This is a genomic window from Gilliamella sp. Pas-s27 (assembly GCF_009795865.1).
Lineage (GTDB): Bacteria > Pseudomonadota > Gammaproteobacteria > Enterobacterales > Orbaceae > Gilliamella.
This window is the reverse complement of record NZ_WTEW01000003.1, coordinates 57,672-114,191: the sequence shown is the minus strand read 5'-3', so window position 1 is coordinate 114,191 and position 56,520 is coordinate 57,672. Positions and strand designations below refer to the sequence as shown.

The following is a 56,520-nucleotide window of genomic DNA, read 5'->3' as shown; positions in this document are numbered from 1 at the left end:
CGAACGATTTCATTACCAATAATAGCTGCACTACCAATTGAAACATCTGTCATATTTTTGTTAAAAATCACGTTTAATTGTGTATCTATTTTACTTAACTGACGTTTACTGATTAATACCGCACTTGGTGTAAAGTCACATGTTCCTCTTATTGTAAAATCAGCCCCTTCACTTGCCGTTTGTAATAAATAGTTAATTGACTGTGAATTTGGCTGAGCAGAAACTAGGAGCATATAGCCTGACTCGTTATTAACATCATGATTTGATAACTGGCTCATTGCAAAATAGGGAGATTCAAATAACATATAATTTTCAACAGGCCTTGGTGTTGTATCTTGCACTATCCCAGTTCCAGATTGATTGCCACTGTTATAAACGGTATCTGCCAATCCAAAAACATCCTGAATTGCGGTGATTTCAAGCATTCCATTTTCGTGCTCGTTAATAGAGCCAACCCGCATGACCATATCTTTAATATCCCTGTCTGGCAGTGATACCCGAAAACAATCAGCAGGAGTTAATATTTCACCGCGCCGATCAAACTGAATCGTTAAACGAATTAAACCTGCTATTCCAGATTCTAGCTCTCGTTGTGCAACACGTGCAGCCAGCTCAAATGTGGGTAGTGCTTTATATTCAATAGAGCTACTGATTAAACCAACCGCTTGAATTGCACCTAAATTTTGTGCCCGAACTTCACTATCTTCATTTGTGACTGGATTATGCCATTTAACCGCAATTTCATTTGGCACGTTATCGGAAGCGCTACTATCATCGTCTTGTACCACTAAAATACCATTATCATAATTAAACAATGGTAAATCTTCTGTTTTGTAATTATCACGAATCAGTTTTAGTTTAATTTTTCCTGTTGTTAAATCAGCATATTGTACTGCGCCTATATGATCTAACACCTGCTGTACAAATGTATCTAACCCATCTTGTCGATTGTAACGAAAGCATAAACCGAATTTTTCATTATATAGAATATCAGCAGCAGTTTTAAATGAATCTAAATCAATATCCTCATACAGTTGTAGGCCACGTCCCCAATCATTGTTGGTTGCGCACTCTATCAAAATATGCGCAGGATTCATTGCGTGAATAGTTCTTAAATTGCTATTTATTCCATTATCTTTTTCATTAATTGTTGATGTATCATCATATAACATGATGATACATTTTTCTGGGTACCATACCTCGTTATTTGACCAACCTTGTGTTGTACGTCTGACTCTATATTTCCACGGTTTTGGACTTGCTGAATAAGCACTAATTAATCCGTCAAAGAAAGTCGTAACCATGCCCCGAAAACCAGGCACAACACCGCCCAGTAAATTTTTTACACGACTAGTTGGTTCCTGATCTGCATCACCCATGGCAATTTCAAATACTCCTTTAATACCACCTTCTCCCCCCACATTAGTACCACCGAATAAATTGGGTTCATCAATATAAATTGATTTACTAACTGTGACTTCATTTGCTTGACCCGCAAAAACTGTTTTATCATCAGCGGTAATGGCAACTAATTCATTAATTGGTCCACGCCCAAGCCCCGACTGAATACTAAAAAAGTATTTATAACCAATCGTTGTTTTCTTTTTTTTACCGCCCATAATTACCTCTTATATACTCTAGCTTGCTTTGCTAGTTCAACAACACGAATAGCTAATGCATCACCTGTACTTAAAATTGTTTCGCTATCAATCCCACCATTTTGAATAAAATCCTTAAAACTCAGTCCATAGTGTTTAAACCAAGCTCTTAGACCCCACGCACAACCACCACCTCGGCGAATATCGGCCATAGTTATCCATATGCTATTTTCTAATTGCTTCATAACGATAATTTCCATAAGCTAGAACGAACCAGTCCGCAGTCCAACAATCACCAAAAAATACGCACTGGGGTGTTCCCTCAGCTGGTTGCGGATAATCAAAGTCATCAAACGTTGCTGCATTGACCTTGTTGTTATGTTTTTTGGCTAATGCTTGATTTAGAAAATAGGATGCAACCAGTACAACAACAAAACGCGCAATCGCCCACCACATAATGAATCTCCTAGAATAATTTAGTAATGCTATACGGTGATTTGCCAGGCATGTGTGGACAACCACCATAATTCAAATGGTTATTAAATTTATTTTCACAGGTATTAATTGTATTATCACAACCAGGATATACATTAATTATCAAACCAACACTTAAGCCGTAAGTTCCACCATATAAGCTTAAATTATTGTTGTTATGCATGCGAATACCTCGTCTTTCTGTTAGACCTTCAAACTCATATTCAATATAGCCACCACTAAAGTAACCATTATTAATATCTTGTGGTACATTAAATGTAATTGATTTACCATCTAATGCGGTGATTTCTAACCCTGAAATGACATAATGACGAGCTTTAACCTTACATCTACTATCATAAAGTGCATGAGGGCACTTTCTGCCCCATGTCAGCCTTAATCCCTGACGACCAAATGTATTGACAATATTAGTGGTGATAATTTTTGCTTCACCAATTTTTTCACGTTTGACTTCAGTGATATTACCTACCCATACCACCCGTAACTCTTGTTGATTATCATGATAATGCATACGATAAATTCTAATTTTTACCGATGTACTCGGTGGCACACCTCGATAAAAAGAAACCACTTTATTCGTAACGGGTAAGATAATTTCAACATTATTATTACTGCTTGCTGATAATCCATTATCACTAATTGCAATCGCTTCCCATAGCGCATTATTAACCATTATTGAGCGATCGGCATTTGTATAGCGGTAATACAAATTCTGTCTTTTAAACTCATACAGTGTTAATGGTTGACCATTTGCAACAGAATACTCAAACTCACTCCAACTCATACCGTACCTCCCTAAATGTAACGTTTATTTTTGCCGTGCCGTCAGCATCAGTTAAATGCTCCCATACAACTTTGTCATCATTTAAACGGCATAGACGCATTATGGATATTTTGATTACTTCTTGGCGCATAAATACAACTTTTTTATTGAGCAACAACCGAAGTCCACCTTTGTTATTGCTTTTTACGTTGACAATTTCACGATATAAAATGCGGTTACCACTCAGTAAAATTCTTAAGAACTGTCCACCGAGATCAGTTTCAGTCATGTTATTTTGTTCAATATCTAAAATTTCACTGGTTGCATCATCAACTAGTTTGCAATCATTGCTAAACGAGGGTACAAAAATTGGTTTTTGGCGACCACGGAGGGCATAAAACAAAGCACGCAGTTCAAGTTGTTTATTACGGCCATTAATTAAAAACTCATGGGATTGAGTAATAAAAACACGACTTGCGCTATCTGAGTAGTACACGATACCCGTTTGATTGTCGATTTCACGTCGCATTGATTCATATGAAACATGTATATCATCTGACCAGTCTGGTTCTTGCTCCAGTACATAAAAATTATTGTACATAGGTAGCTCAACATTAACGTTAATGTCATTTTTTTCAACAAATAAAAATCGTAACTCTGCGGTTGCTAATTCATCTGTTCGCCTGATAATTTTAGGTGGTTCAGTCAATTTTGCCGATTTAATAGGAAATACTTTTGCACCTTTTAAAACAGCTGTATATATTGGTTCGGATAGCGTAATACTTGAATTTGTAATTGACTCAATATTGGACACAATCGTATTACTATCATCCATAACTGTTAGATTACCGCCAACATGATAGTCTCGCCCAATAGTTGATAAATAGATTGTTTTATCACCTGGTTTGATTTCTCTATCCAGTAATGCAATATCACTATAAATCGGCAATGAAAATGAGCTTAAATAGTTCTGAAACAGTATATTTTCAATTTGTCGACGTTCGTGTTTATGGATAAGCGTTTGAAACTCAAATGTCCGACGAGGTGTTAATCGCATTGCTACCCGTTGTTCTGCCCCTGTTTGTGATTGATGTACATTGGTTTTCCATTCTAATGTTTCTGTAATACCATGCGACCAATTTGGAGAGAGAGGAAGCGGTAGCGAACGATTACCGCTAACAACTAATGTAACGGTTTCAGCGTTTAAAAAATGAAACGAAATTGTGCAGTTAATGCTATCCGTGCCATGACTATCAATATCAATCGATAACACTTTTAAGCTTAATCGACTAAATAAAAGTGGTAACGCCACATTACTGACAGTGATCCCTTGTTTGTCACTATAGGTAATATCAGTCAAAATTTTACTGCTGAAATAACCATTGAAAATTGATACTTCTATAGTTCGCTGATTACTAACATAGCCAACATCAATAGTAGATGGATTAATATAGAGCTTGTTATAAATAATATTTAAAAATGATTGTGTAATGTAACCCTTTCGTACATTGAATAACTGCAACGGTATTCCGCGTGTAACTGGTCCTGTATTGTCTTCAACGACAAAGGAGAGACGAGCCATACCTTGGTATTGTTGCAAATCAAAGCTGCGCTGACCACGTAGCTTTTTCAAATCATTAATAACGTATCCTGTATGTTTGGTACTCATCACTCAATTACTCTATAAAAGTAGCCAAGGTCATAACTGTTATCTTCATCTTGAACATTATCTGTGACAGTTTGAAACGTAGTCGCTGAGCAACAATAATATTTTTCGCCATTAATTTCACGAATAGTACCAGGAACAACACTATCAATTCTGGCGACATAAAAATCAGAAACCACACCGATGCGTTGATATTGTTTGCTAGCCAAATGCAGATAAATCGATTGTGGCACCAACGTTATCAAATTATTAAATTGAGATAAACTTGCCTCGACAAGCAACATATCAGGGTGTGGTTTATAATCACGCCGAATTGTTGCATCACCAATACCCATTGCACCTATGCCTTCATAACCTGACTCATTTGCGCCAAAAAAATAGTCTTTTCCGTTAACCCTGACGACGTTAGCGAATGCACGATACTCTCGGCTTCCTATAAACAGGTACATATCACTGGTGAAGGGATATGATGCGGAACTTGTATCATTGGTGTTTGTTGAATGTGTTCCGTACGCATAATGACCACCGTTGTAAATTCCATCTTTTTTGAGCGTTCCGAATCCAAAATGCCGAAAACGACGAGAATCAACACGAACAACAACATGAATATATTGCGCTGTTGCTAAAAATGTATATGACGCAAATGGCTCATTATGAAAATTAGTACCAGCCCCCCAATAATAACGATAGAAATTTGCTTTACCATTAATCGAGCTTGAACCAGCTTGATTGTCCCAGGGTAAATTTGCGTTAAACTGATTATTAATGGCAATGTACAACGTGGGGAGTGAATTTGATGTACCAACTTTTAGGCTCCAAAAACAATTTTCATTATGTAAATAGAGTTCTTTTTCTTTAGTATTAATTTTATCTACAACCCACCCATTAACTGATTGTGCAAATGTCGCCAATTTTGATAATAAATCCATAACTGACGAGGCGTTACCCGTTTGATATGCCATATTTAGCTCCTATCCTATACTTTTTCAATTGCAAAAAAATCAATATTCGTTACACGAAAACCGTTTTGAAAAATAATAAATTCGCGACCATCATCGGTTTTAATCGTATCCTCTGCCGCTCGGCTTAATCCTGGTACCCAGTAAACACCATCTAATGCCCCCCAAAATTGAGTTGCACCTTTTTTTACATCTACAATCGATACGGGATATAGCGGTGAGTAGTAATCAGGTGATGCAGTTAACGCATTGATTTTTTTATTGCCATAATAATAAAATTGTTCAACACCTCTTGGATAAACTAACTCTGTTTTGCTACCTTTTGAACCATAAAACTGTTGCCATGACTGCGCTGGGGTAAATACATAAAAATGATTGTTACGCGGGTCGATAATTGAGGCAAAATAATCTGTTGTGATTGAATATCGCAGTAATTCATTATTACAACTACCTGCAATGACAAGCGGATAAGGGTACTCATTTGGCAATGCGTTGGGTAGCATAAATCCGCAATAACAACTTGAATAAACAGTTGTCATTTTTGTTACCACAATAAATCGACGATTATTAGCAAAAAACCAGTAATGTAATGGATTATTATCAGCAAATAATCCAACTTGTGTGCGATTTAACATACCGCTAAATATGTCATTGGGTTGATTGATTAATTCAACATTAAAGTAGGTTCCACCGCAGAAATAAAGATTATAAGTATCATTTGAAATGCTATTATCTGTTTTACACGCAACATAGATATTATTGCCTGCCGTAGCCCCTGGCGCACTCCATGCATATGATTTTCGTTTTGCTATAGTTGCTGTAGCCGCAGTTTCACCACTGTAAATTTCTGTCCAGTTATCACCTGTTTTAACTAATTCACTATCCGTTGTTAAAAATAGATTTAATTTATCCAGTAAATCGATTTCATTATCTGCAATGCCACTTTGATAAGCCATGTTAAATCCCCAAATCTTGTTTAATTGTTTGTTTATTTGCTCGAATAAATGTTTTAAATGCTCTACCACCCGTTACACTATTGATGCCACGACTGACCATATCACCCGCATCAATGACTAGTTCTTGCTGAATAACGGGACTCAATACAGTTGGTGAGCTTTTGCGTTGTTGGTTATCATCAAGTAATGGCGCTTTTGGAATATTGACATTGCTAACAGGTCCACCTGTTGCATAATGATGTAATCGTCCCGTATTGATAGCGTGAAGATAGTCGAGACCATATTTTTTCACAGATTCAGCTTTCACAACAAATTCACCGTTTGATAAGCGAGCAGGGATTGAATCTGATGTGCTTGTACCGGGTCCACTGATATAACCACCAGTCGCTGCCGCAACAGATGCTACACCCGCTAATCCCGACATAGCGGAGCTACCCGCACTAGCCGATGTAATTGCTGTGTATAAGGTCGCTGCACCACTTGAAAATGCGGCTGCCATTGCGCCTGTTAATCCCGCGGTTCCCGTTGTCATTGCGGTAGTTAATGAAGTACCAAGTTCAACCGAGCCAACACTTGTCGCAGTGGTTATTGCTGTACCCATCAGTTCTGCTGAAGCGATAGCACTGGCATTTTCAACTGCTGTATCGGTTATTGAGCTAAAAAGTGATTTACCCAAATTACTGAGTTGATTCATGGCAATATCAGCAAGACCTTTACTCGCTACCTGAGCCATTGCAGATACGATACTTTGTGCAAGATTTAATAATGCGTCTTTTAATTCAAACGTACCTTTTGCTAAAGAATCAAGACTACCTTGGATACCGCTTTGTAACCCGTTTTTAAATGCATTGGTTAATGCATCGGTAGTTTTATTTAGTTCTGCAATTTGTAGCTGAAGTGTAGCAAGTGCTTTTTGTGCATTTTCTCCAACTTGACCCGGAAGCGTTGTCATAGCTTGCAAAGTAGGTAAATATTTGGCAAGTTCTTGCGCTGTTTGCTTGTGCAAATCAACTAACTGGCTTTGTGCTTCAATTTGTGTAATTAAACCAGCAGTTACTTGTGCTTGTATACTTTGTTCTTTAATTGACTGTTGTGATTGTGCTTGCTGAACTTTTGCTAAAATTTCAGCAATATTTGCTTCAGCTTTTTTTAGTGGTAACAACTGGTCAATTAAATCAATACCTTCGATATTTTTATTGGCTTTAAGTTGTGCTATAACAGCTTGATACCATCTATCAATCTCTGCCGTTTTAAGGCGGGCAGGATCAAACAATAGCGAATTGAGTTGATTTTGTAATTCGTCATTAAGTTTTTTATTTTCGTGTGCTGTAATTGCATTATTTGCCGCATTAGCTCGATTACGTTGCTCTACCGTTAATTTTTGAGAATCAATCAACGCTTGACGAGTTGCGTATGTTTTTTGTGTCTGCTTATCAGCTTGTGATTCTAGCGATTTTATAAATTGTTCTGTTTCACGTGCCGCAGATTTTGCAGCTCGGGCTGATTCTTGTATTGCTTTTTTCTTTGCTTCGTGCGCATCTATCAATTTTGCATTAGCGATAATCTCTTTTTTGAGCTCTGGGCTAGCATTTTTATACTGACCTTTTTCAATTTCATAAAGTGCTTTAGCTAGGGCAGTACTTTTTTCTTGTAACGCAACTTTATTTTTTAATTGTTCGTTATACTGCCTGAGCGATTTATCCGTTATTTCTTTTACATCTTTATCATATTGACCACCAGAAAATGATTTACCGTCTTTTGATTTAACCCCTTGTGCTTGTAAATCTTTACGACCCTTTTCATTAGCCCACAGCGCTTCATATTTTTTACGTAATTCATCAACCGCTTTAGCTTGTTTTTCGGCATCACTGGCATTTTGTTTATGCAGCTCATCAAGCTCTTTTTGGGCATTGATTGCTTTTTCATTAATGACATCGGTGTCATGCTTTTCTTGTACTTCTTTTTGCTGTTTATCTCGTTGAGCCTGTTTTTCTTGTAATGCTTTATCATCATTTTTATTGTATGGAATATATCCTGCCCCAGGAACAATATAAAAACCTCTATTTTTGGCTTTCTCCATTCTTTCAATATCTTCTTCTAGGCTTGATAATCCTAAATCAAACTTAAGCTCTTTCTTTAACTCATTACCTAGAACACTAACCCCATTTTTGAAGCGTCGCCAGGCATCTTCTAACCAATTAAGCTGTTCTTGCATCTTGTTAGCGCTGACTTCCATCTCTTTGGCATATCTCTCGGTAGCAACGGCAATAGCTTGTTCTGTGTCACCTTGTGCTTCTAACGCTGCAATACGCTGATAAGTAGCCAGATCTAAAAAGTGATATTGTTTATTACTTTCAACAGCCCAGCTTGTGACCGAATTTTCAATACCTTTAAATGATTGAACAGCGTCTTGGGCACTTTTTCCTGTCACTTGTGCCATATACGCTGATGCTGTAGCAATGTTTTCAATCGATTTTGCTGATAATCGCCCCGCTGATGTCAGTTCTGCAATAACACCACGTGTTTCACTGTAGTTATGATTAATTTTACCGATACGTTGAGACATAGCCTCAAGCCCGCCTGCGGTAGCTCCAGCATAATTACCCGTTGAAATTAATGCACGATTAAACCGCTCTTGGTCTGAAATTATCGTACTTATCACTTGTGACATTTTGTAAGCGGCAGCAACAAAAATACCAACGGATAATGTGGCAGCACTAAATAATGGCGGTAGTCGCCCAGTCATATTACCAATTGTTAGTAATGAATTTCCCGCTGATGCAAAATTACCACTTGCTAATTGTTTAAACATACTGGCGATACTACGACGGGCGCCTTTGGTATTCAGATCTAATTTTTTAGTACTTTCATTGAGTGTTTCAACTGTTGATAATGCAGCACGTTGATTATTGATTTTCCCAAGATAATCATCAAACGTATCACTATCAATGACGCCAGCTTTTTTGGATTTTCTTAACTTGTTTTCTAATTCATCTAAACGACTTAGACCTTTTGTCGCTGGATCAATGCTAGCAAGTAATTTATCTAAACCTTGGCGCAGTTTTTCAACTTCTTTTTTATGCGCTTCAGCTGCTTTAGTGGCAATACTTTGTGCTTTAGCTTGTTTTTCAGCAGCAGCGGCAGCTTGCGCACCACGGTTCATTGCCTCAGTTTGTGCCGTATAAACATCTTTGATGCTTTGAGCACTTTTTTTGTTAGCATCTTGAGCAACATTTGCTGACTCTTTCAGCTCAGCATTTAATTGACTGATATTATCTTTTGCTCTATTCACGTCAGCCGTGAACTTCATTGCAATATTCATATCGTTATTAGCCATTATTATTGCTCTCCGCGTAACTGTTTTACAAACTTAGTAACTTGTTTACCACCATTAAAGCCAACACAAACATCCTCAATTCGGTTAGCTCGTTCTCGGTTTTGTAACTTAATTAATTCATCGTAATACAGCAGTAATTGGCGTTGCGTGTAATACGGTAACTGCTGCGCATCATGTCCATTTTTAATTAATAATGTAAAAACTTCACTCCAGCTTACTGATTTGCCTGTTTTGCAGCGTTTTGCCGAATGATTTTGCGAGTTACCGCGTTCATAAAAAAACGAGAATTAACAACCCACCACCAATCAAGTAGTTGTAAACCATCTTCATATGACAACGCTTCAATAAACGAAATCGGTTTTTGAATAGAAGTACTGATTAACGAATAAACCAACTCTAAATTACCCATAATAATTGTGTCGGCTTGCTCAATAGTGATTTTGTTTGTACCGTTCATTTCATTCACAATTAATGCAACAAACTGGTCAATTTCGTTACCAATAGTTAGTGCATCTTTAAATGAATATTCACGTACTGTAATTGTTTCGCCTGCTAGCATGATTTCACGATTCGGCATTAATGTTGCTAAATCATTTGATTCTTCTTTTGTTGCTGTCACTTTTTCTGCCATGTTATTTACCTACTAATAAAATTAGAGAGTTGAATAATTAGCGGTGACACATCACCGCATAATAAAATAAATTTATTTCGCCTTTTGAACGTATGAGCCAAAATAACCAAGCGAACTATCCTTGTTTTGACTCATATCAGCCAAGACCGTGGCAGTAAGTGGTAATTCACCGTATCCCTCATTGTGTAGTAACGAGAAGTTAGAAATTGGATTGAATTTAACGCGGAATAGCTCCACAATTACATGTTCATTTTCACGGTCAGTATTGATACCATCGAGCATAAACCAACGTTCTGGTGGTTGACGGGTAAAAATGCCCAAGCTCTCTTTTTTAGCATAGGAATAATCTACCGTTGCAGTTAATGCTGTTGTAGTTAATAATTTGATTAATCCAGCGTGAGCTGATTCGATTTCATAATCCGTGCCTAATACTAATGTAGAGCCATCTGGTGTTTTTAACTCGACATCAGCTACAAATGGATGAGTTAACTTGATACGATCACCAATTATCAGGTTCTCTGGTAATTTTTCATCTGTCGCTATACCTGAATTAACAGTAATCTTTTCACCATAAAGCGCCAACGCAATGTTTTCAATTGACCAATCTTTTAGCGTTAAGTTTAACGTGCCACTTTTACCTAGTGTTAATTCACCAACTTGTAAGCGTTGTCCTGTGTATGATTCATTTTGTGTCACGGTTTCAACACTTAACTCCATCTCGCAAGAGTCAGCGGTACCAACATGCCGAAAGGCATTAGGTCGAACGGGTGAACAGGCGGTATTACGGGTGGCAAGATTTATGGTACCTTGTAAACTCATTAATAAATCTGACATATCTTTCTCCTAAAATTATTTATCGGCTACCGATGAAGTGTTGGGTTTGAAATGAATCAATCCAAACCAGCACGCCATTTTGAAAACCTAACGTTTGCCCACCAGTCCAACTAACTGGGCGAACGCCGTCAATAAACTGAACTGTTTTACCAATCAACAAATCGCGCACAGCTCCAATCACTGGGTTAGCTAGCTGTTTAACATTTTGAATATTGGTTGCTTGGCTAGAAATATCACGAGCAACAACCACAACACCAAAATTAACACTGACTGACTGCCGTGTACCTGCGGGCTTATCGTTGGGTGTTTCTTTACCAAGCAAAACGTAAGCCGCTGGTGTCGGCGCTGAAGTTAAATCGGTTAACTTACTGTATTCAGCACTAGTACCAACAAAAACTAAGGTTTTATCCGCTAATAGGCTTCTTAGCTTTTCAGCAATCACTGAAACATCAAATGGTGCGCTACTCATCGTCCAAAATCCCGTAATGTGTTCATATCAAATACTCTTACCGGTCCAGTCTGTTTTGGTACACCACCTGCGACAGGCAAAGCATCATCAATACCAAGCGAATATTTCCCTTCAGCTACCATTTTTAGAAAGCCCAGAACTTGTTTGTAATCACGCACGATAGGATCGTTTTTTTCATCAGAAACACGATTACGATGCAATTTGTAACGAACAATAATGCGTGCCCAATCAGTTAACAAACGAGGTACCTTAACTAAGGGTAGCCTGTGTCCACGTTGCCGTAAAAAGCCGTTTATTTCAGCTTCAGTATCAGCTATTGATTCATTAATACGTGCGATTGCTCGATTTGCCTTAATAACATCATCAGGCAACCAACTTGAAACATCACCACCATTAATAATGACTTCCAACAAATTAGCATCTACGGGCATTTCACCATCTTGAGCAACCAATTGGGATAGCTCAACGAGTCCTGGACGTTTGGATAAATTTAGCAATGTAATGTATGGAATATTCATCATCTTGACCCAAACCAACGATAAATTACCATTGGTTGTTGTTCACATTATTAACTGTTTGCGGGAATAACATTTTCAAACAGATAGCCAGCATCTTTAGCTACAACGAGTTCTTTGACAGATTCACCGACACGAACACGTTGACCGCCACGTAAACCAATATCAGGATCAACAATCGAGCCCGAAACACGATCTTTAAATTGAGCTGTATAACCAAACGTCACACCACCTTTAGTATTTGCTAATTTATTACGTACCGTGAATGATGCTTTATTGCCCCAAGCACGAAGTAATGCTGGAGATTTACCTGGTTTTGCACTATTTAAAAATGCATCACCGACATAAATAGCTTCTAACTCTAATAAGTCAGCTAAGAACCCTAGCGGAACAAGACCGTTTTCACCCGCATTACCATGGTACGCGGCAACAATTTTTCGATGACGACGTAATATTGTGGCAACTCGACGTCCTAGTGTGCCGATATTTGGACGCTGAACCATTGCATCAAATGCATCCGTTATTAATGCTACTGGGTCACTATCAGGATTATTCCATTGTTGTGCAGTAGTTAATGTTTGTTTATTGCTGTAATTTGCACCATTAAAAAGTAAATTTGCTGCTCGAACTTCACGATCTAACAAAATTAAATCAGTCGTGGCTTCAACGGCATGACCAAGTGGGTTATAACCTGTAATGGCTGTATCAATATCATCTTGAGGAACAGGACTATCAAGACCATAATCATTCACAGAACTTTCTTGCTCTTTGGCACCAAACTCAACTTGATTGGGTTGTGACGTCCGACCAACTTTGGTATTAGGCAAAGTAAATCGCTCTGAAAAATCAAATTCAAGCCATTTAAATGATGTGCTAGAAACAGGCACACGAGGCAAAACCTCATCGGCAATTAACTTATTATTACGGTAAGCGATAGCAATTGCAGTCAACTGCGGTTCAACTGGGAAAGGGCGTTGCATATAAAACTCCTCAATTAAAAATTTGTTTATTAAAGGTCATAGACTATTAGTTAAATAACAGGTCAAGCTTGTTTGCTTGGTGCAATCCAAATTGAGCCTAACTCACCTTCATTACCATTTTCTTCAGCAAAACCAATAATAAAATCACCACTATTTGCTTTTTTCGCTCGACCATCGGCATTTGCTGTGATTGGAGCACCAATTGCAATTGCTTCGCTATAAAAAACTTGTGCCAACCCACTGCGCACAACATCAAATACTTCACCGTCACCACCACCCACAATTGTTGATACACCGATTAATAATACGGTACCGTCAATCGCTTGTTTTGCTAGACCATCTTCACTACCATGACAGACAATCACGCGTGGTTTGACTTCGCCTTCAGCGGTTTTTGCTACTGTTAATCCTGGAATATTCATATAAAAACCTTTTGGTTAAAATTAAAATGATGCTGACATTAATAATCAGCCTGTAATTAATGCTCTTACTTTTTAGCTTTGGTTACATGCGTAACTGCTTGGCTAATTGAAATTGTATTGCCTTTGTCTGCCTGTTCTTTTTGATAGGCTTTGGCTGCATCAGCAATGACTTTTGGATCTTGTTTATCAACGTTATCTTCACTATCACTAGCAGCCGATTTTTCAGCAAAGTTCATAAAAGCAGGACGTTCTGAAAGTACTTTTTTGATTAAATCAACTGGGGAACTGTTAACAGTTGCATCACCTTCAGCAAATGAAATTGGTTCACTACCCAACGCCATAAATACTTCAACAACTGTAGTTTTATGCGCAGGTAATAATTTTCCATCTTTAACTAGTTCATCAACAAAGGCAGCAAATTCCGCTCGCTTGTTAGTTTGTTCTTTTTCTAGCAATGCTTGTTCACGTTTGGCTAGTTCAGCATTCTTAGCGTCAATTGTTGCTTGTTGTTCGGCAAAGCTAGCGTCTAAAGGTTGTGGCATTTTTTCTTTCTCCTTTTGTTTTCTGTCGGATATTGCACGCAATGATTCAAGGCGCCATTGCGGTAAAAATAGGTCAGCACTGGCAATGCCGGCTTTTTCAATCAGCAGGTCACGCAAATTAGCTAAAATTGAAATCAAATTCTCATCAAATTCTTCATCAGCCATAGAGAATTCAACAGCACCTTGCTCGCCGTCAGATTCGGCAAAACTAACATCAGGCAAACCTTTAATAGCAGGCGCTGCTGCACCTAAAAAACCAATGTGCCGCGCATAGTAATGACCCGGTTTAGGATTGCCTGGTGAATCCGGTAAATAAATTGAAAGTGAGCGTTTTTTATAACTGCCCGCATTATAGGCTTCAGCAAATTCTGGATTAATCTGATCTAACTTTGCATAAACCAAACCATCTTTTACTTCAAATGATTTTGCCCATGCGTAAGCTGGAGCTGTTAGTTTGGGATGGCCGATTACAGCAGGTGCTTCAGATAGCGTTGGATCATAGCTTTCAGCTAAATCAATACAGTTTTCTAAAGTAAAAGTGATTTTTCGACCATCTACCGCAGTATGCGTACCAGGTTTAAAAACGGGAATAAGTGCCATAAAAAATGCTCCAGTAAATTGATATAGAGCATCATGACTTATTTTGAGAAAAGGGTAATCTGAACGCGGGCAGATAATTTTTTAATGATTTGAAAAGGGGAACGGCAAAATAATAGAAGAAATATACACTAAAAACTTATTATAAAGCATTTACAACACGATTAAAGCGATTCGTAAATAAACTGATTAGCCTTTTTTAATAAAGTGGCTTAAAACGCGTTATATTGCGTTTTAAGCAAAACCCAAGTGCTCACGCACAACATCGACCAATAGTAATTTATCTTGGGCGCTAATGCCAAGCCATGGGCGTGCTGGAATTACCACTTTCTTTACAGGACGTCCTCCCACATTTAATGCATTGCCCTTAACTGGTTTAATTGTACCGCCGAAATGATGGATAGCGCCATAGATTAAGTTCGTACCAAACAACAAAGTATTGCCTTCAATCTGCCAATGCAACGTACTTCTTAGATTACCATCTAGCGTTAAAATTTTATCTTTTTGTTTGGGTTTTGAGTCTTTATACCAAGGAGATAGTTTTTTCCACGGTACACCATCGGGCGATTCTTGGGCATTAAAGCGTGCTTCATGAATATCAAGTAATACTTCGCCCATATGACTAAATAAACTTTGAGTATCATCTATGGCCGCTTCAATATGAAGCATAGCATCAAGCGCATTTTGTATATTAAACTCAATATTTACGCCAGTCATTTTTTCACCTATACTATTTTGAATGTAAGTAAGCAGCTTCTGCCAAAGCCTCAAATCCTTACTTATGCACCTCAATTATGGCAGTGATTGAGGTTTATCGTTTAAACACTCGAACACCGACCCGCAGTTGCTCTAAATATTCAGGGTTATCAGGCGCAAATGTTGTTACACCCAGCCAACCATCATCACCGACTTCAAACACCGCAAGCATTGGCTTAATTTCACCATCAATCATAAAACGAGAAATGTAGCGCCGGCGCACTACAGATTTTTGTAGATGATCAAAGTACTCCATTCTAGTCCAAATTTCATCGGGCAGTTTTAACGAATCCGCAAGTAACAATAAAAATTGCTCACGACCACGTTTTGTAACTTTCAATTCACCAGTTTTGCTAACAGTGAAAAGCTGTTTACCGATTACTAATGCATCACCGGCTACATCTTTAAAAATAGCTGGCTTAGTTAATGTTGCACCAAATTCATTTAAGAAAATATTGGCATAATCTTCTTCGGTTAAGCCTTTTTCTAATAATCTAGTTTTACTTACTTCACGGATTGCCGGCCATTCATCAGTTGCTTTGCTTGATGGTAAACCTCGTTTTAAAGTTGGATCTGTATCTAATGGATTGGGTACAAAGTTATCAAGTCGTGATTGTCCGGGAATATGTTCAAAGCTAGGGTCAATTCCTTCAGGTACTCGAACTATTCTAGGATTACCGCTATTTTCACCAATAACTTTATCAACCCAATTAATTGATGGTGCTTTATCAGGCCCATTTTTTCCCATACGTTTTAAATCACCAACTGTACGCCCTCGAACACGGCACTGGCAACCATAGCCATTGGGGGGAAAGTGTGTATTCCACCAAGGATCATTAAAATCTAATACCAGATGATCCCAGCTTTGATGAAGTTCACGAGGGTGTTCAACATAATCACTATGCAAATATTCCATATATGGAAATTTTGCATCACGTAGTTGTTGATAGCGACCCGCTTGGTAAGAACTGTTTAAATTCGTTTCATAGATGATACGAGTACGCCAACTAAAACTACCGTTATAGCTCCAGCCATGTTTTTCGACAATTTCGGCAAAATCTTTTCTAAATTCTTCAAGGGTAGTACCTTGGCTAATAGCTTTATCGATTGCGACTCTAAAATCATTTAGTAACGCATTACGATTAGCACCCGCCACAACAAAGGCATAATCATGCTCATTATTGTAGATATCTACATAGCTGTTTGTGGGCACATTTGCTTTACGTCTGAAGAATTCAATTTGCTCTTTAAACGGCAACGAACCAAAAGACAAATTAGCCATTATTGCTATCCTCAAGTAGTGTGCGACCCGCTAAATTAGCTGCTGTTAATGCCTCAGCCATAACCTTTGCATATTCATCTAATTGCATATCAGGAATTAGCTCAAATAACTTATCACGCAATTCTTCTAATGATTGAACATTATCAACCAGTTCTTTAATTTGATTAATCCATTTATCAGTAACGGGGTGCATCTCAGTATTTAATCGTTGTGACTGAAGTACTGGCGCAAAGTTATTCGGTTGCTGTTCGGCAAAATCAACGTTTTTTAAAGATTGCGCATCAATCGATTCCGCTGGTGCTGGTTGTGGTTTTTCTTCCCATTCCCCGCCGTACGTATCTTGCACATGAGCCAATGTTGGGCGGTAGCCAGTTGATTCAATAATATTTTTATCACGTTCTGATAATGATTTCAGATCCTCAGGTTCATCAAAAATACGTGAAACTTGAGGAACAGCAGCACCGGGAAAATTCATCTGTGTAAACCAAGTACCTGGTCCTCGATTCCAACTCTCGCACATTACATCAGAATCTGATTTTGCAATAGAACTTAATACCGCAGCTTGGAGTGATTCATCACCACCGATTGAGCTTGATGCACCACCTGAGGAAGTAATTTGTCCAACGGTTACACGCCTAATTGCTTCGTTCATTGAGTCGTAAAACGCTTTGTAATCGCCTGCGCCTGAGCGTGCTATTTGTAGCAATTCAAGCGTCATGCCATCTGGCATGATGATGCCTGAATCGGTCTGAATTGCACGAGTGAGTGACAGTAAGTCCCGCTTTTGTTCAGGTGTTGCACCTGTACTATATTTGCCCACTGCCGTTGGCATGCCGAATTTTTCCAGAAAAATTAGCCAGAACTTAATATCATTGCGTTTAAAAAAGCTTGGCCAATAAAGCCAGTGAGCCAAGCCTAAGCCGTAGGGTTCATCATCATGATCGGCACCAGTTGCATAATGCCAAAAGTACGGCGCATCACAAGCTATCCCCTCATGCATATTATTTTGTGTTAGTAAACGCAGTTCACCGGTTGGAGTAAAGCGAAAACGACGGCGATCACGAACTTTGATATCGTCAATCCAATATAGATTATCTTTGATGCCATAAATCAACTCCGCCACAGCATAACCGTAAAAAACACCGTAGTGCATTAGTTTTGTCACTCGGTCAAATCCAACCGATTTCAGTAACTCACTCATAGCTTCAGCAGCTTCGGTATCAATTGGTTTATCTCCACCTGGTTCAACTTTCCATTCGCGTGAAATCACCGCATCTTGGCGCTGAGTAAATGCCGATTTCACTTCATCATCATTTAAAACTTCTTTGTAAATATCTAAACGACCGCCACCCCGATTACGAAGAACACTATCATCTGGCTGCGCTAGCGAACCAACATACAATTTAGTAATATCATTATTTTCGCCTGTGCCTGCCAATTCTCGTCCTGTTTCTACATGTGGCTTTTTACCTTTAAACCATAACATTAAATAAATCCTCCAAAATCGTTACCGCCACGTACCGTGCCAAAGCCTGTATCAGTTGTTTCCAGTTCTGAGCTGCCCGAATATTGATTCAATGAACGATAAGAATCACGAACGCCTAGTGATTGGTATTCAATTTCATACCCATTTTGGCTAGCTGCATTAATTGCAAGAAAAGCAGCCCAAGTTCTATCAGCATGACCATTACTATCAGAATCAGCAACAAAACGCGGTTGCCCCGTTGCGCCAGTGACTTTTTTTAACTTATGCAAATCAGCACGAAGTGCATTATTGCCAGCGGGAATACGAAGTTTTCTATCTTGAAATGCTTGTTTACCTTGTGTTGCTAATGTTAATTTATTGGGAGAGGTAAATAGCACACCTTCAACGACCATTTCACCATAGCGCCGTTTAGCATCCTCCACCGGTTTTTCACCCATACCTGTTTGGTCCATACAGATACGAATAACACGATAACGTCTAAAAACATCATCAAGCAGTAAATCTTGCTCAGCAAAAGAGAGTCGCTTTCTCTCAATAATTTCACGAGTCCAAAGAACATCGCCCACTTGTTCAATGACCCAAATAACAAATAGGTCATTACGTGCAGCAATATCAACGCCAACAAAACAAGGATTACCCGTATAGTGTTCAGGAACTCCTGCTTTTTCATCTTCGACACTGGTTATTAAATCAAAATCAAGCCAACTGCTGGCTTCATCAAGCCACTTGAGTTCAAACTCTTGTGCCCATAAATCATCATCACCGGCACCTTTGCGTAATTCCTCAATATTTCGAGGTAACCCATCATTAACGCATTGATAAATATCCGCTACATGGCGTGACCAACCATCACCTTTACCTGTCATCAGCTCATAAAACTTATTGCCTTTGCCATTTGGTGTGCTGATCACACGCAGTTTTAAACCGGGCTTTGAGATAACAGGGAACAATGCTTTCCAAATAGCTCGGCTATCTTGGTGAAAGGCAAATTCATCAAGCAGAACATTGGCACTAAAGCCACGTGCAGTATCTGGATTGGCAGGTAAAGCAGTAATTTTACTGCCACCTGGTAATTCAACTTCTAACGCCCGAACATTGGCATCCCAATCATAATCGAGTTCTTTAAAGCCTGCGGACATTGCACGCAGATGAACTTTAACCCCCTCATTCATGGCTTCGCGTGCTTGACGTTCACCACGTGATAAAATAACCCAACGCGCACGTTTCCCCTGAGCTTCAGCTCGCAAACAGTCGAGTACAATTTGTAATGTACTGGTAAAAGTTTTACCGCATTGCCGAGAAAACATAGCAATAGCAAAACGGCTAGTGTCGTTTACCCACTGTTTTTGATAGTCATAGAGTTTTAAGGCTGGTTCATTTTTTACTGTCATAAGTCATACGCCGCTTTAATTACTTTCGCTAACATCTCAGCTGGTACTTCGCCTGTTTTTTCTAGCTCATCCAGTTTTTCTTTTTGCTCACGCAATAACTTTTCACGTGCTGCTTTTTCGATTTCCTGCCGCTCTTTAAAACTTAATTGACGGGCTTGCATGGCTTCTTTAGCGGCTTTCGCTAAAAAACTAATTTCCTTGATAGTGATATCTTCTGATTCATGCGCCTTAAATGCAGCACGAGTTGCTAACGTCGTGACGGCTTGCGCAAGCAAAGCACCAGATTTATCATCAACACTATCACCAAGCTCATCAACCAAAATACGTGATGCCGTTTCAATTTCACGTAAGCTATTGGTCATTTCATTAAAACCTTTTTGATAGCGGTGAAGACTAGAACGGCTTGGCGTATCAGTACTTGGGAATTTTTGTTGCAGCTCTGCAATCATTTCATCAAGAGTAAGTTGATCTGCTCGTAGTAGTTTCTCAATATAACTACGTACCTCAGGCTCTAGTTTGTGGATCGTTGATTTACGTCCCATAATTACGCTCCTGCGCTTGGACGTTTTACACCAGGCACAACAACTTTACCAGTGGCCACATCAGCACCAAAATCGGTTAAACGAGCAACAATAACACTACCGATTGTTTCGGTTTTAATTAAGTCTTGTTGTCCAAGCCAACTTAAATGAGTTTTAACTTGATCACGACTAATAGCGTGGCCATAGTGATCTAACGCACTATAGATAATACTAGAATTACTGCTATAACTTGGCATTTCATATAAGATACGCAAAATAACCAAACGTTGATCTTCTTTTAAAAATTCAGCGTAGCTCATAATTCCTCACTTGTTCTTTAATAAAAATTGATTAATGTTATCTAATTGACGAGATAATCCTGAAAGCCGATCAGATAACTGATTTAAAGTAGCTTCATTGCTACTTAATTTTTCAATCAATTTTGTTACCTGATGCTGAGTTGGTAATGACTTAACCGTTTCTTCAACTTGTGTTACCCGAATACGTAAGTCTAGTAGCTCTTTTTGGCTAGCCGATTGGCGACCAATTAACCATGAGTAAACGCCAACCACCGCCATTACAGCCCATTGCAGAAACTGCCAGTTAAAGGTAAGTTCATTAAAATTCATCGTTTATTCCTTTTTTCTTCCAATGCTGCACATTCAATACATAAATCAGTAACGACTAACTTTCGACGTTCTTCAGCTATAGGCTCTTCACAGATTCGACAATACAGCCTTGATACTCCTGTCTTTGCTTGATGTTTTGCTAGTATTCGTTCCCGTGCTTCCATTTCAACAGTTGATGCTAAATCAGCGTTATCCATTATTTACCTCGTTGATATATTTTAATAGTTCAATAAATCGACCTGAGCACTGCCCGTATTGATCATAAAGCTGTTTTAAGGCTTCAGCTAAACCATCCGCCGTATTATTTCTTCGTTTTACGGGTAATTCGCATGGTACCGTCAGTTGTGCTGGTAAAACCATGGGTTGTTGCGTGAACGGCATTTGCACGGGCTGAGTCGATGAACTGCAAGACACTATCATCAAACACGCAATGACTGCGATCATTAGCCGTTTTATTAAGTGCATCTTGTAATGCTTGAGTTGATTGTTCATCATATAATTTCCTTTCTGCTATCTGCTGTGACAATGAATAACTTGCATCATTAGCAGTTTTAGTTAGTTGCTTTGTGCTTTCAATAAATTGACTTAAAGTATCTGCTACTTTTTGGGCTTCTAAAGCAATATATTCTTGTTTGGCTATTGCTTTGCCATGACTGATACCTAATCGGTAAAGTGAACCAAAACCAACAATCAAAAATATTCCCAACAAAAAATAACTTTTATTGCTCACAAAAAAGCTTTTGATTAATTTGTATATATTTTTAATCATCACAAACTCCTAAACCCCAATTTTCAGTTATGTAAACAGGTTGCCAACGGTAGATAATGCGAATCGGATAATCACGGTTTTCTTTAAAATTAATGCTTTTACGACCGCCATTAATATTTTCAACAACGCCCCAATAGTGAGTAGCATCTTGGTATTCTCGTTTTGCTCGCTGACGATCACGATTTACCCAACCAAGCCCACCGTTATATGCTGAGAGCGTGAATCCCCACCTGTCACAATCGCTAGCAGTTTCATTTATACGTTGATATAACCAATAGTCATACTGAATCAATGCCCGAAGAGACCACGACGGATTGAACGGTTCGTTGCTACCCAATGTCTTAGGATATGCACTAGAAATCCAATCCGCCGTTGCTGGCATAAACTGAGCCAAACCTTGAGCACCAACATGTGATTTTGCGTTTACTTTCCATCTTGATTCCTGATGAACTTGAGCTGCAAACAATGAAACAGGTGCATCAAGACCAAAAATCGCACGTGCATTACGTGTCAGTTCCCGTTGATGTTGCTTAGCATCATTTGGTACACCTGCTATAGCAGGCGTTAAATGACAACTAAACAGCATAAATACAATAAGTAAGGTTAAGTAACGCATGGCTATAATCCAAGTGTTACGCCAAGAATCACAGCGGAAACAATCAACGCCCGACGGATCAGAACAACCGCAAACAGAGTTCGATACTCATCAAGAACAGGGTATTCCGCACACATTTTGGAATCCATTGCCTCGGGGTGTTCATTGTTTTCTAAAGACTCAATATATTGCTTGGTATAAAAATCAGGACCAAACTCTTTCCAATCGTTATATAAATAACCTCCAGGAGATGCATAAGGAAAAAGCGCACGGTCAAGGTGATAACCAACAACAGCAGAAAGTAAAACAAGAGATAGTTTATAAGCTACAACAGGCAACTGTTGAGGTGAGAGTAACGTAATAATTGCAAATAAAGTAATAGCGACTAAATACCATTTAAGCAAACGAATTTGGGATAATTTTTTGATAGGGTGTTCCATAAAAAACCTCATAATTAATTAGTAATGTATGAGGTTATTATGATCTTACTTACTTGAAATGTAATTTGAACGGGGGCAGATTAAATTTTATTTTCTATAAGAGTAATTAAAAAACTAAATTTTATTCTTTAAAAAAGAAAAGCCGTCATAATTAAATGACGACTTTATTAAGAGTTAAGCGACTTTTTTATTAGCGCATTCACACTGTGGTATACGAAAAGCTTTTGCTTTTTTAGGATAAATAGTCTTTCCATTTTTGACTATACATCTAGCAAATGTATACCCACAAGCATTACCACATCGAGGACAGATAAAATCACTCATGCGATACCTCCTATTAAAAGGAGAACATTCAGAGCACAAATAAACTATTGCTTAATAGAAAATAATAAGTATAATCTACCGACTTTTTCAAAAGTTCCATTAGATACTCGTATGTTCTTATGGTTATTAACAAGTTAGTCATATCCGTAAAATATGTAACTAACACCCAAAATACAAAGCACTTACCGTAAATAAGTGCTTTTTACACTTCAAAATCAAACGAATATTGACGTTCAATTCCAATTTCTAATAATATAGTTGAAGCAAATAAATCAGCTTGCCATTCAGCATCTTCTTTATAAGTTGGTTGATGTTGAGAATGGTGCAAAATGGCTTTATGCCCCAATAAAATATGCCCCATCTCATGAAAAATAGTAAATAAAGCTTCTCTTTTTCCTTTAGAGGCTGCCACATAAGTTTTATTAGGTATGCTAATGGTAAAATCGTTGGGATCACAATGCCCCTCTGTAACGCCTAACCACTCTTTATCTGAAATTACTTGTAATGTTATTCCATATAAAGCTAAGTTTTCAAATACAGCATCAAAATTAATTTTCCTTTCTTTTGAAAGCTTAAACACCTTGCAAGAGTTAATTGCTTTTATTTTTATATCATCAACTTCCATTGGTTCAACTCGGTTTCCTCGCATTTGGTACTTTTCAATCATTTAATCAATCCTTTTTTTATTAATATCTTCAAATAATTTAGCTAATCGTTTTAGTTCCTCAGCATTAAATGGGGATCTAGCAAAACCTGCAATTAACATCTGTTGTTGCAAAGACAAACCACTAATATTGACATTTTCATTTGACACATCAGCTAATTCTTGCAAATTATTTATTTCGTGATTTTTGGATTTGAAAAAGTCAGATATTTTTTCAACCCAATTTTTAGGGATCTTTTTTAATCCTGTTTCTAGGCCACTAAGGTAAGCAGGTGTTGTTTCAAGCTCTTTAGACATAGTTAATAGAGTATAACCAATGTCTATTCTTGCTTTTCTTACTACTTTGCCAAATTCTGTCAGTGCCATATTATTTCTCCTGTTAATGTATTTGATATACAAATACCACACTAATTTATCATGAAGAAAAAGTAAATTCAACCATTTTGGTAAATTAAAATTTATTTTTGGTTAAAAAATTAAGAGATCTAGTTTTAAAGTTATATATTTCTATAAAATATAGATAATTTATTAGTTTGTTTGATTTTTATATTTAAATGATCTGCTTATAAGGAATTTTACTCTTCCCCACAATCTTTCTTCTCTTCAACTTCTTTTAATTGCGCCAACCGCCTATTCGCACTTTTCAGCGCTTCACCTTTTTCGATAACATTGCCAACTCCAAAATCACCTAAAAAGGATAGAACGGAACGACCATCAAATTTACTTTCTTTGTCAACATGTTCTATAAAACCTTGAACTTTTGCTTTTTCTAGTGCTATTTCACGGCAAGTCATGGTTTCTTTTTCATATTGAGTTAATTCTCCCTGACGACCGTAATTTTTAGTAGCACAGCCAGTTAAACCTAAAGCTAAACATAAAATTAGTAAATTTAATTTATTCATACTCAATCCTATTTATTTAAATATTCAATATTAACCATCAATAATCTTCATTTTCTCAATAACTTCAAACCTATCTGTGTTTGTTAAATGGCTAACTTCTTCAACACCACCTTGGGATAAAAGTAATCCACTTATTTCAGATGGATTTTTGTAGATTGCAAATTCATATTCTTTATAACCAGTAAAAGCACCAAACCCATTTTTAGCATTAATAAATACAACATAAACAGTTGCATCATGACCATCTATTTTTCCTTGCATATAGCCTTTAAATATATATTGTGCACTATCTGGATCTTTCAGTTTACCCATCATATAGTTTTTTATTTTTTCCTCATATTCAGGATGAGAATTGCAACCAACTAATAAAAAAATGCTAAATATAATTGAAATGCAAAGTAACCATAAATTTTTCATCTTTAATCTTTAAAAAAGAATCACACCCAAAATAAAACTCACGGCAAAATTTAATTATTTTTTTTACAATTAGCTTTCCATTTTTTCTCAAACCATTCTTTATTAATCAATGGTTCAATAGTAAAGTTAGATGTTTCTGTATCGATTAGTGAACCATTTTTTGTAATATCAACTTTAACAAAAAAACGAAGAGGGAAACCATAATAATTACCATACATGTCTTTAAAATCAGCATAGCCACAGACATAACTACGAAATGCATCATCGGAACTATTATTTTCTTCTACAAAGTATACTCGGCTAAATTTTGGATCTTTCAAGTGTTTTTCAGCTCTCTCTTTTCCTAAGTCAACCGCCAACTTATCATTTGGATAATCACAGCCCATTAATAAAATCGAAATACAAAATAACCATAATTTTTTCATCTTTAATCCTTAAAAAATAATCGCCCCCAAAATAAAACCCACGGCAAATATTGCTAACGTGGGTTTTATTTGAGTTCTGAACAAAGTTATTGTTTGGTTATATAAATTTTGATTATTTAATTTCTCTAAATTAGAAAGTTCTTCAACATAATTTAATACATTTTGTAACTGCATTTTATTAAGCCGTTTTAAATCTGAAGTACAAAATTGCCGCTTACTGTAATGATTCATCTTATCTTTTAATTCATCTTTGTCATTAATTTCACAAAGAATCAAATGAATAAGCATTTTGCAAGATGCTTTTTCTTTAGCTGCTTCAAATTCATCAGTTAAAAATTTATCAGCAATAGGAAATTGTGAAACAGTTATTTCATTAATACTACAAACACCAAGAGTAGCGTGTAGTTTAAGCCATAGTTCCCGTGCCGTTAACTCCCCATAGTTTTCAATATCAGAAATTAAACTATGAAGCGATTTTCGTTGAGCGGGAACCAACGGGCGAGTATCTAACTCATCATCATTACTTGACGTAATATTATAAATATCTCTACCAGCTATTTGTTCTGCCGTATTATCCTGAAGTCCAACCGTCACTTTGTTTTCCGCCTCCTAGTTGTATAAATATTTCCACCAGCAATTTGACCTTCACCTCGAATTGTATTATTCGAAATATTAACCCCTGCCTGCTGAGCCGTTCCTGCCGTTAGTGCACCTAAGGCTGCCGCTTTAATTGCCAATGGTGCTATTCTAAATTTGTCAATTAAATCTTGCTCATCAACAGATAAATTATTTGTTGTTCTAATACCAGTTACAACATATTGAACATCTAACCCAAAATTAGCTAATGTAGATAAATATAACGCATCAGGAAATCTCTCACCTTTTTCATAATTAAGTTGAGTTAATTTCTTTACATTAGCAATTTCTCCCATAGCAACTTGGCTAAGTCCCATACGTTCACGTTCTTCTTTTAGTCTTAATCCGATATTTTTTTGCATACTTTTTATCTTGACAGGTATAAATATTTATACCATAATTTAACACATAATTTATAAATCACTTATTAATAACTTATATCAAAGGAGCTAAAAATGTCTAAAGTTCTCACTCCCGAACAAGTTAAGCAACAATTTCAACAAAAAGGCAAAACTATCAAATCTTGGGCGATTGAAAATGGTTACCACCCCGTTGTTGTTTATAACGTTTTAAATGGTTTAAGCCGTGCTCATCGTGGTAAAACACACGATATAGCAGTAAAACTTGGCTTAAAACAAGCTTACTAATGCTGATTGTAACAGTTTTTCATATACAGAAAAAGGGCGAAAAACATGAACAAATCACAAATTTCAACGTCTGGCACTCGAATACTTAAGGTACTAAAAGCGCTTAAAGGTTATACGTTAACGGGATTATCTAACGGCGATATCGCAAAGATGATTAATGAATCACCTGTTAATGTAACGCGTTCACTTCAAACACTAATCGAGGAAGGACTAGTAATTAAGTTAGATAATGGTTTGTTTGCTCATAGTGTGCAAATGTTGCAAATAGCCCAAGCACATGCAATTCACATCACTAAAATGCAAGACCAAATAACAGAAATCAATCAGCGTATTACGGCTGGCGCAAGATAAGGATAACCAAAATGGCAAGAACCGCAAACAAAGCAAAAGAAGAAATTGAACTACCTGCAATTGATGAGCAAGGGATTAATGATGCAATGAATACCATGACTACTATTCAAAGTGAATATAACGAAGAACGCGACCTAGTTAACCAACTTTTAGGTCAGGCTCAAATGGCTGATGCTTTTGGGAAATTTTCCCAAACTGTTTGGGCTTCTAAATTAAATTTTGTTAAAGAAAACAAGCTTTATCGTAATTTATCAGGGAAAAAAACTCCAAACGGTTTGGAGTTAAAAGGAACTTGGGAAGAATTTTGTTCATTGTTAGGAGTATCTGATGAAAAAGCTAATCAAGATATAGCAAACCTAAAATCATTCGGCGAGGAAGCCCTTGAATCTATGTCTCGCATGGGCATTGGCTACCGTGAGTTACGCCAATATCGTAAGTTACCCGAAGACCAAAAAACGGCACTGATTGAAGTTGCTAAAGCAGGAGATAAAGAGGCATTAGTTGAATTGGCAGAAGAGTTTATTGCTAAAAATGCCAAGGAAAAAGAAGTATTGCAAAAAGAGAATGAAGAGTTAAAAAAGGAATATAAAGCACTAGATGCCGTAAATGCTACTAATAAGAATTCTATTGATGATTTAAAGCTAAAACTTAGTAAATATGACCTAAAAATTATTCCTATTGAGGAACAAATCAAGGATTTAGGATTAGTTGTCGATCTAAATGAAAACATTAACAAACCCATAACTCGTGCTTTGAATGAACTTGATGCAGTTATTAATCATCTTCATCAACTTGAATTAAATGCTATGGAAAATGATCCAGATTTTCAACCGGGCGATTTACTTATATTGCCAGACATTATGCTTAAAGAGCTAATTAAATATGATGGGTTTATTGTTCTATTGCTTGAGCATGTAAAACGCATTCATCGTGATTTTTGCAATAAATTTGATGCCAATATTGAAGAATATCGCTCACGAATGGACGAAGCAAAATACGATAATTTAAGTGATAACAATTAATTCATAAGGTTTCGAATTATGGCAATCAAGCCTAGTATTAACCAATATTTATACGAAATAGCCAATAAACTTGATGTTGCTCCACATGGCGAACGTAGCAATATTATTAATAGTGCTAGTGAGTTCTTGGGGTGGTCACGTCAGACTATTTACCGACAATTAAAAGAAGTATGTAACTGGACTAGCGAAAAGAAAAAACGGTTTGATAAAGGAGAAACTAACGTTGATTACAATGCATTAGATGTTTTATCTGCAATGAATAGAGAATCAGTGCGAGATAACGGTAAACAAACTTTATTTACACCTGCTGCTCGTGGGATTTTAGAACAAAATGGTTATGAGTTCAATGTAAGTAATGCAACTCTTAATCGTTTAATGCGTCAACGTAAATTGAATGTCAAGGCACAAAAAGTAGCAAACCCTGTTCAATCATTACGTGCTTTACATCCGAATCATGTCCACGAAATTGATCCGTCATTATGCTTGATTTATTACATGAAAAATAAACAACATATTATGCGTGACAGTGAATTTTACAAGAATAAATTGGCTAATTTTGACAAAGTCAAATTTAAAGTCTGGCGTTATACTTTGTATGACCGTGCATCAGGCATGATTATACCTTGGTACGTTGAAGCTGCAGGCGAAAACCAACACTCATTATTCCAGTTTTTAATGTTTGCTTGGGGTAAGCAAGATGGGCGGTTATTTCACGGTGTACCAAAGCTATTGTATTGGGATAAAGGTTCGGCTAATACATCATCAGCAATCAAGAACTTGCTAGACCATTTAGAAGTTAAATATCTAGAACACGAAGCAGGCAATGCAAGGGCTAAAGGTGGTGTTGAAAATGCCAATAATATCATCGAAACACAATTTGAAAGCCGTTTAAAGTTTCAACCTGTCAGCAGTATTGATGAGTTAAATCATGCAGCAATGAACTGGGCGGAGGCATATAACGCCAATCGTTTACCAGGACAAGATACACGTTTGCGTCGTATTGGATTATCAGAACCCGTATCACGTCAATCACTTTGGCAACATATTACGGCAGAACAATTACGCACATTGCCATCAATAGAAGTTTGTCAGGCATTAATGGCAAGTCGTGAGCAAGAACGACAAGTGAAAGCTGATTTAACCATTAGTTTCAAACATCCGCAAGCTGATAGTTCGCTTATTTATAGTTTAAAAGGCTTAGAGGGTATTGCTGTTAAAGATAAAGTCAGTGTGCGTTCATTAGTTTACGGTGATTGTGCTATTCAAATTGAAGTACCTCGTTATGACGGTGAAGCACTGATTTATCGTATTGAGCCAGACCGCAATTTTGATAAGTTTGGACAACGTTTAGATGCACCTGTGATTGGTGAGGAATATAAATCTAAAGGTAATACCGAAATTGAACAAGCAGCAAAAGCGATGGATCAAGTGGCATACCCGAACATGACAGAGGATGAAATCAAAAAAGCGAAGCAAAAACAAGTTGCACCGTTCGGTGGCAAGCTCAATACACTCAGTTATCTAGATGATATTAATCATCCTGCTTACTTTGAACAAAAAGGCAATGAAATTGAGACACCGGAACATTTAAAGCCGGCTACCACAACATTAACGTTAACCGCAGCTTTAATGCGTATTACCAGTTCAATCGGTCGCAGATTAACAACTGATGAAAATAAGTGGCTATCCGCTCGTTATCAAGACGGTGTTCCTGAAGATTCGTTAGATTCACTAATTCGTACATTTACAACACCTGTTGCAGTTGGTAACGGTACGACAGGGTTTAGGAGTGTTAAATAATGCTGAAATTAAAAAGCGTAATGACGCAATTCAATATCAAACAAGCACAACTCGCTAAGCATATTGATTATAAAGGCAATTCAATCAGCCAAGCAGTAATTAGCCAGCTTGTTAATCACAATATTTGGCCACGCTCTATTAAGCATGAAGAACTAGAGCAGAAGATTGAAAAGGCATTAATAAAATTAGGTTTAAGCCATGATTATTTACTAAATATTTTTGAAGAAGAAACTGACACAGCCGAAATCTTGGCGGACGACGCTGTGCCAGTTGACTCAAATGAAAAACACTTAACAAAGGAGTCAGCCTATATGTTACTACGAAAACAAACTATAAATCGAGATGCGCGGGCACATTTCCGCATTCCAAGGGATCCATTTACGGATGAAATGACTGAAGATGCCGACGTTTATCTATCCGATGATATTCGTTATGTACGTGCAGCAATGCGTCAAACGGCAAAGCATGGGGGCTTGTTGGCCGTTATTGGTGAATCAGGAAGTGGTAAATCAACATTGCGCCATGATTTAATTGATTGGATCAATATTAATCATGAACCAATAACAGTTATCGAGCCGTATGTACTTGGTTTAGAAGATAACGAAGTCAAAGGTAAATCACTAAAAAGTATGGATATTAGTGGATCAATCATCAATGCGATTGATCCACAAGCAAAACCAAAACGTAGTGCTGAAGCACGAGCAAGGCAAATGCATACTTTACTTAAAAATAGCGCATTATCAGGTCGTAAACATTTAATGGTTATTGAAGAAGCGCATGGTTTATCAATTCATACGCTTAAGCATTTAAAACGCTTTTATGAGCTACAAGAAGGCTTTAAAAAACTGCTATCAATTATTTTAATTGGCCAAACAGAATTACAAACAAAACTATCAGAATACAATCCTGAAGTTCGTGAAGTGGTTCAGCGTTGTGAAGTTGTGAACTTAAAACCACTTGATTTTAAAGTTGAAGAATATATCAAGCATAAATTTTCACGTGTTGATATGGACTATACAACGTTATTTGATTCATCTGCATTTACTGAAATCATCAATCGGTTACGTGTTGCAACAACGCGTCGAGGTGAAAAACAAGTGCGATCATTATGCTATCCATTAGCAGTAAATAACCTTGTTTCTAACGCATTAAATCTAGCTGCACGCATTAGTGCGCCAAAAGTTACAGGTGAAATAATTGTTGAGTGTATCAAAGACCGAGGAGATATCTGATGAAAAAGAACCGACTAATCAGTAATAACATCAATGCGGTTAATAAGGCTGTAACTATATTATCTAATGAAGAATTTACCGTCATTGGTTTTTATCATGATTCACTTTCAAAGCCAACTATTGAAATTGAGCATCACCCAAAGTGCAATAAGTTTATAGCTGTGGGTAAAGCGATGTATTACCGACATGAAGGTTATTACAGGTTTGGGCAATTTGAATTAAATGGCTGCCGAGTTATATGGAAAGAACGCGATATTAGTCGCTTGCATTAATCGAATAGGAGCTATAGAAATGATAAAGACTAAAAAACGTATTAAAGCTACCGCATCAATCTATGTTGTGCAATCAAAAGATCAAGCAACAGAGGCTATTAAATATTTAGGCGATATACAGCGTGAATTAATCCGATTAGAAACCGAAATGAACGATAAGATCGCTGAAATTGCTGCAAGTTATTCATCAAGTATTGAAGTATTAAAAAAGAAGTCAGTAGAAATACAAAAAGGTATCCAAATTTGGTGCGAAGCAAACCGTGATGAATTAACCAACAATGGTAAAGTTAAATCAGCCAATTTAGTTACTGGTGAAGTGCAATGGCGTAATAGACCACCATCATGCACTATTCGTGGTTCAGAATCAGTTATTGAGGCATTGAAAGAACTGAAATTGAATCGTTTTATACGTACAAAAGAAGAAATCAATAAAGAAGCCATTTTAAACGAACCAAATGCAGTAGCACATGTTCCTGGCATCACTATCAAAAAAGATGTAGAGGATTTTGCGATAGTACCTTTTGAACAGGAGATTATCTAATCATGCAAACACAAGATTTTTATATTTTGCATCAATTTATATTAAGCCAGACAGCTAATTTTATAGTTCACTGTAAAGAGTATGGTTTATCTGAGTTTGAAGCGGATCGCATCATTGACGAGCTAGAGGAATTAGCTAATGGCTAAATTTTCTAGCCCTAAACGTTATATGCCCGACCATTATATTTCAATCAGTCATGAACATTCATTTATGCGTGAAGTAACTGGTCAGGGCTATGTTGATGGAAAACTGTACGATGAACTCTATACTGAATATGTAAAATTAAAATCAGCTAAAACATTAAAACAGCGTTTTGTTAGTTTTTTAAGGTGTTTTTATGACAAATAATAATGAAAAGTATATTGAAAAAATCAAAAAACTTTTAGCGTTAGCGAAATCAACAAATCCCAACGAAGCTGCTATTGCTATGAATCAAGCCATCAAATTGATGGTAAAACATAATATCAGTAATAAAGATGTGGAATTATCTGAAATTGAGGAACAAAGATATTTTTCAATATTAGTAAGTATCATTACAAGCGCATTTGGCGTGCGAGCTTACTTTACTTGGGAAAACAATAAACGAAAGGTTTCATTTTATGGACTTAGGGAACGACCACAATTAGCAGCTTATACCTTTGACGTTTTAAGTGTTCAATTAGTTAAAGCTCGAAAAGAATTCTTATCGCAACAAAATGGTAATTGTAAAAAAATCACTAAAATCAACCGAGCTGATGCGTTCTGTGTTGGCTGGGTTAATGGTGTTTATCAATTAATTGAAGATTTCGCAATGACTGATGAGGAACTAAATCTATTAGCTGAATATAGAAAGACAAAAGATTTATCACCAGCTAAGGTTAGAGATGCTAAAAAGTGTAATGGTTCAGACTCTTCACAATTTATTGGTTACTTACAAGGTAAAACCGCTCAATTGAATCATGGTGTATCAAGTTCAGGTTATTCTCCATCACTAATAGGGGTTAAATAGATGAAATCTAAATATATCAAACTGATCCATATTGCAAAATCTCAACTTAATCTTGATGACGATACCTATCGTCATCTATTACTGAATATAACTAAAAAAACTAGCACCAAGGATATGACTGTTTGGGAACTGGAAAAAATTCTAAATAACCTTAAATCAAAAGGTTTTAAAGTTAAATCATCAAAAAAAACGGGGAAGATAACTGCTACAGAACCAGTTCATAAAAAAATACGATCATTATGGCTAGCACTAGCTGATGCAGGTGAAATCAAAAATCGTTCTGAAAAAGCTATCAATTCTTATGTAAAACGAATTACTGGTGTTGAAGTGATGGATTGGCTTACCCAAAAACAAGCAATGGTTGTAATTGAAAGCTTAAAAAGTTGGCAAGCACGCATATAAAGGAAGAAGTATGAAATTAACACGTTGCCCAATTTGTCATAACGAAATTAATTTAGAAGCATTAGTCGAAGATGATTCTGGCAGAGAACTACTTATATTAGTAAGTAATTTAAGCTATGGCTGTGCTAAACCGATGATTGCCTATATTGGTTTATTTCGTACTCAAAAATCAAATTTAAGTAATTCTAGAGCAGTAAACTTAATTAATGAGGTACTACAACTTTTTCAACCAAGTAGACATCTAGCACACGCGCTACGGGAAACAGTTAATAATATTCACGCTAAGCGTTTAACTAGTGAGTACAAACCGTTTAAAAATCATAATTATCTAAAGTCAGTTTATGATTCTACTAAGCATTTATTTGCATATGTTGAACATAAAGAAGAAGACAAACCCGTTCGTAGCAGTAATGAAGAGTATTTTGAACAGATGTATAGGGCTGGTGTTGACTTTAGTAAATTAGAAAAAAATATACCAGGCGCACTAGATTGGTATAAGAAGAAAACAGGAGCGTAAATTATGACTAAGTCTGCAATATCTATTAAACGTCATGAACTGCTAACGCATATATCATTATCTGTGGCTAATGAAGCCATGGATTATGGTCTACCTGAAGACATTGCGGTTCATCTTGGCGATAGTATTGCAAATACAATTTCAGAACTGTTCGGCGGTCAGAACATTACGTTTCCACGCGACTACAGATTCAAACTAAACCAACGAGACTTGCAAATCTATGATGCATTTAAAGGCAATAACTACGCAGAACTAAGTCAAAAATATAAAATGACAGAACGAGGTATCAGAAAAGTAATCGACCGAGTTCATAAACGAATGATAAAAGAAAAACAACCAACACTGTTTGATTTTAATGACGCCTAATTAATTTTAGAGCAAAATTTTTTAGGCAATTTTTATTTCATATTTTGCAACACTTTTTCAAAAAACAATTTCATTATTTCCCTGTTTATTTTGTTATATCCCATTTATCTCATCATTCTATTATTATTTATCATGTTCTATTTCAACATAATCACTTACTTCCATTTTTATTGTTGCTTTATTTGATAAAAGATATTTCCTATTTTCCTGATAGCGAGCTAAAGCATTGCTTTTTTCTATTTCAAGAAGTGCTTTCTTCAACTCATCATAAATAACCAGTTTAGCTTTCGCTTCAATGTAGCTTCTAGCTTTTGCATCAATGTGATTTTTATACACCGTATAATGGGGATATTTGACATTCTTATTCTTATTTCGTTCTTCCTCTTCTTTAAATTTTGCATAATCATCTAATGTAATATTGATATTTTTATCTACAAGCATAGTTTTTAAATTTCCAGCTATGCCAGAAAATGTTAGGTTTAAAAATTGATTTGGACGATCCTTTTTAAATTCACAAGTATATTCAACAATATTTCGATCTCGTTCATCTTTATATGAATCCCATTTCGTTTTATTACAGATATTTCGGTTATCAAGCGCATTACCGACAGTAAGAGTTGAGTCGACATTGTCATACACATAATCTTTAACTTGCTTAACCTGTGATGAGTCTCCGCATGCAGTAAGAATCAGTACTGATAAAACAATTGTTATTTTTTTCATTGTTATTCCTTATAAAAAAAAGAATTAATTAGCTTTACTTAAATTGTATTTTTGTGTGGTAACCAAAACTTAACTTGAAACATACTAGCTATTGTTTTAATTAATTTTATATTTTCATCAATTATTTAAATGAAGTCATATCGTTTAAACAGATCAATAAGATCTTATTGATCGTTAGAAACGATCAATAAATATTAAATAAATTTTCAAAAATTACTCATTCACTTGTTCAGCAAAGGAAAAATATGATTGTTGACCAATCACAATGTGATCTAATACTCGGATACCAACGATATTTAATATTTCTGTTAGCTTTTGATTGATATTACGATCTGCATTGCTGGGTTGCGATTCGCCTGATGGATGATTATGGGCAAAAATAACTGCTGCTGCATTATACCTAAGTGCTTGTTTAATTATTTCTCTAGGATGGATTTCCACAGAGTTAATTGTACCCATAAAAAGTGTTTCTACTTTAATTAACTGATGTTGATTATTCAGGTACATAGCAACAAAATGCTCTCTTTCTTTTTGTTCTAATTTTAGTCTAAGGTAGTCAATGACTTGATTAGGTTTTGTGAATTGGTTATTTTCTATTTTCATCTGCTTTTCGAGCAATTTTAACGCTATTGTCACAATGCGCTTTGTTGAATAGGAAGTTTTCATTTTTTCTCCTGTTAAGACTGAGCAAAGCATAATGTCTTTCATGTAAAAACTGAAATTAATGAGATAAATGTATAAATAGGTGAATTTTTAGATAATTGAATTATTAGTGTTATTCAGCTAATAGATTTGATTAAATTGTTTTTTAGCAAATTGGCCAATGCGATAAGTAATAATGCGATCAACAACAGCTCCCATCACACCACCAAAAATCGGGATCACTTTAATTAACTTTAAGCTATGCTTTGCACTTATAATACTAATAAGCTGTTTAATGACCGATAGACTTATTTTACGAATTACTTCATTTGGCTGTTTCATCAATGTAGCAAAACAAAACTGCTGTAATCTTAACTTGCTTGCCATCACACATAATGATAAGAAAATTAAGATTTTGATTCTTTCATCATACACATCATGACCTTGCAAGATAGCAATGGTTGTAACGAGCCTCATTTGAATAAACAAGACACTTAAGGCGTTTGTTGGAAAAGTTATAGGTAAACTTGCAATCCCGCCTAACCCTGTGATAAAACCTGTAGCTGTTGCTTTGTCTGTTTCATGTTTGATTAGTTTATCAAGTAGTAAAGGTAATTTATCTGACATATCATGCTTCCTTATTTGTCGACTTAAATAAAGAATGAAAATGATTGTAAGAAGGCTCTAATAAATAAAATAAGGTGTTTTGTAATATTTGACGATTTAACATGGTACACTCCTTATAAAAATGTTAATTGAACGGACATATTGGTATGTTCAACTAATGATATCTATTTAAAATTATTTATAATAAGAGTGTTGAAACATATTGAGAAAATATGAAGCAAATCGGATAAATGAGTTTGCTTCATGAATAAGATTAGAGGAGGAGTTCAATATTTTGTGTCATTTAGGTAAACTGTGTAGCAAAAGAGGAAATGACACAGAATTATGAACAGGAGCCTCATTTATTACTAATACTTCTTGTTTTTTTCATAACGAGCTAAGCTTTTCTTAGCTTTTGCTTTTTGCTCATCTGTTGCTTTATCTGAATTTAAAATGGAGTTAGCAGAACTTACAATAACTGATGGAAGTACTTCTGTCACCGTAAAGTCTCCTACTTGGTAAAGTTTTTACCCAACCATCTAACACTACTCATAATAGTCATCTTTATACTCCGAACATTCTGGACATGGAAATGTAAAATTAACATCTCCACCACATACAGGGCAATTTTCGGGATGGGGTTCACCGCCATATTCTAATGAACAAGGGATGACTCCTGTACCATTGCATTCGCCACAATCAGATCTAACCATTTTATCTCCTTAAATTATTATTGAATTAAAATACATCATTATTATTAGAAATATATTGTGCACTGTCATATCGTTTATAACGATCAGTTAAGATCTAATTGATCGTTATAAACGATCAATTAATTTGGTTGAGAGTATGCATGCTGTTAATATACAAAGCATGAAGAGGATCATGTTTCTTCCACGAAAGTTGTGCTAACTCAGATAAAGCATTCTTAGTTAGTTTTTTTTCAACATTAATACCATATCCATCAGTTTCATTCTTCCAAAGATTGGTAACGGAATTCATAATAACGTTATAATTTGCATATTGTTCTGAGCTAAAGTACAACATGGTTGGAAAATAAAAGCCGTATTGTTTATTAAAAGCCATTACCCAAACAATGCTAAGAATATGATTGGAAAGTAATGTTAAATCAGACAAGTTCAACATATCCATATACGCATCTATTCCATATTGCCTTTGATAGGCATCGTCATGATAGGCAAAATCCATTCTGACTGGATATAACTTCCCATAATTTGTAAGTAACGATCTATGATGAGCTCTTAGCTTATTTAGTATTAGGTCATAGTAGTTGTCCATTTTTTATTCCTTTATATGAATTGGATCTATATCAATTAGCCTGTTTTGTTGACTGATTTGTATAAACGTATTTTTTTAAGATTCATAGTGATTTTCCAAAATGAAGGAAATGTTTTTTTGGGGTTACTAAATAGGGGAAGAAATTAAAAATTTATTCAGACCAAGTGTTCTAGGTTTTCCTCGATGACTTGGAGGTGGGACTTCACTTAAAAATAGACAATCGCTATAACACTTTTTAAAAAATGATTTCTGTTCTGTTTTAGCTAAATAACTAAGCATATAACAAACAGAACGAAATGCTTCATCATCGTGATGATTTATCACCCTTAGCCCATTAATATGATAATTATTCCGCTGACAATCATATAAATAACCTTTAGTCAGTTCATACCATGCACGTTCCAGAGCAACGTAAATAGGATAGTATTTTTGCCTTTTTTGACCATTTACATAAAAAACAGAATGAAAATGGATATGTTCATTCTGATTAAATTCCATAACAACAGCATACCCTACAATATCAAGTTCAAGTTGCATAGCTTGATAGAGAAAGTACATTATTTCTTTTTTGGTTGTTTCAATATCAGTATTGAACTCATCATCCTTAGCATAATGAATGTCGATTCGAATCGGTAAAATTTTTGAGTATCTATCTTGTAGCTTATTTAGGTGTGCAATGAGTTGATCATTGAGTTGTTTATTAATAGTAAAATTTTTATTTTGCATTTAGTTGCCCTTATCAAATTAGAGTTATTTGATAAGGAGCAAGATTATTTTTTTACTGTTTTAGTAACTGATGGTTTACTCAGATAGGGTACTATTGACTTCTATATAATAATATTAATTAACCTTAATTCAGTATATATTCAATTTTTCGTTGTTAATACAAGTAAGTAAGTCTAAAATTTGCTTCAAAAATACTTCATTATATATTCATTTTTACTTCTTTTTTACTTCATTAATTTAGGTGGATAGAAAATGGAAAAAACAATTATAACTAGAGACCATGAAGGTAAATTAATTGTACATACGAAGAATTTTTACACTTGTTTTATTATTTATGATTATTTAATAAATAAAGTAAATGATTTTTATATTGTTCTTAATGGACAGAAAATAAAAAGCATGTTACCTATTAATTTTTGTAAATTAATTAATGAAAATCTCTATTTAAAGGTTATAAAGGAATCAGATGAAAAAAAAATAATATTATTTAAACAGTATATTGAGAATAAATTAAAAGAATTACAGCAATATTATGAAAAATATCATTTCAACAAAATTGATTTTTCATGGTTAAAAAATAATAAAAGGGCATGTATGGGCCTTTGGTATAAATTACGTACAATATGTCAAAATCCTATAATATTACCTGTATTTACTGATAATCCTACTAATCAAGATGGGGAATCGATCGATTGGTTACCTAAACATAAGAGGTATATTACACAGTACAGAAAGTATATTGATATTGTCATCTGCTATTTTTTTGAAAATCAAATCCAAAATCCAACCTCTCACAAAGAAAGGTTGGATTCTATTCAACTGATGTTTAATTATCTTGCATATCATGAGACAACTCGCATAAGAATAGGTACATTTTATAAATGTTATGCTTTCGATTTAACAAATATCAATCTAGAGTATTTCTATCCAAATGATTTAATTGAATGTTATAAAAAAGATTGGATAAAAATATATAATTCAAAAAATACTCTAAATTGGATAAATAAATCTAATGAGGAGCAATGTCGTTGGATATGGGCGTTTTTGCAAAAAGAGCACTCAATTACAATCCTTCAGCATAAAAAAAATTATAGACTTAATCAAAATTTTTGTTTTAATTTTTTTGAATTTACTAATAATGAAGAACGCTATTTAGCTATTTTTACTGCTATATATACAGCTCCAAAAGATGGAATAACAGACAAATTACTCAAAACAATGAAAAAACTATGGTTGCAAAAAGAGAGAAGATCTTCAAATAGAGCAAAAAATAACAAAATTTTTAAAAAACAATGTAAGCGTATTACGAAAGATACAGCAGAAAACAATGAAAATGATTTAAATAAAATAGTATAGATTTAAACTTATCTAATAATAGTAATTAGGCAAGCAATTCTCTATAACCCTTGCAAACAAAGGCTTTAAAGCTATTTTATGGATACATGCCATTATCGAACCAAATGTATCCGGGTTTGTATCCGATTTTCCGCTTGATTTGAGGTAATTTCAGTTGAATTCGGTTGAGTAGTGAAACAAGCTGAAAGGCTTATTTGTAAAGGCTTTAGACATAAAAAAACCTGCTAGAAGCAGGTCTTAGAATTTGGTGATTGGTGCCCGGACGCGGAATCGAAGATACAGGTTAAAGCCTTGGGATTATAGGAGAATTTTATATGAGGGAATGTATCCGTGGTAATATTAGTTTAAGCACCGCTTGGTTTTATATTTTACATGATATATATATATGATTATTGATTCGTAGGTGTTTATGATTTTTCATTATTAAAGAATTATCAAGATAGTAACTAATAAGTCAAAATATGTATTTAATGCTTATAATTAGTCTTTAATATTACAACAAAAGCGGGACCAATCTTCCATTAAACCACGACGCTGTTCCAATAAATCAGTTCGATGATAAGCTGCTTCTACTTTATTCCTAATTGAATGGGCTAGTGAGCGTTCTGCTAAATCTTGTGGATAGCCATTTTCACTACACCAATCTCTAAAGCTTGAACGGAAACCGTGTATAGTAGCTAGTTTTCCATCAGTGCTACTTTGAATTTTTCTTCTTTTAAGAAATACAGTCATGCAAGCATCACTTACCATGCCATTAGAGACATCAGACGGAAAAACAAATTCCTTATTAAAACCTTTTTGTAATTCAAGTATCTCTAATGCTCTTTTGCATAAAGGTACTCGATGCAATATTTTTGCTTTCATTCGATTAGCTGGAATAGTCCATATTGCATTATCAAAATTGACCTCATCCCATTTCATCCCCCTAACCTCACCAGATCGGCAAGCTGTTAAAATTAGAAATTCAATAATTTTGGGGGCAATTTGTATTGAAGGGCTAGTTCTGATGTGATCATTAATAAATTTTGGAATTTCACGCCAATCCATTGCAGGGTGATGTTCCGTCCTAACGGTTTTACTTGGTTGCGGCGGTAAAAGATGATGAACTACATCGACAGGATTAGAGGCACAATATTCTCTAGCCCATCCCCAAGATAAAACAGCATGAATACGTTGCTTAAGTCTCATGGCTGTTTCTGGTTTTTCAAGCCAGATTTCACGTAAAACATCAGCCACATCTTTAGGTTGAATTTGATCTAACAGCATGTTACCTATTTTGGGAAAAGCATAAGTATTTAACGTGTTAATCCATTGTTGACCATGTTTATAATTTTTCCAACTTGGTAAAAGTTCTTGATGTAATTGATAAGCGCATTCAGAAAAAGTCGGTCGCGTTTGTAGCTCTTTTTCTTTTTGTTTTTCTTCAAGCGGATCTATACCTTTAGATAACTTAGCTCGAAAATTTATTCCAAGCTGTCCGGCTTCTAATATACTTACTTCAGGATAAGTACCTAAACCGCGTTTCGACGTCTATTAGTTATTGGACTCACATAACGTAAAACCCATTTACCTTTACCTTTTTGCGTTGATGAATGTAATGATAACCCAGTTACTCCGCCATGAGCTAACGGTTTATCTTCCGGTTTAATATTACGTGCCTTAGTGTCAGACAGTTTAGTCATAATGAAATACCTCACAACTTCAGTATGCCATTCAGTATACCATATATTATTGTTTTCTATAAAATCACTTTATATGTTTTTGGAGTTAAATGTAGATTAATAATATGATTTTTAACAAATAAATTATACTTTTTTGTATCCTGTTAATTTAATTTAGACTTTAAATAAGCGGACTGCGCTTCCGCCATCTTCTCCGAGCATTATCTAAAAATCAATAAATCACTCTTCATCACTATACTATCAAGTATACCATTTAAGTTTAAATAGTATTTTGTTATCCTCTAATATTTACCAAATATCGCTTTTATTCTCACAACCTAATTTTCATTAAATGCTACTAAATACTAAAGTAGCTATTTTAGAAAAGGTTATATTATAAAAAATTTTATTACATAAAAAATAGTACAAACAATGATACTGTCAAGTTAAATTATCATTCGTATAATTGTAACTACCTACTAAATCAGTACACCCCAAAAACAAAAAATTCTCCATTATAAAAGTAACAAAAGATTTGATCATGAAAAAGGTGATTAAACACCAAATTGTGTCAATATTAAAAAGAAGCAGTAGCCGGAATTTCTAGTAAAGCTAGTATCAAAACAGGTTACATTGAACAATTTAATTGTACTTATCGAACCGATAATGTTAGATTTTTAGCCTAGAGGAAGCAAGATAAATAACAAAATAACAGCTAACCATTTACAATACCGAAATATCAAATAAACATTTAAACAATATGGTATTTATTGAATAAAAACACCAAAACAGACAATATAATTTTCTATTTATTTTTTATTTTTATATAGTTATTCTTCAGATTAAATTATCTATTTTCATACTTAATTAATGATAATGACTTTTATATTTTACATATTATTTCTCACTTTTGAACAATCGATTAAAGCTATTATATTAAACAACAGCACCTGTTAGATTTTTTAGCTTATTTAAGTAAACTAAACTCAATTTCAATAACAAAAGGAAATTATCATGGGTATCATAAGTTGGATAGTTCTAGGATTAATTGCCGGCTGGATTGCAAAATTTTTTATGCCACTTGGACGTATAGGTGTAATTAAAACTATTTTATTAGGTATTGCAGGTGCCTTAGTAGGTGGCTATATTAGCACCTTCTTTGACTGGGGTAGTGTGACAGGATTTAATTTCCCAAGCTTATTTATTTCTGTTTTGGGTGCTATTTTACTGATATATCTTTATCGTCTTTTAAAATAAAATCATGTCTCAATCAAACTTGGTTGAATTCTTCCGCCAAGTTTGATTTATATAAATAAAGAAATTATTTTCGCCATCAATTTAAATAATTTTTTTAATATCCAAAAACAAACATAACCTATACATAAAGAAAAAAATGTCATTGCCCATAAGAAGCCAAATGTAATTAATGCTAAAATAAAACAGACAAAAAGTACTGGTATAAAGTAAATAATATCGATATGTGTTATAGTATTAAAAAGTATAAAAAAAACTATTGTTATAGCAATCAATACTAACCAATATAAAATTTTCATAACTTTATTTTTAGGTTTAGCATCAAGAGCAATACCTATAGCTTCCAAGCCTGCGTCTATGGCATCAAAAATAGCAAATGGCATAACTGATATTTCCTTTCATTTTTGTTGTAAAGATGTTAATAAGTAATTTCGTCGTATCTAGATTTTTGTTATATTAATATTCAAAAACCACTTATTAATAATATAGTAATTATAATGCTAAAAATATTCAATACATTAACCCGAGAAAAAGAAATATTCCAACCAATTACCCCCAATAAAATTGGGCTATATGTTTGCGGTGTGACTATTTACGATCTTTGTCATATTGGTCATGGACGTACCTTTGTTGCATTTGATGTTGTCACACGTTATTTACGATTTTTAGGTTATGATTTGACTTACGTCCGTAATATCACTGATGTTGATGATAAAATAATTAAAAGAGCATTGGAAAATGGAGAAACGTGCGAACAATTAACAGATCGCATGTTACAAGAGATGTATGCCGATTTTGATGCACTGAATATAAAACGCCCTGATGTTGAACCTAGAGCAACGCATCACATGCCACAAATAATTCAATTAGTTGAAGACTTAATTAAAAAAAACCACGCTTATATTGCCGAAAATGGTGATGTAATGTTTGCAGTTGATAGTGCACCTAATTATGGTGTGTTATCTCGACAAAATTTAGAGCAACTGCAAGCTGGTGCTCGTGTTGATGTGGTTGATGTTAAACGTAATCCAATGGATTTTGTGTTATGGAAAATGTCAAAACCTAACGAACCTAGTTGGAATTCTCCATGGGGTAAAGGTCGCCCAGGTTGGCATATTGAATGTTCAGCTATGAACAGTTATCAATTAGGTAATCACTTTGATATTCACGGCGGTGGTTCAGATTTAATGTTTCCGCATCACGAAAACGAAATTGCCCAATCAACTTGTGCCCATGATGGGCAATATGTCAATTATTGGATGCACTCGGGTATGGTGATGATCGACCAAGAAAAAATGTCTAAATCACTAAATAACTTTTTCACAATTCGCGATGTATTAAAGCATTATGATGCTGAAACAGTACGCTATTTTTTACTATCTGGTCACTATCGTAGCCAACTCAATTATAGTGAAGAAAACTTAAAACAAGCAAGGATGGCACTAGAAAGACTATATACCGCCCTGCGAGACACAGAGCCAACTTACCCATATATAACTCCGAGTGACAGTAATTACTACCGTCAATTCTGTGATGCAATGGATGATGACTTCAATACTCCCGAAGCGTATTCAATATTATTTGACCTAGCACGTGAAATTAATAAGGCCAAAGCTGATAATAATATGTTACTCGCTAATGAATTAGCAGCTCAATTGCGTTACTTATCGGCAGTACTTGGATTATTAGAGCAAGATCCTGTTGATTTTTTACAAAGTAATCAAAAAAATGACGTTAATGTTACATTAATTGAAGCTTTAATAAAACAACGTAATGAAGCAAGAGCAAATAAAAATTGGACACTGGCCGACGAAGCCCGCGACAAATTAAATGCAATGAATATTGTGCTTGAAGATGGAGCTAATGGTACAACATGGCGCAAAAAAAGCTAATGTTTTAAAAAGCACAATTTTTTTGAATAAATAAAATAACGCATTAAATTAATCAACTAAAATAGCCCCCACAATGTTGTGGTGGGTCTATTTATGATCATCGTAATGATTTATCAATTGAGGTCAAAATACCTCGCAAAATATTTAGTTCCTGTTGTTCAATGCGTGCGCGAGTAAATAACCGTCGCAAACGTCCCATAATCTGTCCAGGATGATTGTTATTAATAAAACCCGTCTGTAATAAAGTCTGTTCTAAATGTTGGTAGAAACGCTCTATATCGGCATCTATAGGAAACTTAGTTTCGGTCATATTCTTACCTTTTGATTCAAACAGTTTATTATCAAGGTTTAACATTGACATACGAATTTCATAACACAAAACTTGCACTGACATGGCAAGATTTAAAGAACTATAATCAGGATTGGCAGGAATTCCAACATGATAATGACATTTTTGCAATTCATCATTAGTTAAACCAACCCGTTCGCGCCCAAATACCAAAGCAGTTTGAGTATGGAGATTTGAAGCTTCTTGAACAATCTTATCACCACACTCTTTTGGCGTTAAATAGGGCCACTGTAAACTACGAGAGCGTGCACTAGTACCAATCACTAAAGTACAATCAGCAATAGCTTGTTCCATCGACGAGAAGATTTGTGCATTTTTAATAATATCACTAGCACCTGCTGCTAACGAAATCGATTGAGAATCAGGTTTTATGACTGGGTTAACTAAACAAAGATTAGTTAATCCCATGGTTTTCATTGCTCTTGCAGCAGATCCCATATTACCAGTATGCGATGTTTCAACCAAAACAATCTTCACATTATCTAAATAACTCACATCGTCCTCATTATTAAATAACATTCTATAACAATAGAATAAACTATATTCTTAATAAACTATATTCTTAATAAACTATATTCTTAAAAAATAAGTATATATTAAAATCATTGAAAAATCAGTTTTGGCTTCTTCTGTTATACAATACCTAATTAATTGAATCTTTCCCTAATTTAAATTCATAAAAATGAGTTTTATAATAAATATCTTATTGACGAGACTGAAATAATTTGCCAATGTAGTAACAACAACATTATAAATCTTAGCTTGTTGATAAAAGAAAGGAGATCAATTATGACTTTAAGTATTACCAGTAAACAAATGGACATTACTCCCGCAATTCGTAGCTATCTAGAAGATAAATTTTCAAAGTTAGATAAATGGAAAGCACAGCTGATCAACCCTCATTTTATTTTATCCAAAGAACCAGATGGATTTATTGTTGATGCAACAATTACAACTAAAGGAACCCCATTAGTTGCATCTGCCAAACATATTGATATGTATGCAGCAATTAATGATCTTATTGATAAACTTGAAAAACAACTTAATAAACTGCAACATAAAGGTGAGTCTCGTCGTGCTATAAGTAGCATAAAAGACAAAGTATTAGAAGAAGAAATTTAATTAATCTATTTCCTTAATTAAATAAAAAGGCACTTTAATGGTGCCTTTATTTTTGTGCTTGTTATAATACATACTATCTTCTTTTGATATTTAATAAAAATGACTACAAATCCTTTATTACCTTTACGAAATAAAATTAATGAACTCGATAAAACATTATTAGAACTTATTTCCCAGCGACGTAAGCTTTCAACGCAAGTGATTCATACAAAAATTGAAGCTAATATTCCTGTACGCGATATTGAGCGTGAGCGTTCACTTATTAGAAATTTAATCAATCAAGGGAAACATCATCATCTTGATGATATGCTTATAAAACGCTTATACCAATTAATTATTGAAGATTCTGTACTATTACAACAAAAAATCTTACAAGAAAAACTTAATCACAACACAATTACTACTGCCAAAATCGCCTTTTTAGGTCCTAAAGGATCTTATTCACATTCTGCAGCTCGTCGCTATGCTAGTACTCACTTAGATAAAATGGTTGAATTAAGCTGTTCAACTTTTAAAGAAGTTTTTGAACAAATCGAAAATAGTTCTGTAGATTATGGCATTTTACCAATAGAAAATTCTAGTTCTGGCTCAATAAATGAAGTTTATGATTTATTGCAAAAAACTAATTTGCATATTATTGGTGAACTATCTTTGCCTATTGATCATTGTATTCTTGCCATGCCAAATTCACAACTCGAAAAAATTGATACCATTTATAGCCATCCACAACCGTTCCAACAATGTAGTAACTTCTTAGAGAACCATCCAAATTGGAAAATTGTATACTGCGATAGTACTTCATCAGCAATGAAAACAGTTGCTAAATTGAATAAACCTAATGTTGCAGCAATGGGGAATAAAGATGGCGGTGAATTATATGGGTTACAAGTACTTGAACATAATTTTGCAAATCAAAAAGAAAACATTACTCGTTTTATTGTGTTATCCCGCCAGCCTATCGAAGTATCTGATCAACTTCCAGCTAAAACTACAATTTTAATGAAGACTGGTCAGCAAGCAGGTGCTTTAGTTGATGCGCTATTAGTATTACGTAATCATAATATTATCATGACTAAACTTGAATCACGTCCAATTCATGGTACACCATGGGAAGAGATGTTTTATATTGACTTGCAAGGCAACATCCATTCTTATGAAATGCAAACAGCGCTTAAAGAACTAACTTCAATGACGCTATACACCAAAGTGCTCGGATGTTATCCAACTGATTCTGTTGTTGCTGTAATATAATAATATGACTATGCAATATTTTTCGCAATCTATACTTAACTGGTATGAACTGTGCGGTAGAAAATCGCTACCTTGGCAAATCAGCAAAAGTTCTTATCATGTTTGGTTATCAGAAGTCATGTTACAACAAACTCAGGTTGTAACGGTTATTCCTTACTTCAACCGTTTTATTGAACGCTTCCCAAAGATAACAGATCTAGCACAGGCATCAATTGATGATGTATTGCATCTTTGGACTGGGCTTGGCTATTATGCAAGAGCTCGTAACTTACATAAAACAGCACAAATAATAACCGAAAAATTTAATGGCGAATTCCCGACACAATTTGATAACGTCATCGCCCTACCTGGTATAGGACGTTCAACTGCAGGGGCAATTTTATCTCTTTCACAAAATCAGCATTACCCTATTTTAGATGGTAATGTAAAACGTGTATTAACTCGATATTTTGCTGTTCAAGGCTGGCCTGGTATAAAAACTGTCGAAAATAAACTCTGGAATTTAAGTGAACAAGTTACTCCCAAAATTGATGTTGCAAAATTTAATCAAGCTATGATGGATATTGGTGCGATGGTTTGTACACGCACTAAACCTAAATGTTCTTTATGCCCTTTACATAGCAATTGCATTGCACATAAAACGGAAAGTTGGCAACAATATCCAACCCAAAAACCTAAAAATACTATTCCTGAAAAAACAGCCTATTTTTTAATGCTTGAATATAATCAAACTATTTGGTTAGAAAAAAGACCGCCAACAGGCATTTGGGGTGGATTATATTGCTTACCACAGTTTTCAAGTAAACAAGAAATAACTGACTGGTTAAAAAAACAAGGTATCGAAACCTTACCTCTAAAACAGCTTATTGCATTTCGTCACACATTTAGTCATTTTCACTTAAATATTATTCCTTTTCATTGTGTTATCAAAAAAAAGACAAAATATTGGGATAAATCTTATGGATACTGGTATAACCTTAAATCGAAAAATAACAAAATTGGACTTGCTACACCTATTTATAACTTATTAAAACAATTATAACTATCCTCTAAAAAAGAGAACAAAAAATGAATAATATACAAAAATCTGTTAAATAAGATTACTTTCATGTAAAGTAAAGGATTATGTCAAAAGTTGTTATTTATGAACGAATACTCTCTTTTGATTACCAACAAACCTTTCTGATTATTAACAAACTAAATCAAATATTCCTCTAACTAAATTCAGACTCAATTTCCCACCATTGCAATTAGCCAGTATAATGCTAGCAATTTTATTGTTAAGTGAGCTATACATGAAAACATTATTTGCCAGCACATCTCGTGGGCTTGAAGAGTTATTAAAAAAAGAGTTAGAACAAATTGGTGCAATTAATTGTAAAATTGCGCAAGGCGGTGTTTATTTTGATGCCGATGAAAAAACGCTATATCAATCATTATTATGGTCACGTTTGGCATCTCGCATTTTACTACCCATTACCGAGTTCGATATCTATAGCGATTTGGATCTGTACTCTTGTGTGTTTAATATTAAATGGCCAGATATTTTTGCTGTTGATAACGCTTTCGTGATTAATTTTGTTGGCGTGAATGAGTTTATTCGTAATAGTCAATATGGTGCGCTAAAGATCAAAGATGCGATTGTTGATCACTTTTTGCGTCATACTAATGAACGTCCTAATGTCGCAAAACAAGATCCCGATATTCGACTTCATGCTTATTTAAATAAAAACCGCGTCACACTATCTTTAGATCTAAGTGGTAATAGTTTACATGAGCGTGGCTACCGCCAACAAACAGGACAAGCTCCACTAAAAGAAAACCTAGCGGCAGCTATTATTATGCGTTCTGGTTGGAAAGCAAATGAACCATTGCTCGATCCGATGTGTGGTTCAGGTACATTACTAATTGAAGCGGCAATGATCGCATCACAAATCCCTCCTGGTTTATATCGTAAACAGTGGGGATTTTTTGCTTGGAAAGGCTTTAACCCGACATTGTGGAACGAATTGCTCTTCACTGCAAAACATAACGTATCTAAAACAAACACACCATTTATCGGTTATGATAATAATGCGACAGTACTTGAACGAGCTAAACAAAATGCTCTCCAAGCAGGTGTGGGGGATTTAATTACTTTTTCGATGCAAGATGTGACACAACTAACCAATCCATTGCCAACTGAAACGGTAGGCATGATCATCAGTAATCCACCTTATGGCGAACGCTTAGAAAGCGAACCTGCGCTTATTGCTTTGCATACGGCACTTGGTCGACAAATCAAACAAAATTTTGGTGGATGGCGATTATCATTATTTAGCGGTGCGCCACAGTTGTTAGATTGCTTACAAATGAGAGCAGAAAGACAATTCAAAGCAAAAAATGGTCCTCTCGACTGTATACAAAAAAATTATGTCATTGCTAAGCGTAATACTGAAGAAGCAATCACAAATTCCACTATGCCGGCTGCGGATTTTGCTAACCGATTACGCAAAAATAAGCAAAAATTAGAAAAGTGGGCAACCCAAGAACAACTAGAATGCTATCGGCTTTATGATGCAGATTTGCCTGAATACAATGTCGCTATCGATCGTTATAAAGATAAAATAGTAATGCAAGAATACGCAGCGCCGAAAAACATCGATCCACAAAAAACTCGCCAACGGCTTTTTGATACTATTAATGCCACCATGTCAGTGCTTGAGCTTACCGCCGATCAGTTAGTATTAAAAACAAGAGAAAAGCAAAAAGGCAAACAGCAATACCAAAAACTAGGACAAAAACAGGACTATTTTTTAGTCCATGAATACCCGATTAATCAGCGCAAAACCGCATTTTGGGTTAATGTGACCGATTATTTAGATACGGGATTGTTTTTAGATCATCGCTTAGCACGAAAAATGATTGGTGAAATGAGTGCAGGCAAAGACTTTTTAAACCTATTTGCCTATACCGGTAGTGCAACGGTTTATGCTGGACTTGGCGGAGCAAAATCAACCACCACGGTCGATATGTCTCGCACCTATTTGGAATGGGCTGATCGTAATTTAAAACAAAACGGTTTAACGGGTAAAAAACATCGATTAATTCAGGCGGATTGTTTGCTCTATTTATCTCAAGCTGATGAGCAATTCGATTTAATTTTTATCGATCCGCCGACATTTTCAAACTCGAAACGGATGAACGATACCTTTGATGTTCAGCGCGATCATCTAAAATTGATGACGGATTTAAAACGTCTGTTAAGACCTAATGGTACTATCATTTTCTCCAACAATAAGCGTGGTTTTAAAATGGATAATATTGGTATGCAAAACTTAGGGCTAATCTATCAAGAAATTACCAATAAAACGCTATCGCTTGATTTTAAACGCAATAAACAAATTCACTGCTGTTTTATTGTAAAACATCAATAAACATAAAACCGCCATAAGGCGGTTAATTTATTAAAAATAAGTTGAAATAAAAAACTTTAATAAAATCAACGTCTTTCCTGAGCGTTTTTTATAACGTTTTAGTCACCTTAAATATTGATAATTTTTATAATTATGAGCACAAACAACGTTTAAGGGAATTTGAACGACTCCTCAAAAAGTTACTTGTTTTATATTTACTTTTTTAGTTATATGCCAATAAATAATGCTAAACCTACCGAACCACAAGCACTGCCGTTTTAGCTCCACGCACAACCCCTGAAGCATTCGATCCTAAAAGATGCGTTGAAATATTAGGACGACGTGAACCTAAAATAATTAAGTCTGGTTTGATTTCGTCAGCTAATGCAAGGATTTCATCTCTTGGATGACCAAATGCAATAGAAAACGATAAATGTTCATGCGGTAAATTAATCGAATTCATTAATTGATGAAGATATTGTTCTGTTTGTACTGTTGCATGATCTTTAAATTCATCAAATCCAAAAGAGTAAGCATTGATAATAGCTGATGAAACAGGCAAAGCATGAAAAAATATTACTTCAGCATTAGACAATCGAGCTAAGCACTCTACATGTGGAATCACTTTTTTAGTTAATTCATCTTCAAGCACATCAATAGGAACCAAAATTTTTTTGTACATAACTCCCTCCTTGCTTTGTTATAGATTCAATTATATATTTAGCGAACCTAAAATAGATTTTACCTAGCTAGTATGATACTCATTTTAACTTTAATCTTTAATTATTTTTTATCCAATTTATGATGGAGATCAACATGAATCGTATTATCTATCAATTTAATATAAAAACCTAGCTAGAGCACATAGTTGATTATTATGGTCATATCGGTTTTAATGCGCATCCTTCAGCTTGGATTTTAAGAGATAATTAAAATGAGAATCATATTAGCCTCGACTTCACCATCACGTAAAAAAGTACTTGAAAAATTAGCTATTCCTTTCGAGTGTGTGCCTCCTATATGTGATGAAACACCACTAGCAGGTGAGTCAGCTAAGCAATTGGTCGTTCGGCTAGCTAAACTTAAAGCCCAATCATTAGCTATGCAGTTTGCTGATAGTTTAATTATTGGCTCTGATCAAGTTGGTGTGTTAGACGGTAATATTGTTTGCAAACCACATACAATTGATAATGCCCGTAAACAGCTTCGACAAAGTAGTGGTAAAGCTTTCTATTTTTATACTGGGATGACAGTAATTAATACCAAAACACAACAACAAATCACCATTTGCGAACCATTTAAAGTGACTTTTCGGCATTTAACTGATTCAGAAATTGATGCCTACATTAGCAAAGAGAAGCCACTACAATGTGCTGGTAGTTTTAAATGTGATGAACTAGGCATCACCCTATTTGATAAACTTGAAGGTGATGACATTAATTCATTAGTTGGATTACCATTATTAAAACTTAATAAAATCATGATCGAAATGGGTTGTAATCCACTTTTAATATAACAATTCAGTTAATAACTAAACCCATTAGTCAATAAATCGTCCAGCTGACATTTTCATAACTTTTTGGCTATAACGGGCAACATCATGATCATGAGTGACAATTAATAACGCTGTACCTTGTTGATGAATTTCAGACAGTAGTTGCATGATTTCAGCTGCGCTTTCTTCATCAAGATCACTGGTTGGTTCATCAGCAATAATGATTTGGGGCTTACAAATCAGTGCTCTCAATATCGCAATACGACGCATTTCACCACCTGACATATGGGCAGGATATGTATCTTGCAGGTGGCTTATTTTGGCCTTTTCAAGCAGACTTTTTGCTTCATTTAGTGGATTTTGATTTGCTCGCTTAGTTAAATAAAAAGGCAGTCGAATATTATCAATTGCGGTTAAATTAGGCAGTAAACTGCTACCTTGAGGGATATAACCAATATGCTGATTACGAAAGGCGGATACTTGCTGATCATTAAGCTCAAACAGATTGGTCTGATTAATGGTAATGTTACCTTGTGTTGGTGTTAATAAGCCTGCAATCATATTTAGTAAAGTGGTTTTACCACTGCCTGATTTTCCCATAATGCAAATAAAGTCATCTTTTGTCATTGAAAAACTAACATTATTCACAGCTGAAAAGATTTGCTGTCCTCTAGTGTAATCTTTACGTAGATTTTTAACATTCAGTAACATTATTCGCCCTCTCTAAGGGTGCTATAAGTATCAAATTTAGTCATTGATAAGGCACTATAAGAACTTGATAAAGGTCCAATAATTAGTGTAAGAATGAAAACAACAATTGCATACAACAGCGCATCAAATAGTGAAATATTCACACACGGTAAACCAATTGACTGGCAGATTAATAGATTAAAGGCGTAAAGTAACACAGCAGCAATCACTATGCCTGTAATTCCACCTAATGCACTAATAATTAAAGATTCACGAAGCAACATTTTAACTAAATCACGACGTGAAGCGCCTAATATTCGTAATAAGCTCATTTCACGCTTACGTTCATTTAAGCTTGAAGAAAATATGACAAAAATCACAATAGTGGCCAAAACCCAAAAAATAGCCGATAAACTATATACAATAGTTGAAAAGCCTGTTAACCATTTTGATATATTACTTAGCATTCCTTTAGTCATAACAAAATCGATATTATAGCCAATAGCATATTTGGGCATAATTTGATTAACAATATCCTTAATTTGATAATTAGGATTGACCTTAATAAAAATCGACGAGGCATAATCAGCAAAATGTTCAACATCCCCTTCAATTAATTTTGCATTTTTCATTAATGATTGGGCTGCTGGCATAGTCATAAAGACAGAGGAATCAAATCCCATACCCGTGCTATCCATTTTAGCAGCTATTTTGAAAGGATGATTAAAGAACATAATTTCATCCCCGACTTGTGAATTAATTTTGGCACCCACTACTACCTGATTGTCAGTTAAAGGCTGAGTCAATTGTGATTGTAGCCATGGTTTTATGACAAAGTCACTCTGCTGTTCAAAGCCGATTAGTTGCACTTTTGTTGTACAACATCCTGCATTTAATGAGGCAATAAATAGCTGAGGTGAAATCGCATCAATCCCTTTGATATCTTTTATTTTATCAATCAAATCAACTTTTAAATAAAAGCTACTCGGTTCACCACGCAATAGGGCAACTTCCATATTTTTTTCATAACCATAAGGTACAATAAGAATATCTGCACCTAATCGATTAGCCATGCCTGAAATGCCAAGACTAAGGTTTTTCATCAATACACTTCCCCCAAACAACGTTGCCGAAAAAAGCATAATGATGATAATCAAACAGCAACTTCTAAACGGTCGCCGCTGAATATTTCGCCATGCCAAATTTGCCATGGTGATCGGTTTTTCGTGCATATTGACTTCCCTGCTTGTTGGATTTAAATATTATCTTTACCTAATATCAGGTAAAGATAAGTATGGTTTTTATTTGCTAACAAAGGCTATCGATTTTTTGTTTTTTTATTTAAATAATAGGTATTAACCACTGCGGCAATAAATAATAAGCCTGATAATAATACTAAGGCGGGTTTAGCACCCATATTACACCGCATCATTTCGTTAGAACAGACACCAATTAGGATCGTTGGAATTGCAGCGGCTAACAACGATATGCAAGCTGTCGCCATGCTTAATCCCATTCGAATAAAAGCCGTACGACTAATCAGTAGTAATGCACCGATGACTATCACTAAACAACCGATCCCTATTTCGGCTCTTGCTGTCCAAAAACATTTCATAATTTTTCCTGTACTAGCATGCATATGTCCACTATGTGCAAGCTCACTACTAGCACCGTTCATTGCACTCATACCATGGCTCATAGTGTCAACGGGTGTCACAATCGCCTCTGGCAATGGGCAAACAGGTAAGATATATAATGGAAACAAAATAATTAATACGCCAATAATAATAAAGATACTTGATGAAATAATACGGTTTTTCATATACGACAACCTTTTGTTGATTAGTTGTTAATTACACGCGCGACTTTGCCGTGCTCCAGTACTACCGTGGTTTGTGCATGTTTCGACACTTCTAGTGAATGAGTAACCACAATGATTGTACTGCCTTCTTCGTGCAGTTGATGTAGTAAGTCCATGACCATCGCTTCATTGCTTTCATCTAAATTACCCGTTGGTTCATCGGCTAAAATTAATTTTGGATAATTAATCAGTGCTCTAGCAATACAAACTCGCTGCTGTTCACCACCCGATAACTGCCTTGGCAAGTGCTTAGCACGAGCAGCAAGCCCAACACGTTCAAGAGCTTGCATGGCTTCTTTTTCGTCGACCATACTATGATAATACTGAGCAACCATGACATTTTCGAGTGCGGTTAAATATGATACTAAGTGAAATTGTTGAAAAATTAAGCCTATTTTGTCTCGGCGGATTTCAGTTAATTCTGGCAAAGAAAGCTGAGTAATATCTTGTCCATCAAAATAAACTGAACCAAGGGAAGGCTTATCCATACAACCAATGATATTCATCAAGGTTGTTTTACCACTACCAGATGGCCCCATAATTGATAGCCATTTACCTTCTTCAACCGCTAAATTCACTTCAGATAGTGCATGTAGTGAACCATAAATTTTAGACACATTATTTACTTCGAGTATATTCATACTTTATATCCTATTCACCTCGCAAAACTAACGCAGGTTCGACTTCTAGTGCTCGTTTTACCGGGATTAAACACGCAATGACCGTAACTATCACAGAGATAATAACTGTGGTTGGAATCAGATAAAGCTCAATAATAATTGAACGGCCAAACACATTGGTACTAATGATTTGTGCAAAAATAAGCCCACAAATTGCCCCAATAATGCCACCAAGGATACCTAAAACGGTCCCTTCAGCTAAAAATTCTTTGGCGATACTTTGGTTATTAGCGCCAATTGCCTTTTTAAGCCCAATTTCCTTACGGCGTTCCATGACAACTGTCATCATTGTTGTGGCCACGCAAATCATAGTTAGTACTAATACCACAAAAGTGACCAAATAAAGTAATGAGGACAATTTACCAAGCACCGATGTTTCAGATTTTGTCACCCATTTGATCAAATGTGGGGTTATTGTAGTGGATTGTTGTTTGATGTTTTGAATATACTGATTTAACTCCGCTTCAGTCGCCGTAATGCTTACTTCAACCACTTCGGCTTGTTCATTTTCTTCTAATAGTTTTTCTAAATCATGTAGATCAATAAAAATAAAACCATCTTCTGCTCGTCCTGTTTTAACAATTCCGGTTATTTTTAGATCCTCATCAAAACGTGAATTTTGTTTAGATTTACCTGAAATTGGCATAGTACCACCAACGCTTAACTTAGCAAAATTAGCTATATCTGTACCAATCATTATTTCATGTGGATTTTGTGGCAATGCACCTTCAATGTGCCAATAAGGGCTGGTTTTGGTTACTTGTTTAAAGTCAGTACCCACAATAGTATAAGGGTGCTGATTACTGCGAATCGACTCATAACGAAAAGGTGTCACGCCAAGTAATTTATCTTTTGGTAAAAAACTCACAGCTTTATTAACATCCGTCATTGCTACCGTTGGCTGATTATTAGCAGGCAACAACAGAAGATTAGCACCATAGGAACGAAATTCTTGTCCCATTTGCCGTGGAATATCATAACAAAGTGTGATCATACCAAGAAGTACTGTCGCACCAATAGCTACACCAAGCAAAGCAACAGCAATGCGAGACCGACGACGGATAAGTGAACTTAACACGGTTTTAATTATAAAGCGTCTATTTTTATTAATCATGAGACTTCCTTTCACCTTATCGACCATGTAATACATCAGTTGGGCGTAAAAACATCATCATCCGAAGTGCAGGTAAACTACCCAAGAGTGTAATTAAAAAGACCATTATTATGGTTAATGGAATAATCAACATTTTGGGTTCGACAAACGATCCAAATACTGTATAACCAATCACTTGAGCAAAACCAATCCCGATAAAATATCCCAAAATTCCACCTAAAAAGGCAATAATAAATAGTTCACTAAAAATGAGCAAAGATACTGC

At 35.3% G+C, this 56,520-nt stretch carries 71 protein-coding genes and 1 pseudogene (2 of these 72 running past the window's edge); 21 read left to right on the top strand and 51 right to left on the bottom strand.

Annotated elements, in window-relative coordinates; genetic code table 11:
* The 34 genes from GQ589_RS02430 to GQ589_RS02265 all read right to left on the bottom strand — a co-directional run.
* A protein-coding gene (locus tag GQ589_RS02430; RefSeq protein ID WP_160424352.1) for a hypothetical protein crosses the window boundary here: on the bottom strand, positions 1-1,619 show its 5' portion. The gene continues 592 nt to the left of window position 1, outside the view; the window shows 1,619 of its 2,211 coding nt (coding positions 1-1,619); it begins with the start codon at positions 1,617-1,619; the stop codon falls past the left edge of the window.
* 2 nt (positions 1,620-1,621) lie between these two features.
* Positions 1,622-1,843, bottom strand: coding sequence for a hypothetical protein (locus tag GQ589_RS02425; protein WP_202115002.1), 222 nt, complete (start codon positions 1,841-1,843; stop codon positions 1,622-1,624).
* The gene (locus GQ589_RS02420; RefSeq protein ID WP_065582017.1) at positions 1,824-2,054 is read right to left on the bottom strand and encodes a hypothetical protein; all 231 of its coding nucleotides are present in this window, start codon (positions 2,052-2,054) and stop codon (positions 1,824-1,826) included. Before GQ589_RS02420 ends, GQ589_RS02425 begins: the two co-directional genes overlap by 20 nt.
* A gap of 10 nt (positions 2,055-2,064) precedes the next feature.
* Positions 2,065-2,877 carry a phage BR0599 family protein gene (locus GQ589_RS02415; protein ID WP_160424350.1) on the bottom strand — a complete coding sequence of 271 codons (813 nt, stop codon included), beginning with the start codon at positions 2,875-2,877 and terminating at the stop codon, positions 2,065-2,067.
* On the bottom strand, positions 2,864-4,525 hold the full coding sequence (locus GQ589_RS02410) for a hypothetical protein (protein WP_160424348.1): 1,662 nt from the start codon (positions 4,523-4,525) through the stop codon (positions 2,864-2,866). Before GQ589_RS02410 ends, GQ589_RS02415 begins: the two co-directional genes overlap by 14 nt.
* Positions 4,525-5,484: a hypothetical protein gene (locus GQ589_RS02405; protein WP_160424345.1), complete on the bottom strand. Its 960-nt coding sequence runs from the start codon at positions 5,482-5,484 to the stop codon at positions 4,525-4,527. The genes GQ589_RS02410 and GQ589_RS02405 overlap by 1 nt, the downstream gene beginning before the upstream one ends.
* A gap of 14 nt (positions 5,485-5,498) precedes the next feature.
* Positions 5,499-6,437, bottom strand: a complete 939-nt coding sequence (locus GQ589_RS02400) for a hypothetical protein (protein WP_160424343.1) — start codon at positions 6,435-6,437, stop codon at positions 5,499-5,501.
* A 1-nt stretch (position 6,438) separates the two neighbouring features.
* Positions 6,439-9,774: a phage tail length tape measure family protein gene (locus tag GQ589_RS02395; protein WP_160424341.1), complete on the bottom strand. Its 3,336-nt coding sequence runs from the start codon at positions 9,772-9,774 to the stop codon at positions 6,439-6,441.
* Positions 9,775-9,988: 214 nt separating this feature from the next.
* Entirely contained in the window at positions 9,989-10,405 is a 417-nt protein-coding gene (locus GQ589_RS02390; protein ID WP_085165902.1) for a DUF6631 family protein, read from the bottom strand.
* 72 nt (positions 10,406-10,477) lie between these two features.
* Positions 10,478-11,239 carry a hypothetical protein gene (locus tag GQ589_RS02385; protein ID WP_160424339.1) on the bottom strand — a complete coding sequence of 254 codons (762 nt, stop codon included), beginning with the start codon at positions 11,237-11,239 and terminating at the stop codon, positions 10,478-10,480.
* Between the two features lie 19 nt (positions 11,240-11,258).
* Positions 11,259-11,708: a hypothetical protein gene (locus GQ589_RS02380; RefSeq protein WP_065569086.1), complete on the bottom strand. Its 450-nt coding sequence runs from the start codon at positions 11,706-11,708 to the stop codon at positions 11,259-11,261.
* Positions 11,705-12,226 (bottom strand): gp436 family protein, encoded by a 522-nt coding sequence (locus GQ589_RS02375; RefSeq protein WP_085165914.1) that lies wholly within the window; start codon positions 12,224-12,226, stop codon positions 11,705-11,707. Before GQ589_RS02375 ends, GQ589_RS02380 begins: the two co-directional genes overlap by 4 nt.
* 50 nt (positions 12,227-12,276) lie before the next feature.
* Positions 12,277-13,203 (bottom strand): phage capsid protein, encoded by a 927-nt coding sequence (locus GQ589_RS02370; RefSeq protein ID WP_085165900.1) that lies wholly within the window; start codon positions 13,201-13,203, stop codon positions 12,277-12,279.
* A gap of 62 nt (positions 13,204-13,265) precedes the next feature.
* A complete protein-coding gene (locus GQ589_RS02365; protein ID WP_085165899.1) occupies positions 13,266-13,625 on the bottom strand; it encodes a hypothetical protein in 360 nt (119 codons plus the stop codon).
* Positions 13,626-13,690: 65 nt separating this feature from the next.
* Positions 13,691-14,767, bottom strand: a complete 1,077-nt coding sequence (locus GQ589_RS02360; protein WP_085165898.1) for a hypothetical protein — start codon at positions 14,765-14,767, stop codon at positions 13,691-13,693.
* A 231-nt stretch (positions 14,768-14,998) separates the two neighbouring features.
* Complete coding sequence (locus GQ589_RS02355) at positions 14,999-15,481, bottom strand: phage virion morphogenesis protein (protein WP_160424338.1); 483 nt, start codon at positions 15,479-15,481, stop codon at positions 14,999-15,001.
* 94 nt (positions 15,482-15,575) lie between these two features.
* Entirely contained in the window at positions 15,576-16,802 is a 1,227-nt protein-coding gene (locus GQ589_RS02350; RefSeq protein ID WP_160424336.1) for a PBECR2 nuclease fold domain-containing protein, read from the bottom strand.
* A complete protein-coding gene (locus GQ589_RS02345; protein ID WP_160424334.1) occupies positions 16,795-18,288 on the bottom strand; it encodes a DUF935 domain-containing protein in 1,494 nt (497 codons plus the stop codon). Before GQ589_RS02345 ends, GQ589_RS02350 begins: the two co-directional genes overlap by 8 nt.
* Positions 18,288-19,679 carry a terminase large subunit domain-containing protein gene (locus tag GQ589_RS02340; protein WP_160424332.1) on the bottom strand — a complete coding sequence of 464 codons (1,392 nt, stop codon included), beginning with the start codon at positions 19,677-19,679 and terminating at the stop codon, positions 18,288-18,290. Before GQ589_RS02340 ends, GQ589_RS02345 begins: the two co-directional genes overlap by 1 nt.
* Positions 19,676-20,221 (bottom strand): phage protein Gp27 family protein, encoded by a 546-nt coding sequence (locus GQ589_RS02335; protein WP_160424330.1) that lies wholly within the window; start codon positions 20,219-20,221, stop codon positions 19,676-19,678. The genes GQ589_RS02340 and GQ589_RS02335 overlap by 4 nt, the downstream gene beginning before the upstream one ends.
* Positions 20,222-20,223: 2 nt before the next feature.
* Complete coding sequence (locus GQ589_RS02330; RefSeq protein WP_065588008.1) at positions 20,224-20,520, bottom strand: hypothetical protein; 297 nt, start codon at positions 20,518-20,520, stop codon at positions 20,224-20,226.
* Positions 20,521-20,526: 6 nt separating this feature from the next.
* Positions 20,527-20,829, bottom strand: a complete 303-nt coding sequence (locus tag GQ589_RS02325) for a DUF2730 family protein (RefSeq protein WP_065574282.1) — start codon at positions 20,827-20,829, stop codon at positions 20,527-20,529.
* Entirely contained in the window at positions 20,826-21,026 is a 201-nt protein-coding gene (locus tag GQ589_RS02320; RefSeq protein ID WP_160424328.1) for a TraR/DksA C4-type zinc finger protein, read from the bottom strand. The genes GQ589_RS02325 and GQ589_RS02320 overlap by 4 nt, the downstream gene beginning before the upstream one ends.
* Before the next feature lie 104 nt (positions 21,027-21,130).
* A complete protein-coding gene (locus tag GQ589_RS02315) occupies positions 21,131-21,598 on the bottom strand; it encodes a hypothetical protein (RefSeq protein ID WP_160424326.1) in 468 nt (155 codons plus the stop codon).
* On the bottom strand, positions 21,591-22,214 hold the full coding sequence (locus GQ589_RS02310; protein WP_160424324.1) for a transglycosylase SLT domain-containing protein: 624 nt from the start codon (positions 22,212-22,214) through the stop codon (positions 21,591-21,593). Before GQ589_RS02310 ends, GQ589_RS02315 begins: the two co-directional genes overlap by 8 nt.
* A 2-nt stretch (positions 22,215-22,216) precedes the next feature.
* On the bottom strand, positions 22,217-22,633 hold the full coding sequence (locus GQ589_RS02305) for a putative holin (RefSeq protein WP_160424322.1): 417 nt from the start codon (positions 22,631-22,633) through the stop codon (positions 22,217-22,219).
* 174 nt (positions 22,634-22,807) lie between these two features.
* A complete protein-coding gene (locus tag GQ589_RS02300; protein ID WP_160424320.1) occupies positions 22,808-22,957 on the bottom strand; it encodes a hypothetical protein in 150 nt (49 codons plus the stop codon).
* Between the two features lie 202 nt (positions 22,958-23,159).
* Positions 23,160-23,624: an ImmA/IrrE family metallo-endopeptidase gene (locus GQ589_RS02295; protein WP_202115001.1), complete on the bottom strand. Its 465-nt coding sequence runs from the start codon at positions 23,622-23,624 to the stop codon at positions 23,160-23,162.
* A complete protein-coding gene (locus GQ589_RS02290) occupies positions 23,625-23,987 on the bottom strand; it encodes a helix-turn-helix domain-containing protein (RefSeq protein WP_160424318.1) in 363 nt (120 codons plus the stop codon). It lies immediately after the preceding gene.
* Positions 23,988-24,196: 209 nt separating this feature from the next.
* A complete protein-coding gene (locus tag GQ589_RS02285; RefSeq protein ID WP_160424316.1) occupies positions 24,197-24,523 on the bottom strand; it encodes a hypothetical protein in 327 nt (108 codons plus the stop codon).
* Between the two features lie 30 nt (positions 24,524-24,553).
* Entirely contained in the window at positions 24,554-24,940 is a 387-nt protein-coding gene (locus GQ589_RS02280) for a hypothetical protein (RefSeq protein WP_160424315.1), read from the bottom strand.
* 50 nt (positions 24,941-24,990) lie between these two features.
* Complete coding sequence (locus GQ589_RS02275) at positions 24,991-25,365, bottom strand: hypothetical protein (protein WP_160424313.1); 375 nt, start codon at positions 25,363-25,365, stop codon at positions 24,991-24,993.
* 9 nt (positions 25,366-25,374) lie between these two features.
* Entirely contained in the window at positions 25,375-25,959 is a 585-nt protein-coding gene (locus GQ589_RS02270; protein WP_160424311.1) for a hypothetical protein, read from the bottom strand.
* On the bottom strand, positions 25,956-26,363 hold the full coding sequence (locus GQ589_RS02265) for a helix-turn-helix domain-containing protein (protein ID WP_085165883.1): 408 nt from the start codon (positions 26,361-26,363) through the stop codon (positions 25,956-25,958). Before GQ589_RS02265 ends, GQ589_RS02270 begins: the two co-directional genes overlap by 4 nt.
* Positions 26,364-26,456: 93 nt before the next feature.
* Between GQ589_RS02265 and GQ589_RS02260 the strand changes: the two genes are divergently transcribed.
* The 13 genes from GQ589_RS02260 to GQ589_RS02200 are packed head-to-tail and all read left to right on the top strand — an operon-like array spanning position 26,457 to position 34,139.
* The gene (locus GQ589_RS02260; RefSeq protein ID WP_065567015.1) at positions 26,457-26,648 is read left to right on the top strand and encodes a DNA-binding protein; all 192 of its coding nucleotides are present in this window, start codon (positions 26,457-26,459) and stop codon (positions 26,646-26,648) included.
* A 45-nt stretch (positions 26,649-26,693) separates the two neighbouring features.
* On the top strand, positions 26,694-26,999 hold the full coding sequence (locus tag GQ589_RS02255; RefSeq protein ID WP_160424309.1) for a helix-turn-helix domain-containing protein: 306 nt from the start codon (positions 26,694-26,696) through the stop codon (positions 26,997-26,999).
* 11 nt (positions 27,000-27,010) lie between these two features.
* The gene (locus GQ589_RS12190; protein WP_202115000.1) at positions 27,011-28,021 is read left to right on the top strand and encodes a hypothetical protein; all 1,011 of its coding nucleotides are present in this window, start codon (positions 27,011-27,013) and stop codon (positions 28,019-28,021) included.
* Between the two features lie 18 nt (positions 28,022-28,039).
* Positions 28,040-29,821, top strand: coding sequence for a DDE-type integrase/transposase/recombinase (locus tag GQ589_RS02245; protein WP_160424306.1), 1,782 nt, complete (start codon positions 28,040-28,042; stop codon positions 29,819-29,821).
* Positions 29,821-31,053 (top strand): ExeA family protein, encoded by a 1,233-nt coding sequence (locus tag GQ589_RS02240; RefSeq protein WP_160424304.1) that lies wholly within the window; start codon positions 29,821-29,823, stop codon positions 31,051-31,053. Before GQ589_RS02245 ends, GQ589_RS02240 begins: the two co-directional genes overlap by 1 nt.
* Positions 31,053-31,325, top strand: coding sequence for a hypothetical protein (locus GQ589_RS02235; RefSeq protein ID WP_160424302.1), 273 nt, complete (start codon positions 31,053-31,055; stop codon positions 31,323-31,325). Before GQ589_RS02240 ends, GQ589_RS02235 begins: the two co-directional genes overlap by 1 nt.
* A 19-nt stretch (positions 31,326-31,344) precedes the next feature.
* Positions 31,345-31,866, top strand: coding sequence for a host-nuclease inhibitor Gam family protein (locus GQ589_RS02230; protein ID WP_160424301.1), 522 nt, complete (start codon positions 31,345-31,347; stop codon positions 31,864-31,866).
* 2 nt (positions 31,867-31,868) lie between these two features.
* On the top strand, positions 31,869-32,012 hold the full coding sequence (locus GQ589_RS02225) for a hypothetical protein (protein WP_160424299.1): 144 nt from the start codon (positions 31,869-31,871) through the stop codon (positions 32,010-32,012).
* A complete protein-coding gene (locus GQ589_RS02220; protein ID WP_160424296.1) occupies positions 32,005-32,214 on the top strand; it encodes a hypothetical protein in 210 nt (69 codons plus the stop codon). The genes GQ589_RS02225 and GQ589_RS02220 overlap by 8 nt, the downstream gene beginning before the upstream one ends.
* Entirely contained in the window at positions 32,204-32,854 is a 651-nt protein-coding gene (locus tag GQ589_RS02215; protein ID WP_160424294.1) for a DUF2786 domain-containing protein, read from the top strand. The genes GQ589_RS02220 and GQ589_RS02215 overlap by 11 nt, the downstream gene beginning before the upstream one ends.
* On the top strand, positions 32,855-33,256 hold the full coding sequence (locus GQ589_RS02210) for a gp16 family protein (RefSeq protein ID WP_160424292.1): 402 nt from the start codon (positions 32,855-32,857) through the stop codon (positions 33,254-33,256). It abuts the gene before it with no gap.
* 10 nt (positions 33,257-33,266) lie between these two features.
* Positions 33,267-33,773, top strand: coding sequence for a hypothetical protein (locus GQ589_RS02205; RefSeq protein ID WP_160424290.1), 507 nt, complete (start codon positions 33,267-33,269; stop codon positions 33,771-33,773).
* Between the two features lie 3 nt (positions 33,774-33,776).
* A complete protein-coding gene (locus GQ589_RS02200) occupies positions 33,777-34,139 on the top strand; it encodes a Mor transcription activator family protein (protein ID WP_202114999.1) in 363 nt (120 codons plus the stop codon).
* A gap of 123 nt (positions 34,140-34,262) precedes the next feature.
* Here GQ589_RS02200 and GQ589_RS02195 read toward each other — a convergent pair whose 3' ends face one another.
* The 7 genes from GQ589_RS02195 to GQ589_RS02170 all read right to left on the bottom strand — a co-directional run bounded on the left by GQ589_RS02195 (position 34,263) and on the right by GQ589_RS02170 (position 38,135).
* Positions 34,263-34,862, bottom strand: a complete 600-nt coding sequence (locus tag GQ589_RS02195) for a hypothetical protein (RefSeq protein WP_160424288.1) — start codon at positions 34,860-34,862, stop codon at positions 34,263-34,265.
* 213 nt (positions 34,863-35,075) lie between these two features.
* Positions 35,076-35,528 (bottom strand): DNA repair protein RadC, encoded by a 453-nt coding sequence (gene radC, locus GQ589_RS02190; RefSeq protein WP_160424285.1) that lies wholly within the window; start codon positions 35,526-35,528, stop codon positions 35,076-35,078.
* A gap of 117 nt (positions 35,529-35,645) precedes the next feature.
* Positions 35,646-36,131 (bottom strand): EcsC family protein, encoded by a 486-nt coding sequence (locus GQ589_RS02185; RefSeq protein ID WP_160424283.1) that lies wholly within the window; start codon positions 36,129-36,131, stop codon positions 35,646-35,648.
* A 347-nt stretch (positions 36,132-36,478) separates the two neighbouring features.
* On the bottom strand, positions 36,479-36,610 hold the full coding sequence (locus GQ589_RS12390) for a hypothetical protein (RefSeq protein ID WP_255471056.1): 132 nt from the start codon (positions 36,608-36,610) through the stop codon (positions 36,479-36,481).
* 45 nt (positions 36,611-36,655) lie between these two features.
* Positions 36,656-36,823, bottom strand: coding sequence for a hypothetical protein (locus GQ589_RS02180; RefSeq protein WP_160401677.1), 168 nt, complete (start codon positions 36,821-36,823; stop codon positions 36,656-36,658).
* A gap of 115 nt (positions 36,824-36,938) precedes the next feature.
* Complete coding sequence (locus GQ589_RS02175) at positions 36,939-37,262, bottom strand: hypothetical protein (protein ID WP_143426343.1); 324 nt, start codon at positions 37,260-37,262, stop codon at positions 36,939-36,941.
* Positions 37,263-37,535: 273 nt separating this feature from the next.
* Entirely contained in the window at positions 37,536-38,135 is a 600-nt protein-coding gene (locus tag GQ589_RS02170) for an inovirus-type Gp2 protein (RefSeq protein WP_160401678.1), read from the bottom strand.
* Between the two features lie 252 nt (positions 38,136-38,387).
* Here GQ589_RS02170 and GQ589_RS02165 point away from each other — a divergent pair, with 252 nt between their 5' ends.
* Positions 38,388-39,491 (top strand): hypothetical protein, encoded by a 1,104-nt coding sequence (locus GQ589_RS02165; protein WP_160424281.1) that lies wholly within the window; start codon positions 38,388-38,390, stop codon positions 39,489-39,491.
* Positions 39,492-39,971: 480 nt separating this feature from the next.
* Here GQ589_RS02165 and GQ589_RS02160 read toward each other — a convergent pair.
* A pseudogene (locus tag GQ589_RS02160) lies at positions 39,972-41,173 on the bottom strand (tyrosine-type recombinase/integrase).
* A gap of 993 nt (positions 41,174-42,166) precedes the next feature.
* Between GQ589_RS02160 and GQ589_RS02155 the strand changes: the two are divergent.
* A complete protein-coding gene (locus GQ589_RS02155) occupies positions 42,167-42,409 on the top strand; it encodes a GlsB/YeaQ/YmgE family stress response membrane protein (RefSeq protein WP_160400365.1) in 243 nt (80 codons plus the stop codon).
* 47 nt (positions 42,410-42,456) lie between these two features.
* On the opposite strand, the gene GQ589_RS02150 is transcribed toward GQ589_RS02155, so the two are convergent.
* On the bottom strand, positions 42,457-42,789 hold the full coding sequence (locus tag GQ589_RS02150; RefSeq protein WP_160424279.1) for a hypothetical protein: 333 nt from the start codon (positions 42,787-42,789) through the stop codon (positions 42,457-42,459).
* Positions 42,790-42,903: 114 nt separating this feature from the next.
* On the opposite strand from GQ589_RS02150, the gene cysS reads away from it, so the two are divergent.
* Positions 42,904-44,298 (top strand): cysteine--tRNA ligase, encoded by a 1,395-nt coding sequence (gene cysS / locus GQ589_RS02145; RefSeq protein ID WP_160424277.1) that lies wholly within the window; start codon positions 42,904-42,906, stop codon positions 44,296-44,298.
* A gap of 97 nt (positions 44,299-44,395) precedes the next feature.
* Here the strand turns inward: cysS and trmJ are convergent, their stop codons facing one another.
* Positions 44,396-45,085, bottom strand: coding sequence for a tRNA (cytosine(32)/uridine(32)-2'-O)-methyltransferase TrmJ (gene trmJ / locus GQ589_RS02140; RefSeq protein WP_237398356.1), 690 nt, complete (start codon positions 45,083-45,085; stop codon positions 44,396-44,398).
* A 351-nt stretch (positions 45,086-45,436) separates the two neighbouring features.
* On the opposite strand from trmJ, the gene raiA reads away from it, so the two are divergent.
* The 4 genes from raiA (at position 45,437) to rlmKL (ending at position 50,436) form a co-directional block, all read left to right on the top strand.
* Positions 45,437-45,769 (top strand): ribosome-associated translation inhibitor RaiA, encoded by a 333-nt coding sequence (gene raiA, locus GQ589_RS02135; protein WP_160400361.1) that lies wholly within the window; start codon positions 45,437-45,439, stop codon positions 45,767-45,769.
* Between the two features lie 99 nt (positions 45,770-45,868).
* On the top strand, positions 45,869-47,020 hold the full coding sequence (pheA, locus tag GQ589_RS02130) for a bifunctional chorismate mutase/prephenate dehydratase (RefSeq protein ID WP_160424275.1): 1,152 nt from the start codon (positions 45,869-45,871) through the stop codon (positions 47,018-47,020).
* A 4-nt stretch (positions 47,021-47,024) separates the two neighbouring features.
* The gene (gene mutY / locus GQ589_RS02125) at positions 47,025-48,062 is read left to right on the top strand and encodes an A/G-specific adenine glycosylase (RefSeq protein ID WP_160411388.1); all 1,038 of its coding nucleotides are present in this window, start codon (positions 47,025-47,027) and stop codon (positions 48,060-48,062) included.
* A 253-nt stretch (positions 48,063-48,315) separates the two neighbouring features.
* Positions 48,316-50,436, top strand: a complete 2,121-nt coding sequence (gene rlmKL / locus GQ589_RS02120; protein WP_160424273.1) for a bifunctional 23S rRNA (guanine(2069)-N(7))-methyltransferase RlmK/23S rRNA (guanine(2445)-N(2))-methyltransferase RlmL — start codon at positions 48,316-48,318, stop codon at positions 50,434-50,436.
* Positions 50,437-50,668: 232 nt separating this feature from the next.
* On the opposite strand, the gene GQ589_RS02115 is transcribed toward rlmKL, so the two are convergent.
* Positions 50,669-51,097 (bottom strand): universal stress protein, encoded by a 429-nt coding sequence (locus GQ589_RS02115; protein ID WP_160424271.1) that lies wholly within the window; start codon positions 51,095-51,097, stop codon positions 50,669-50,671.
* A 252-nt stretch (positions 51,098-51,349) separates the two neighbouring features.
* Between GQ589_RS02115 and GQ589_RS02110 the strand changes: the two genes are divergently transcribed.
* Entirely contained in the window at positions 51,350-51,931 is a 582-nt protein-coding gene (locus tag GQ589_RS02110) for a nucleoside triphosphate pyrophosphatase (RefSeq protein ID WP_160411395.1), read from the top strand.
* 24 nt (positions 51,932-51,955) lie between these two features.
* Here the strand turns inward: GQ589_RS02110 and GQ589_RS02105 are convergent, their stop codons facing one another.
* From GQ589_RS02105 to GQ589_RS02080, 6 genes are all read right to left on the bottom strand, one after another.
* On the bottom strand, positions 51,956-52,621 hold the full coding sequence (locus GQ589_RS02105; RefSeq protein ID WP_160400188.1) for an ABC transporter ATP-binding protein: 666 nt from the start codon (positions 52,619-52,621) through the stop codon (positions 51,956-51,958).
* A complete protein-coding gene (locus tag GQ589_RS02100; RefSeq protein ID WP_160400189.1) occupies positions 52,621-53,832 on the bottom strand; it encodes an ABC transporter permease in 1,212 nt (403 codons plus the stop codon). The genes GQ589_RS02105 and GQ589_RS02100 overlap by 1 nt, the downstream gene beginning before the upstream one ends.
* 86 nt (positions 53,833-53,918) lie before the next feature.
* A complete protein-coding gene (locus tag GQ589_RS02095; RefSeq protein ID WP_160400190.1) occupies positions 53,919-54,422 on the bottom strand; it encodes a DUF4418 family protein in 504 nt (167 codons plus the stop codon).
* A gap of 20 nt (positions 54,423-54,442) precedes the next feature.
* Positions 54,443-55,102 (bottom strand): ABC transporter ATP-binding protein, encoded by a 660-nt coding sequence (locus GQ589_RS02090; protein ID WP_160411396.1) that lies wholly within the window; start codon positions 55,100-55,102, stop codon positions 54,443-54,445.
* Positions 55,103-55,112: 10 nt separating this feature from the next.
* Positions 55,113-56,255, bottom strand: coding sequence for an FtsX-like permease family protein (locus tag GQ589_RS02085; protein WP_160411397.1), 1,143 nt, complete (start codon positions 56,253-56,255; stop codon positions 55,113-55,115).
* Between the two features lie 16 nt (positions 56,256-56,271).
* Positions 56,272-56,520: the 3' end of an ABC transporter permease gene (locus GQ589_RS02080; RefSeq protein ID WP_160424269.1), read on the bottom strand. It continues 1,038 nt past the right edge of the window; only the last 249 of its 1,287 coding nucleotides appear in the window; its start codon lies off the right edge, out of view — the gene reads right to left on this strand; the stop codon is at positions 56,272-56,274.

Bases quoted from the DNA above. Each gene is read 5' to 3' on its own strand.
- GQ589_RS02425 (WP_202115002.1), bottom strand. From the start codon at position 1,843: ATGAAGCAATTAGAAAATAGCATATGGATAACTATGGCCGATATTCGC.
- GQ589_RS02420 (WP_065582017.1), bottom strand. From the start codon at position 2,054: ATGTGGTGGGCGATTGCGCGTTTTGTTGTTGTACTGGTTGCATCCTAT.
- GQ589_RS02415 (WP_160424350.1), bottom strand. From the start codon at position 2,877: ATGAGTTGGAGTGAGTTTGAGTATTCTGTTGCAAATGGTCAACCATTA.
- GQ589_RS02410 (WP_160424348.1), bottom strand. From the start codon at position 4,525: ATGAGTACCAAACATACAGGATACGTTATTAATGATTTGAAAAAGCTA.
- GQ589_RS02405 (WP_160424345.1), bottom strand. From the start codon at position 5,484: ATGGCATATCAAACGGGTAACGCCTCGTCAGTTATGGATTTATTATCA.
- GQ589_RS02400 (WP_160424343.1), bottom strand. From the start codon at position 6,437: ATGGCTTATCAAAGTGGCATTGCAGATAATGAAATCGATTTACTGGAT.
- GQ589_RS02395 (WP_160424341.1), bottom strand. From the start codon at position 9,774: ATGGCTAATAACGATATGAATATTGCAATGAAGTTCACGGCTGACGTG.
- GQ589_RS02390 (WP_085165902.1), bottom strand. From the start codon at position 10,405: ATGGCAGAAAAAGTGACAGCAACAAAAGAAGAATCAAATGATTTAGCA.
- GQ589_RS02385 (WP_160424339.1), bottom strand. From the start codon at position 11,239: ATGTCAGATTTATTAATGAGTTTACAAGGTACCATAAATCTTGCCACC.
- GQ589_RS02380 (WP_065569086.1), bottom strand. From the start codon at position 11,708: ATGAGTAGCGCACCATTTGATGTTTCAGTGATTGCTGAAAAGCTAAGA.
- GQ589_RS02375 (WP_085165914.1), bottom strand. From the start codon at position 12,226: ATGAATATTCCATACATTACATTGCTAAATTTATCCAAACGTCCAGGA.
- GQ589_RS02370 (WP_085165900.1), bottom strand. From the start codon at position 13,203: ATGCAACGCCCTTTCCCAGTTGAACCGCAGTTGACTGCAATTGCTATC.
- GQ589_RS02365 (WP_085165899.1), bottom strand. From the start codon at position 13,625: ATGAATATTCCAGGATTAACAGTAGCAAAAACCGCTGAAGGCGAAGTC.
- GQ589_RS02360 (WP_085165898.1), bottom strand. From the start codon at position 14,767: ATGGCACTTATTCCCGTTTTTAAACCTGGTACGCATACTGCGGTAGAT.
- GQ589_RS02355 (WP_160424338.1), bottom strand. From the start codon at position 15,481: ATGACTGGCGTAAATATTGAGTTTAATATACAAAATGCGCTTGATGCT.
- GQ589_RS02350 (WP_160424336.1), bottom strand. From the start codon at position 16,802: ATGGCTAATTTGTCTTTTGGTTCGTTGCCGTTTAAAGAGCAAATTGAA.
- GQ589_RS02345 (WP_160424334.1), bottom strand. From the start codon at position 18,288: ATGTTATGGTTTAAAGGTAAAAAGCCACATGTAGAAACAGGACGAGAA.
- GQ589_RS02340 (WP_160424332.1), bottom strand. From the start codon at position 19,679: ATGACAGTAAAAAATGAACCAGCCTTAAAACTCTATGACTATCAAAAA.
- GQ589_RS02335 (WP_160424330.1), bottom strand. From the start codon at position 20,221: ATGGGACGTAAATCAACGATCCACAAACTAGAGCCTGAGGTACGTAGT.
- GQ589_RS02330 (WP_065588008.1), bottom strand. From the start codon at position 20,520: ATGAGCTACGCTGAATTTTTAAAAGAAGATCAACGTTTGGTTATTTTG.
- GQ589_RS02325 (WP_065574282.1), bottom strand. From the start codon at position 20,829: ATGAATTTTAATGAACTTACCTTTAACTGGCAGTTTCTGCAATGGGCT.
- GQ589_RS02320 (WP_160424328.1), bottom strand. From the start codon at position 21,026: ATGGATAACGCTGATTTAGCATCAACTGTTGAAATGGAAGCACGGGAA.
- GQ589_RS02315 (WP_160424326.1), bottom strand. From the start codon at position 21,598: ATGATTAAAAATATATACAAATTAATCAAAAGCTTTTTTGTGAGCAAT.
- GQ589_RS02310 (WP_160424324.1), bottom strand. From the start codon at position 22,214: ATGCGTTACTTAACCTTACTTATTGTATTTATGCTGTTTAGTTGTCAT.
- GQ589_RS02305 (WP_160424322.1), bottom strand. From the start codon at position 22,633: ATGGAACACCCTATCAAAAAATTATCCCAAATTCGTTTGCTTAAATGG.
- GQ589_RS02300 (WP_160424320.1), bottom strand. From the start codon at position 22,957: ATGAGTGATTTTATCTGTCCTCGATGTGGTAATGCTTGTGGGTATACA.
- GQ589_RS02295 (WP_202115001.1), bottom strand. From the start codon at position 23,624: ATGATTGAAAAGTACCAAATGCGAGGAAACCGAGTTGAACCAATGGAA.
- GQ589_RS02290 (WP_160424318.1), bottom strand. From the start codon at position 23,987: ATGGCACTGACAGAATTTGGCAAAGTAGTAAGAAAAGCAAGAATAGAC.
- GQ589_RS02285 (WP_160424316.1), bottom strand. From the start codon at position 24,523: ATGAATAAATTAAATTTACTAATTTTATGTTTAGCTTTAGGTTTAACT.
- GQ589_RS02280 (WP_160424315.1), bottom strand. From the start codon at position 24,940: ATGAAAAATTTATGGTTACTTTGCATTTCAATTATATTTAGCATTTTT.
- GQ589_RS02275 (WP_160424313.1), bottom strand. From the start codon at position 25,365: ATGAAAAAATTATGGTTATTTTGTATTTCGATTTTATTAATGGGCTGT.
- GQ589_RS02265 (WP_085165883.1), bottom strand. From the start codon at position 26,363: ATGCAAAAAAATATCGGATTAAGACTAAAAGAAGAACGTGAACGTATG.
- GQ589_RS02260 (WP_065567015.1), top strand. From the start codon at position 26,457: ATGTCTAAAGTTCTCACTCCCGAACAAGTTAAGCAACAATTTCAACAA.
- GQ589_RS02255 (WP_160424309.1), top strand. From the start codon at position 26,694: ATGAACAAATCACAAATTTCAACGTCTGGCACTCGAATACTTAAGGTA.
- GQ589_RS12190 (WP_202115000.1), top strand. From the start codon at position 27,011: ATGGCAAGAACCGCAAACAAAGCAAAAGAAGAAATTGAACTACCTGCA.
- GQ589_RS02245 (WP_160424306.1), top strand. From the start codon at position 28,040: ATGGCAATCAAGCCTAGTATTAACCAATATTTATACGAAATAGCCAAT.
- GQ589_RS02240 (WP_160424304.1), top strand. From the start codon at position 29,821: ATGCTGAAATTAAAAAGCGTAATGACGCAATTCAATATCAAACAAGCA.
- GQ589_RS02235 (WP_160424302.1), top strand. From the start codon at position 31,053: ATGAAAAAGAACCGACTAATCAGTAATAACATCAATGCGGTTAATAAG.
- GQ589_RS02230 (WP_160424301.1), top strand. From the start codon at position 31,345: ATGATAAAGACTAAAAAACGTATTAAAGCTACCGCATCAATCTATGTT.
- GQ589_RS02225 (WP_160424299.1), top strand. From the start codon at position 31,869: ATGCAAACACAAGATTTTTATATTTTGCATCAATTTATATTAAGCCAG.
- GQ589_RS02220 (WP_160424296.1), top strand. From the start codon at position 32,005: ATGGCTAAATTTTCTAGCCCTAAACGTTATATGCCCGACCATTATATT.
- GQ589_RS02215 (WP_160424294.1), top strand. From the start codon at position 32,204: ATGACAAATAATAATGAAAAGTATATTGAAAAAATCAAAAAACTTTTA.
- GQ589_RS02210 (WP_160424292.1), top strand. From the start codon at position 32,855: ATGAAATCTAAATATATCAAACTGATCCATATTGCAAAATCTCAACTT.
- GQ589_RS02205 (WP_160424290.1), top strand. From the start codon at position 33,267: ATGAAATTAACACGTTGCCCAATTTGTCATAACGAAATTAATTTAGAA.
- GQ589_RS02200 (WP_202114999.1), top strand. From the start codon at position 33,777: ATGACTAAGTCTGCAATATCTATTAAACGTCATGAACTGCTAACGCAT.
- GQ589_RS02195 (WP_160424288.1), bottom strand. From the start codon at position 34,862: ATGAAAAAAATAACAATTGTTTTATCAGTACTGATTCTTACTGCATGC.
- radC (WP_160424285.1), bottom strand. From the start codon at position 35,528: ATGAAAACTTCCTATTCAACAAAGCGCATTGTGACAATAGCGTTAAAA.
- GQ589_RS02185 (WP_160424283.1), bottom strand. From the start codon at position 36,131: ATGTCAGATAAATTACCTTTACTACTTGATAAACTAATCAAACATGAA.
- GQ589_RS02180 (WP_160401677.1), bottom strand. From the start codon at position 36,823: ATGGTTAGATCTGATTGTGGCGAATGCAATGGTACAGGAGTCATCCCT.
- GQ589_RS02175 (WP_143426343.1), bottom strand. From the start codon at position 37,262: ATGGATATGTTGAACTTGTCTGATTTAACATTACTTTCCAATCATATT.
- GQ589_RS02170 (WP_160401678.1), bottom strand. From the start codon at position 38,135: ATGCAAAATAAAAATTTTACTATTAATAAACAACTCAATGATCAACTC.
- GQ589_RS02165 (WP_160424281.1), top strand. From the start codon at position 38,388: ATGGAAAAAACAATTATAACTAGAGACCATGAAGGTAAATTAATTGTA.
- GQ589_RS02155 (WP_160400365.1), top strand. From the start codon at position 42,167: ATGGGTATCATAAGTTGGATAGTTCTAGGATTAATTGCCGGCTGGATT.
- GQ589_RS02150 (WP_160424279.1), bottom strand. From the start codon at position 42,789: ATGCCATTTGCTATTTTTGATGCCATAGACGCAGGCTTGGAAGCTATA.
- cysS (WP_160424277.1), top strand. From the start codon at position 42,904: ATGCTAAAAATATTCAATACATTAACCCGAGAAAAAGAAATATTCCAA.
- trmJ (WP_237398356.1), bottom strand. From the start codon at position 45,085: ATGGGATCTGCTGCAAGAGCAATGAAAACCATGGGATTAACTAATCTT.
- raiA (WP_160400361.1), top strand. From the start codon at position 45,437: ATGACTTTAAGTATTACCAGTAAACAAATGGACATTACTCCCGCAATT.
- pheA (WP_160424275.1), top strand. From the start codon at position 45,869: ATGACTACAAATCCTTTATTACCTTTACGAAATAAAATTAATGAACTC.
- mutY (WP_160411388.1), top strand. From the start codon at position 47,025: ATGACTATGCAATATTTTTCGCAATCTATACTTAACTGGTATGAACTG.
- rlmKL (WP_160424273.1), top strand. From the start codon at position 48,316: ATGAAAACATTATTTGCCAGCACATCTCGTGGGCTTGAAGAGTTATTA.
- GQ589_RS02115 (WP_160424271.1), bottom strand. From the start codon at position 51,097: ATGTACAAAAAAATTTTGGTTCCTATTGATGTGCTTGAAGATGAATTA.
- GQ589_RS02110 (WP_160411395.1), top strand. From the start codon at position 51,350: ATGAGAATCATATTAGCCTCGACTTCACCATCACGTAAAAAAGTACTT.
- GQ589_RS02105 (WP_160400188.1), bottom strand. From the start codon at position 52,621: ATGTTACTGAATGTTAAAAATCTACGTAAAGATTACACTAGAGGACAG.
- GQ589_RS02100 (WP_160400189.1), bottom strand. From the start codon at position 53,832: ATGCACGAAAAACCGATCACCATGGCAAATTTGGCATGGCGAAATATT.
- GQ589_RS02095 (WP_160400190.1), bottom strand. From the start codon at position 54,422: ATGAAAAACCGTATTATTTCATCAAGTATCTTTATTATTATTGGCGTA.
- GQ589_RS02090 (WP_160411396.1), bottom strand. From the start codon at position 55,102: ATGAATATACTCGAAGTAAATAATGTGTCTAAAATTTATGGTTCACTA.
- GQ589_RS02085 (WP_160411397.1), bottom strand. From the start codon at position 56,255: ATGATTAATAAAAATAGACGCTTTATAATTAAAACCGTGTTAAGTTCA.